At 61.6% G+C, this 57,671-nt stretch carries 49 protein-coding genes (2 of these 49 cut by a window edge); 27 read left to right on the top strand and 22 right to left on the bottom strand.

Features of this window, described 5'->3' with window-relative positions; all coding sequences use genetic code 11:
* The 8 genes in view from PG898_RS05800 to PG898_RS05765 are tightly spaced (at most 39 nt apart) and all read left to right on the top strand, a layout consistent with a single transcriptional unit that may run on beyond the window.
* On the top strand, window positions 1-615 hold the final stretch of the coding sequence (locus tag PG898_RS05800) for a tape measure protein (RefSeq protein WP_181222448.1). The gene continues 2,958 nt to the left of window position 1, outside the view; only the last 615 of its 3,573 coding nucleotides appear in the window; the start codon falls outside the window, past its left edge; the stop codon is at window positions 613-615.
* Window positions 615-998, top strand: coding sequence for a hypothetical protein (locus PG898_RS05795; protein WP_181222447.1), 384 nt, complete (start codon window positions 615-617; stop codon window positions 996-998). The genes PG898_RS05800 and PG898_RS05795 overlap by 1 nt, the downstream gene beginning before the upstream one ends.
* Window positions 995-4,588 carry a curculin (mannose-binding) lectin protein gene (locus tag PG898_RS05790; protein ID WP_270824013.1) on the top strand — a complete coding sequence of 1,198 codons (3,594 nt, stop codon included), beginning with the start codon at window positions 995-997 and terminating at the stop codon, window positions 4,586-4,588. The genes PG898_RS05795 and PG898_RS05790 overlap by 4 nt, the downstream gene beginning before the upstream one ends.
* Before the next feature lie 39 nt (window positions 4,589-4,627).
* Window positions 4,628-5,839: a hypothetical protein gene (locus PG898_RS05785; RefSeq protein WP_181222445.1), complete on the top strand. Its 1,212-nt coding sequence runs from the start codon at window positions 4,628-4,630 to the stop codon at window positions 5,837-5,839.
* A 3-nt stretch (window positions 5,840-5,842) separates the two neighbouring features.
* Entirely contained in the window at window positions 5,843-7,423 is a 1,581-nt protein-coding gene (locus PG898_RS05780) for a hypothetical protein (RefSeq protein WP_181222444.1), read from the top strand.
* 2 nt (window positions 7,424-7,425) lie between these two features.
* The gene (locus tag PG898_RS05775) at window positions 7,426-7,830 is read left to right on the top strand and encodes a hypothetical protein (protein ID WP_181222443.1); all 405 of its coding nucleotides are present in this window, start codon (window positions 7,426-7,428) and stop codon (window positions 7,828-7,830) included.
* Window positions 7,831-7,842: 12 nt separating this feature from the next.
* Window positions 7,843-9,792, top strand: coding sequence for a hypothetical protein (locus PG898_RS05770; RefSeq protein WP_181222442.1), 1,950 nt, complete (start codon window positions 7,843-7,845; stop codon window positions 9,790-9,792).
* Window positions 9,789-10,013: a hypothetical protein gene (locus PG898_RS05765; protein ID WP_181222441.1), complete on the top strand. Its 225-nt coding sequence runs from the start codon at window positions 9,789-9,791 to the stop codon at window positions 10,011-10,013. The genes PG898_RS05770 and PG898_RS05765 overlap by 4 nt, the downstream gene beginning before the upstream one ends.
* Window positions 10,014-10,408: 395 nt before the next feature.
* On the opposite strand, the gene PG898_RS05760 is transcribed toward PG898_RS05765, so the two are convergent.
* Window positions 10,409-11,125 carry a metallophosphoesterase gene (locus PG898_RS05760; RefSeq protein ID WP_270824465.1) on the bottom strand — a complete coding sequence of 239 codons (717 nt, stop codon included), beginning with the start codon at window positions 11,123-11,125 and terminating at the stop codon, window positions 10,409-10,411.
* A 237-nt stretch (window positions 11,126-11,362) separates the two neighbouring features.
* Here PG898_RS05760 and mprF point away from each other — a divergent pair, with 237 nt between their 5' ends.
* Window positions 11,363-13,918 (top strand): bifunctional lysylphosphatidylglycerol flippase/synthetase MprF, encoded by a 2,556-nt coding sequence (gene mprF / locus PG898_RS05755; protein ID WP_270824464.1) that lies wholly within the window; start codon window positions 11,363-11,365, stop codon window positions 13,916-13,918.
* A gap of 10 nt (window positions 13,919-13,928) precedes the next feature.
* Window positions 13,929-14,657, top strand: coding sequence for an AcvB/VirJ family lysyl-phosphatidylglycerol hydrolase (locus PG898_RS05750; protein WP_270824463.1), 729 nt, complete (start codon window positions 13,929-13,931; stop codon window positions 14,655-14,657).
* Between the two features lie 129 nt (window positions 14,658-14,786).
* Here PG898_RS05750 and PG898_RS05745 read toward each other — a convergent pair whose 3' ends face one another.
* Genes PG898_RS05745 through PG898_RS05735 form a run of 3 tightly spaced genes read right to left on the bottom strand, consistent with a single transcriptional unit; the run spans window position 14,787 to window position 17,586 of the window.
* Window positions 14,787-15,557: an ABC transporter substrate-binding protein gene (locus PG898_RS05745; RefSeq protein WP_270824462.1), complete on the bottom strand. Its 771-nt coding sequence runs from the start codon at window positions 15,555-15,557 to the stop codon at window positions 14,787-14,789.
* A gap of 53 nt (window positions 15,558-15,610) precedes the next feature.
* Window positions 15,611-16,426, bottom strand: coding sequence for a carbon-nitrogen hydrolase family protein (locus tag PG898_RS05740; protein ID WP_270824461.1), 816 nt, complete (start codon window positions 16,424-16,426; stop codon window positions 15,611-15,613).
* An 8-nt stretch (window positions 16,427-16,434) separates the two neighbouring features.
* Complete coding sequence (locus PG898_RS05735) at window positions 16,435-17,586, bottom strand: methionine aminotransferase (protein WP_270824460.1); 1,152 nt, start codon at window positions 17,584-17,586, stop codon at window positions 16,435-16,437.
* Window positions 17,587-17,700: 114 nt separating this feature from the next.
* On the opposite strand from PG898_RS05735, the gene PG898_RS05730 reads away from it, so the two are divergent.
* Window positions 17,701-18,591, top strand: coding sequence for a LysR family transcriptional regulator (locus PG898_RS05730; protein ID WP_005332475.1), 891 nt, complete (start codon window positions 17,701-17,703; stop codon window positions 18,589-18,591).
* Window positions 18,592-18,697: 106 nt separating this feature from the next.
* Here PG898_RS05730 and araA read toward each other — a convergent pair whose 3' ends face one another.
* Genes araA through PG898_RS05715 form a run of 3 tightly spaced genes read right to left on the bottom strand, consistent with a single transcriptional unit; the run spans window position 18,698 to window position 22,597 of the window.
* Complete coding sequence (gene araA / locus PG898_RS05725) at window positions 18,698-20,197, bottom strand: L-arabinose isomerase (protein WP_270824459.1); 1,500 nt, start codon at window positions 20,195-20,197, stop codon at window positions 18,698-18,700.
* Between the two features lie 13 nt (window positions 20,198-20,210).
* A complete protein-coding gene (locus PG898_RS05720) occupies window positions 20,211-20,909 on the bottom strand; it encodes an L-ribulose-5-phosphate 4-epimerase (protein ID WP_182310581.1) in 699 nt (232 codons plus the stop codon).
* The gene (locus PG898_RS05715) at window positions 20,906-22,597 is read right to left on the bottom strand and encodes a ribulokinase (RefSeq protein WP_005332481.1); all 1,692 of its coding nucleotides are present in this window, start codon (window positions 22,595-22,597) and stop codon (window positions 20,906-20,908) included. Before PG898_RS05715 ends, PG898_RS05720 begins: the two co-directional genes overlap by 4 nt.
* A 360-nt stretch (window positions 22,598-22,957) precedes the next feature.
* Between PG898_RS05715 and PG898_RS05710 the strand changes: the two genes are divergently transcribed.
* The 4 genes from PG898_RS05710 (at window position 22,958) to araC (ending at window position 27,619) form a co-directional block, all read left to right on the top strand.
* The gene (locus PG898_RS05710) at window positions 22,958-23,941 is read left to right on the top strand and encodes an arabinose ABC transporter substrate-binding protein (RefSeq protein ID WP_043132148.1); all 984 of its coding nucleotides are present in this window, start codon (window positions 22,958-22,960) and stop codon (window positions 23,939-23,941) included.
* Between the two features lie 72 nt (window positions 23,942-24,013).
* Window positions 24,014-25,513, top strand: coding sequence for an L-arabinose ABC transporter ATP-binding protein AraG (gene araG, locus PG898_RS05705; protein ID WP_270824457.1), 1,500 nt, complete (start codon window positions 24,014-24,016; stop codon window positions 25,511-25,513).
* 48 nt (window positions 25,514-25,561) lie between these two features.
* Window positions 25,562-26,563, top strand: coding sequence for an L-arabinose ABC transporter permease AraH (gene araH, locus PG898_RS05700; protein WP_042649062.1), 1,002 nt, complete (start codon window positions 25,562-25,564; stop codon window positions 26,561-26,563).
* Between the two features lie 144 nt (window positions 26,564-26,707).
* Window positions 26,708-27,619, top strand: coding sequence for an arabinose operon transcriptional regulator AraC (gene araC / locus PG898_RS05695; protein ID WP_041205593.1), 912 nt, complete (start codon window positions 26,708-26,710; stop codon window positions 27,617-27,619).
* An 82-nt stretch (window positions 27,620-27,701) separates the two neighbouring features.
* On the opposite strand, the gene ykgO is transcribed toward araC, so the two are convergent.
* Both ykgO and PG898_RS05685 read right to left on the bottom strand, forming a co-directional pair.
* Window positions 27,702-27,827 (bottom strand): type B 50S ribosomal protein L36, encoded by a 126-nt coding sequence (gene ykgO, locus PG898_RS05690; protein ID WP_270824456.1) that lies wholly within the window; start codon window positions 27,825-27,827, stop codon window positions 27,702-27,704.
* Entirely contained in the window at window positions 27,824-28,093 is a 270-nt protein-coding gene (locus tag PG898_RS05685) for a type B 50S ribosomal protein L31 (protein ID WP_270824455.1), read from the bottom strand. The genes ykgO and PG898_RS05685 overlap by 4 nt, the downstream gene beginning before the upstream one ends.
* A gap of 255 nt (window positions 28,094-28,348) precedes the next feature.
* On the opposite strand from PG898_RS05685, the gene PG898_RS05680 reads away from it, so the two are divergent.
* Window positions 28,349-28,603: a DinI family protein gene (locus PG898_RS05680; protein ID WP_025326722.1), complete on the top strand. Its 255-nt coding sequence runs from the start codon at window positions 28,349-28,351 to the stop codon at window positions 28,601-28,603.
* A gap of 131 nt (window positions 28,604-28,734) precedes the next feature.
* On the opposite strand, the gene PG898_RS05675 is transcribed toward PG898_RS05680, so the two are convergent.
* The 5 genes from PG898_RS05675 to dcuC form a co-directional block, all read right to left on the bottom strand.
* Window positions 28,735-29,496: a DUF2927 domain-containing protein gene (locus PG898_RS05675; protein WP_270824454.1), complete on the bottom strand. Its 762-nt coding sequence runs from the start codon at window positions 29,494-29,496 to the stop codon at window positions 28,735-28,737.
* An 84-nt stretch (window positions 29,497-29,580) separates the two neighbouring features.
* Window positions 29,581-30,084: a M48 family metallopeptidase gene (locus tag PG898_RS05670; protein WP_043132136.1), complete on the bottom strand. Its 504-nt coding sequence runs from the start codon at window positions 30,082-30,084 to the stop codon at window positions 29,581-29,583.
* Window positions 30,085-30,214: 130 nt separating this feature from the next.
* A complete protein-coding gene (locus tag PG898_RS05665; protein ID WP_043132134.1) occupies window positions 30,215-31,858 on the bottom strand; it encodes a hypothetical protein in 1,644 nt (547 codons plus the stop codon).
* A 282-nt stretch (window positions 31,859-32,140) separates the two neighbouring features.
* Window positions 32,141-33,802 carry a bifunctional metallophosphatase/5'-nucleotidase gene (locus PG898_RS05660; RefSeq protein ID WP_270824453.1) on the bottom strand — a complete coding sequence of 554 codons (1,662 nt, stop codon included), beginning with the start codon at window positions 33,800-33,802 and terminating at the stop codon, window positions 32,141-32,143.
* A 101-nt stretch (window positions 33,803-33,903) separates the two neighbouring features.
* Window positions 33,904-35,256, bottom strand: coding sequence for an anaerobic C4-dicarboxylate transporter DcuC (gene dcuC / locus PG898_RS05655; RefSeq protein WP_043132130.1), 1,353 nt, complete (start codon window positions 35,254-35,256; stop codon window positions 33,904-33,906).
* 319 nt (window positions 35,257-35,575) lie between these two features.
* On the opposite strand from dcuC, the gene PG898_RS05650 reads away from it, so the two are divergent.
* The gene (locus PG898_RS05650) at window positions 35,576-36,181 is read left to right on the top strand and encodes a DUF922 domain-containing protein (protein ID WP_043132128.1); all 606 of its coding nucleotides are present in this window, start codon (window positions 35,576-35,578) and stop codon (window positions 36,179-36,181) included.
* A gap of 73 nt (window positions 36,182-36,254) precedes the next feature.
* Here PG898_RS05650 and mnmC read toward each other — a convergent pair whose 3' ends face one another.
* The gene (gene mnmC / locus PG898_RS05645) at window positions 36,255-38,279 is read right to left on the bottom strand and encodes a bifunctional tRNA (5-methylaminomethyl-2-thiouridine)(34)-methyltransferase MnmD/FAD-dependent 5-carboxymethylaminomethyl-2-thiouridine(34) oxidoreductase MnmC (protein ID WP_161787516.1); all 2,025 of its coding nucleotides are present in this window, start codon (window positions 38,277-38,279) and stop codon (window positions 36,255-36,257) included.
* A gap of 90 nt (window positions 38,280-38,369) precedes the next feature.
* Between mnmC and fabB the strand changes: the two genes are divergently transcribed.
* Window positions 38,370-39,581: a beta-ketoacyl-ACP synthase I gene (fabB, locus tag PG898_RS05640; RefSeq protein WP_043132124.1), complete on the top strand. Its 1,212-nt coding sequence runs from the start codon at window positions 38,370-38,372 to the stop codon at window positions 39,579-39,581.
* Between the two features lie 62 nt (window positions 39,582-39,643).
* On the opposite strand, the gene PG898_RS05635 is transcribed toward fabB, so the two are convergent.
* The 3 genes from PG898_RS05635 to PG898_RS05625 form a co-directional block, all read right to left on the bottom strand.
* On the bottom strand, window positions 39,644-40,138 hold the full coding sequence (locus PG898_RS05635) for a GNAT family N-acetyltransferase (RefSeq protein WP_043132122.1): 495 nt from the start codon (window positions 40,136-40,138) through the stop codon (window positions 39,644-39,646).
* A gap of 94 nt (window positions 40,139-40,232) precedes the next feature.
* Window positions 40,233-40,547 (bottom strand): DUF4377 domain-containing protein, encoded by a 315-nt coding sequence (locus PG898_RS05630; protein WP_005326919.1) that lies wholly within the window; start codon window positions 40,545-40,547, stop codon window positions 40,233-40,235.
* Window positions 40,548-40,642: 95 nt separating this feature from the next.
* Window positions 40,643-41,929, bottom strand: a complete 1,287-nt coding sequence (locus PG898_RS05625; protein ID WP_041205909.1) for a citrate synthase — start codon at window positions 41,927-41,929, stop codon at window positions 40,643-40,645.
* 423 nt (window positions 41,930-42,352) lie between these two features.
* On the opposite strand from PG898_RS05625, the gene sdhC reads away from it, so the two are divergent.
* The 8 genes from sdhC (at window position 42,353) to sucD (ending at window position 51,932) form a co-directional block, all read left to right on the top strand.
* Window positions 42,353-42,742, top strand: coding sequence for a succinate dehydrogenase cytochrome b556 subunit (gene sdhC / locus PG898_RS05620; protein WP_025326734.1), 390 nt, complete (start codon window positions 42,353-42,355; stop codon window positions 42,740-42,742).
* Window positions 42,736-43,080 carry a succinate dehydrogenase, hydrophobic membrane anchor protein gene (gene sdhD, locus PG898_RS05615; protein ID WP_005326929.1) on the top strand — a complete coding sequence of 115 codons (345 nt, stop codon included), beginning with the start codon at window positions 42,736-42,738 and terminating at the stop codon, window positions 43,078-43,080. Before sdhC ends, sdhD begins: the two co-directional genes overlap by 7 nt.
* A gap of 1 nt (window position 43,081) precedes the next feature.
* Entirely contained in the window at window positions 43,082-44,848 is a 1,767-nt protein-coding gene (gene sdhA, locus PG898_RS05610) for a succinate dehydrogenase flavoprotein subunit (RefSeq protein WP_025326735.1), read from the top strand.
* A 17-nt stretch (window positions 44,849-44,865) separates the two neighbouring features.
* Window positions 44,866-45,582: a succinate dehydrogenase iron-sulfur subunit gene (locus tag PG898_RS05605; protein WP_025326736.1), complete on the top strand. Its 717-nt coding sequence runs from the start codon at window positions 44,866-44,868 to the stop codon at window positions 45,580-45,582.
* Window positions 45,583-45,696: 114 nt separating this feature from the next.
* Window positions 45,697-48,507 carry a 2-oxoglutarate dehydrogenase E1 component gene (sucA, locus tag PG898_RS05600; protein WP_270824452.1) on the top strand — a complete coding sequence of 937 codons (2,811 nt, stop codon included), beginning with the start codon at window positions 45,697-45,699 and terminating at the stop codon, window positions 48,505-48,507.
* A gap of 92 nt (window positions 48,508-48,599) precedes the next feature.
* Window positions 48,600-49,787 carry a 2-oxoglutarate dehydrogenase complex dihydrolipoyllysine-residue succinyltransferase gene (gene odhB, locus PG898_RS05595; protein WP_005326941.1) on the top strand — a complete coding sequence of 396 codons (1,188 nt, stop codon included), beginning with the start codon at window positions 48,600-48,602 and terminating at the stop codon, window positions 49,785-49,787.
* Window positions 49,788-49,893: 106 nt separating this feature from the next.
* Entirely contained in the window at window positions 49,894-51,060 is a 1,167-nt protein-coding gene (gene sucC / locus PG898_RS05590; protein ID WP_005326943.1) for an ADP-forming succinate--CoA ligase subunit beta, read from the top strand.
* Window positions 51,060-51,932 carry a succinate--CoA ligase subunit alpha gene (gene sucD / locus PG898_RS05585; RefSeq protein ID WP_042649072.1) on the top strand — a complete coding sequence of 291 codons (873 nt, stop codon included), beginning with the start codon at window positions 51,060-51,062 and terminating at the stop codon, window positions 51,930-51,932. The genes sucC and sucD overlap by 1 nt, the downstream gene beginning before the upstream one ends.
* A gap of 205 nt (window positions 51,933-52,137) precedes the next feature.
* Here the strand turns inward: sucD and PG898_RS05580 are convergent, their stop codons facing one another.
* Window positions 52,138-52,350 carry a hypothetical protein gene (locus tag PG898_RS05580; RefSeq protein WP_152565409.1) on the bottom strand — a complete coding sequence of 71 codons (213 nt, stop codon included), beginning with the start codon at window positions 52,348-52,350 and terminating at the stop codon, window positions 52,138-52,140.
* A 355-nt stretch (window positions 52,351-52,705) separates the two neighbouring features.
* Between PG898_RS05580 and PG898_RS05575 the strand changes: the two genes are divergently transcribed.
* A complete protein-coding gene (locus PG898_RS05575; RefSeq protein WP_041205904.1) occupies window positions 52,706-53,143 on the top strand; it encodes a YcgN family cysteine cluster protein in 438 nt (145 codons plus the stop codon).
* Between the two features lie 535 nt (window positions 53,144-53,678).
* Here the strand turns inward: PG898_RS05575 and pflB are convergent.
* The 3 genes from pflB to ycaO form a co-directional block, all read right to left on the bottom strand.
* Entirely contained in the window at window positions 53,679-55,961 is a 2,283-nt protein-coding gene (gene pflB, locus PG898_RS05570; protein ID WP_043132174.1) for a formate C-acetyltransferase, read from the bottom strand.
* A gap of 41 nt (window positions 55,962-56,002) precedes the next feature.
* Window positions 56,003-56,851 carry a formate transporter FocA gene (gene focA, locus PG898_RS05565; RefSeq protein WP_043132117.1) on the bottom strand — a complete coding sequence of 283 codons (849 nt, stop codon included), beginning with the start codon at window positions 56,849-56,851 and terminating at the stop codon, window positions 56,003-56,005.
* Between the two features lie 381 nt (window positions 56,852-57,232).
* On the bottom strand, window positions 57,233-57,671 hold the final stretch of the coding sequence (gene ycaO, locus PG898_RS05560) for a 30S ribosomal protein S12 methylthiotransferase accessory factor YcaO (protein ID WP_043132116.1). 1,322 nt of this gene lie beyond the right edge of the window; 439 of the gene's 1,761 nt are visible here — the last part of the coding sequence; its start codon lies beyond the right edge, outside the window; the stop codon is at window positions 57,233-57,235.

The following is a 57,671-nucleotide window of genomic DNA, read 5'->3' as shown; positions in this document are numbered from 1 at the left end:
GGGGACGGTTTTAATACCGCCGCCGACAAGTCCAAAGCGGCCGCTGACACCATGAAGGAAAGTCTGAAGGGTGTGCAGCAGGAGGCACAAAAGACCAAGAGTGACGTTGAAGATACCATGGCGAGTGTCAACGCCATGAACTCTTCATCTGGCCGTGGGGAGGTAACCCGCACCGTCAATGCCGGCTCCTTCTTCTACAAGACAGTAGATATCAACCAGCTACGCGGCAATGCAGATGCTCTGGCAAATACCTTGGCCGGTGTCGAAGAAGAGCTCGCCCGCTACAGCCAGAAGGTCAAAGACATTCCGGCCTATAGCGAGTGGTCAAAATACTACGGCGAGAAGTTCCAGAAGGAGATGGAGGCCATGCGGGCACAGCTCCAGAATGAGCTGAACAAGGCGCAGCAGAAGGAATTGGATAAAGACAAGTCGTCACAGCAGACCAATGATGCCCTCCCTCAAGTCCAGAAACAAAATGAGCAACGCCGCCCCGCGAGCGACAAGATAGTCACCATCCATCTTAAAACCCCCAGCGACAATGTAGAGCTCCAGTCTGATGAAGAGAATCTGGATGCGCTGCTGCGCGTGCTGAAACAACAAGGATTAAGAAGCTGATGATCAAATTGGCTGGCATTGAGTTGCCTGATGACTTGGATTGGGGAGACGAGTTCGAGTGGGAGCCTATCGGGCAAGTGATAACGCCAACATTGTCTGGCGCGATCATTGTAGAAGAGGCCGTTCAATCGGAAGGGCGGCCGATCACATTGCGATCTGATGGCGAGGCTTGGGTGATGCGCTCGACTGTTGTTGCACTTCACGCTTTAGCATCAGCGCCATCGGCAAAGATGCCACTCGAGTTAAATGGGCGCTACTTCACTGTGCTGTGGCGGCGTGAGAGTGGTGGTGGGTTCGAGGCCAAGCAGTTGTATCGGATTGCCGATCCTGATGAGTACACCCCCTATGAGATAACCCTTCGCCTTATCGAGGTAACCCCATGACCATTCTATCTGGCGATATCTTGCTGTTGGCCAGCCAGCGCCTGGTTGATACCGATGACGGCGGTGGTCGCATCACTGGCCGCGAGATCATCAGCGGCAACCATAACAGTCTGTTCCCTGACGTAAGCGATATGGATCGGGCCTATGGCACCGTGAATATGCGCAAGGCGTTTCTGGCGGTGCAGACGGACGACACCGACACCTACTATGGCGCCAATGCCATGGTGCTGCTGCCGCCCAGTGACCCCAGCGTTAACCTGACGCTGATGACCACCAAAGACCACAACGACACCCGCGACAACGCCCGCAACACTCTGGAGCGCTATCAGGCCAGAGGCCCGAAATGGCAGGGGGTGCTCTACGATACCCAGCTGGAAGGGCAGCGGGCGATCCGCATCCTGCAACGGATTGAGGTGCGGTTGCCGGAGGTCGGGGAGGTGCTGGTGCTGGTCGGCAACGAAGGGAAGGGGAACGAGGTTGAGCAGTATGTACGGGTTGACCGGGTAACCGCCGAGCTGCGCAAGTTCGGGGTGTCTGGCTACCAGGGCGAGTTCACCCGCAACGTGGTCACTTGCGTGATCACTGACCCGCTGCGCTACACCTTTGAAGGGGAGCAGCCCAGCCCCTATGACCAGGCAACCACCAAGACCACCCTGCGGGAAACCGTGGTGGCCGATGCCGCCAACTACTTTTCGACCACCAAGATGGTGGCTGATGCGGCGCTGGGTGCAATGCGGGTGCAGGCCAAGACCATTTTCACCCAGCTGGTACCCAGTGCCCGCAGTGAAACCCCTGTGGTGGATCTGACCGCTGCCGGTGAGCTGGGCGCCCTGCTGGAATCCGGGGTGGGCAGTCCCCACACCTTCACCACCACCTCACCGGTCAGCCCGAGTCAGGGGCTGTTCCTGGGGATTGGTGCCATGCCGGGCAGCGTATCGGTCACCATCGGCGCGGCAGTGATCACCGACAAGGGCGGCGAGCTGTTCCTGGTCGGTACCGTGGTGGGGGCTATCGACTACGGGCGCGGCCTGCTGACCTTCAACAGCCAGTGCCCGAACTATGGCGCGGCCAGCAAAACCGTGAGCTTTCGCCCGGCAGTGATGCCATCGCGCATCGCTGACACGGCCCAGATCCAGATCGCCGCCAACAACCGGGGCTATGCCTACACCGCGACCCTGCTGCCAACACCTTGCCCCGGTTCGCTGACCGTCAGCTATCTGGCCCAGGGCAAATGGTACGATCTGAAAGACAACGGGCGCGGGGAGCTGTTTGGCCAGGACAAATCCTATGGCTCTGGCCTGCTCAACTTCACCACCGGCTCTGTGGTGCTGACCCTGGGGGCGCTGCCGGATGTGAACAGCGCGATCATGTTCAGCTGGGGTACCAAGGTCTCTTACCTCAACCGCGCCAGCATGGTGCTGGATCCGGTGCAGCTGGCCCATAAGTTGGCCCATGAGGGGATTACCCCCAACAGCCTGACCCTGACCTGGCAAGCCGGTGGCGCGACCAAAACCGCCATCGACAACGGGGCTGGCCAGCTGACCGGCGATGCCACCGGCACCATCAATTATGTGACCGGCGATCTGGCCCTGCGGGTGGCGACCCTGCCGGATGGCGGTCAGGAGTACCAGGTTGTTTACCAGTACGGCGACCCGGACACCCAACGCTTTGACTACCCGGCCCGCAACCCGGACGGGACGATCACCCTGCAGCTGGCCAAGCAGAACCTGACCCCGCGAATGGTCTCATTGCGCTGGAATGCCCTTTATGAGGAGGTGAAGGACGACACCGAACTGGTGATCGCCCAGCGTGACCCGATCATCAGTGTCCGTGACAACGGCGCGGGCAAGCTGCTGGATGCAGCAGGGGTGGAACGGGGCAGCGTCAACTACACCACCGGTAAGATCACCATCAAACCGGATGGCCAGGGCGGCATTCCGAAAACCCGCTATGAGTGGCGCACCATCGGCACCTATGGCGATGGCCACGGCAACACCATTGCCCGCCAGCGCTGGACACTGGTTGAAATCTACTATGTGCAGGCCGCCTACCTGTTCCCGGTGGACGACAGTGGTTGGGTCGAGGTGGAGTACCGCAGCAACAACGCCAGCAGCGCGGGCCAAGACACCGTGAAGGCCACCCCGCTGGTGCTGGATATCACCCCGCGCAACGGCGAGGCGATCCTGGCCAACTCAGTGCGCTTTGCCCTGGGCGGGTCGGTCTATGTGGACAGGCAGGGGATCCTCTATCGCAACATCGACCCATCCACTGGGGCCGGTGAGCAGGCCGGTACACTGGATTACGCCACCGGCAAGGCGACCGTGACGGTCTGGAACCCTGGCGCGGTGCCAGTGGCTGCCCTGAGTTCGCTGGTCACCAGCCTGGTGGCCCAGACGGTGGACGAGGTGACATTCAGGACACCAGGGGCGCCCATTGCGCCATCCAGCCTCTACCTGAGTGGCAACACCGCAGACGGGCGCCGGTTTGAGGTGACCGCCAACGGCGATGGCACCATCACCAGCCAGGATGTAAGCGGCAAGGTGGACTATCAGACCGGGGTGGTATCGGTGCGCTTTGGCCGCCTGGTGACGGCAGCGGGCAACGAGAGTAAACCCTGGTTTGATCCCGATATGGTGGTCGATGGCAAGATCTGGCGCCCCTTGTCGGTGGTGGCTGACACCATCCGGTTTAATGCGGTGGTCTATAGCTATCTGCCGCTCGATGCGGATCTGATCAAGCTGGATCCGGTGCGCCTGCCATCCGATGGCCGGGTGCCCTTCATTCGCAAGGGTTACATCGTGGTGGTGCATTCCACCAAGCGCAGTGCCTTCCCTATGGGAGTACAGGCCGGGCAACAGCTCAACACCGGGCGCGAACGGCTGGCCTATTGCCGGGTGGAGGATAAGAACGGCAAGGAGCTGGCGCCGCAGCTCTACAGCGTCAACATGAATAGCGGGGTAGTGACCTTGGCCAGCCCGCTGAGCCTGACCGGCTATGTGGAGCCGCTGGCCGTGGTTCATCGGATTGAGGATATGAGCCTGGCCACCGATGTGGAGATCTCTGGCCGCATCACCCTGGCTCGGCCCCTCAGCCACAACTATGAGGCGGCGGATACCCTGGTATCCAGCGCCCTGATCATCGGTGACCTATGGGCCCGCTATGGGGCGCTGTTCGACCAGCGCACCTGGACAAATAACTGGTCTGATTTTCTGATTGGCGACCCCTGCACGGCGGAATACAACGACACGGATTTCCCGATCGTGGTGACCAACCGGGCGACCCTGCAAGAGCGCTGGGCCATCATCTTCCAGACCACCACCACGTTTATTTTGGTCGGCGAGCATGTGGGCCAAATTGCGGTGGGGGACGTGAATACCGATTTTGCCCCCATCAACCCCAACAACGGCCAGCCCTATTTCAGGCTTGACCGGCGTGGCTGGGGGGCCGGTTGGGCTGCGGGCAACGTGCTGCGCTTCAACACCTACGCCGCCAATTACCCGATCTGGTTTATCCGCACCATCTTGCAGTCGGTGGCAGTGGTGGATACCGATCGTTTCGAGGCCCAGCTCAGGGGCAACGTCAACCGTTAACCGGTGAGGCGTTGCGCCTTGCCCGTGGAGAGAAAAGCGATGGCTGAATACAAGGTCAAATGGTTTGCAAGCGAGATGCAGGGCGCCCCGAGCTTGGGCGATACCGCAGAGGGCGCTCTGGCGGCGCTGCTCAAGGCGGTGCTGGTCACCGGCTTTGGCACCCTGACCATCAACGCGCTGGCTTTCGATACTGCCAAGGGGTGGGCAGTGGCGACCTTTACCGGTGGTCATGCCTATCTGCAAGACTCAGTTGTTCAGATAGAGGGGGTATCGCCTGCCGCCTACAACGGCGAGCATCGGGTGATGCAGGTCACGGCCACTCAGGTCTGGTTTGAGATTGACGGCGGCAACCCTGGGGCACCAGGTACAGGCGCAGCCATGACCATGAAGGTGGCGCCGCTGGGCTGGACGATTACCCATGAAAGTGGGGACGGGAAGATCTTTATCGTGCGTCCCAGCAATGTCAGTGAGTCGGGGAATGTATCGTGGCGAATTGATAACAGCGCATTCACTGGCTGGACGGGCTCTAACCAGTATGGGTTTGCCTCCTATCTGGCCAAGATCACCATGGTTGAGGATGTGGTGGATATCAACACCTTTACCACTATCTATGACCATCGTTGGCCAGCGACCCAGCGCTATACGGCAAAGACCTGGGATCTGATAGGCGATAGCCAGTTCTTTTACTGGCTACCGAGCATCGGCAACTACAGCTATCAAACCGTCTATTGCACCGGCTATATCCGTTCAGTCAGACCCGGTGACCGTTACCATGCCGTCCTGTGCCATTACTTCACTACGGCGGCGAATGCCAACGAGTCAAACTGGGGTAACCGGGATGCGAGTGGCGCCGCTTATTGGGGCACAACACTCACCACGTTCAACACCACCGATCAACGAGCGATTGCTCGCCCATATCATCAGTTGTTTGGCACAACATCATGGTGGCTCAAGGGCATGTTTGCCCGTTTTGGTGTGGGATTGGCCGTACCCAACGGCCCAGATAACGGATTTTATCTCTCAACCGACCCCTGCATGGTGCTGGAGAATGGCAACCATCTGCGTGGGTATATGCCGGGGTTTGTCGTGCCATACGGTGATATCGGCGGTTGGCATCGTAAAAACTTTGGCGATTTGCCTGCATTGCCGGGTAAGAAGGTGCGCTTCATTCGTGGGCTCTATCAGGTAAACACATACCAGGCTGATCCTCGCTCACTGATTGGGTTCGATATCACCGGCCCCTGGAGGTAAGTCATGGCGACTTTCCTGCCGTCAAAAGGGTGGCTGATGTTATCGGCTGCCCAGACCATTACCTACGATGCCGCGCTTGATGTAACCGCGACCAGCGGGGCGGAATGGGTAGACTGGTTTGGCGATACCGCCGATATCGGGTTGTTCCGTTATGCGTATAACAAGAGCGGTGCCGCTGATACCGGTGTATGGGGTGGGTCTATCCCGTTCAAACCACTGGGATATAGGTTGAAGATTGGGGCATCCAACGCCTGCTGGACTAACGACCTGTGCGATATGGATCTGGAGTTTGTGGATGCGGCGGGCAATGTGATCGCCGCCCTTCGCACCCGTACAGATGGCACCTATCGCAGCGGGCTATGGTACGGCCAAAGCCTTGCCAGCCTGACCAAAGCCACCCAGCGAGACGCATACCCGCGAACCTATGGCGAGCTGACCTTTACCCCAAACAGCCTGATTTATACCGATGATGGCGGTCAGCATCGCAACCAGTCATTTACCCTGACCTGCAATATGGCGGTGGTGACGACCCTGCGCTTTAGCAATATGCGCTCCTACGAGACCTATGCCAGCGCAAACGGGTGCCGCGCCGAAACCTATTTGCGCATTGCAAGCGGGCCAGCCGGTTTTGATGGAAACTTTGCAGCATTGACGGCAGAGCAGTTCGCTACCTTGCAACCGGATTTGATCGTGCCAGCCAGTGCCACGATTACCCATCAACTAGGTGTTGGGTTAGTGGCCTCTGGTTCTGCGCCATCCTACGTCTTGGCCCGGAGCATCTTGCCAGGCCAGACGGGTATGCTGATGGATGCAGCTGGCGCTGTGGTTGCCCAGCTGGCTTACCTCAATGGCGTGGCCAGGTTGACGGTGGGCGGCGTCACGACAGAGGGGGCCACTGATGCCCCTTATCTGGGCCTAGCTGCCATCAATGGCCAGGTGTTTGGCTATTACCAGACCAAGGTATTGGTGCGTTCATCGCAGTTTATTGCCCCACCAAAGAGCCGGATCTGGATAGAGCAACAGCCTGGGCAGACGTTGGCCACCATCGGAACCGAGTTCACCCCGTTGCTGGTTGAATACACCTATCTGGTTTATCGCCATACCATCACCGCTGTTGCCGCCAACCAGGAACCGCGCAGCCAATTCCAGCCGCAAGATGTGGCCTGGCGCGGCTACCCGGCGATGTATGCGGGCCCGGTCAACCTCCAGCAGCAGACCCAGTACCCGCTCTGCAAGGGGCGGGATTACTTTTGGATCCGCGATGGGGTGCGCAACGTGGAGCAGGGGTTTATTGAAAGTACGGTGACTATCAGCGGGATGGGAGTGCGGCGCCGGGTACTTTGCTTTACCCAAGATGGCGAATTGGTTGGCGAGACCTACAGCCGCGCAGCGGATGGGGTCTATCGGTTCGATCTGCTGTGGCTGAATCGCCGTTATATGGTGGTCGCCCAGGATGACCCGGCATATGGCCCCGCCGACTACAACGCTGTGGCTGCCGACTATCAGGCGCCAAAACCCTATCCGCCTGGTGGTGGGGTGGCACCTGCATCATTCCCCCAGCTTGCCCCGCTCAAGAGGAAATAACCATGATCTCCTATGCCGAAGGGCTGCGCACCAGTCGCGCCCAGCTATTGGCCACGGCCATTGATACAGGCCGCGGGGCAAGTGCCAAGCTGACCATCTACACCGGCACCAAACCGCCTCCGGGGGCGGCCACGACTGACCAGCTTGCTCTGGTGGCGCTGACGTTCAGCCACCCTTGCGCCAAAACGATCAGCGGCGGGGTGCTGACCCTGAAACCTCTTGCCGAACAGATGGCCACTGGCAGCGGCGCCCCCACCTGGGGGCGCATTGTTGACCGGGACGGGGCCTTTGTGGCGGATCTCGATGTCGGGGTGCCGGGCAGTGGCGCCGATCTGGAGTTGCCCGCAGCGGAGTTTTTTGCCGGTGCGCTGATCCGCATTAATACCGCCACCATCACTGAACCGTAACCGGGGGGTCATATGGCCAGAAAGGATGCCAGCCTAGCGCTGCGTAAGGCTCGCAGCATCAATGGCCAGCTGGAGCTGAACCAGTCCGACGTGGTGCGCCTGGTCGGCATCCTGAATAGTACCAACTTGCCGCCACGCCTGAGTGCGTCACCGGGTCTGGTGCTGTCATCGGTATTGGATGGCGCCCCGCATCGCTCCAGCGCGATGCTGGACGGCTCTGTGGTACTTGATGCGGTGCTTGCCAGCCAAACCCATAGCCATGGGGAGCTGGTCGGCGCGTTCGTCATTGAATGCACCATGGCCAGCACATCCCGCACCCCGCAGCCGGTGCTCGCCGGGCAGTATGACCAGAACGTATTCCGGGGCCCTGCCAGTGCAATGGGGGATGCCTGGGTGTGGGCAGATAGCCATTTCCAGGCCCTTAGTAGCGAATGGCAGAAGGCCGGTACCGAGCGGGCAACTAGCCGATCCCTGTGGCAACAGGCCGCCGCGCATCAGCAGCAGGTGGCCGAGCTGGGCGAGCAGATGCCCCAGACGTTCATGGCCAATCGACAGCGCTTTGCCGAGGGGCTGCCGGTCAGCCAGCAGAGCCGTCAGGGCTATGACAGCCTGGCCGCTGGCCATGTGGCGAATCAGTCTCTGTGGGTTGAGGCGGCGCCGGTCAGCAGCTGGCGCCTGGTTGGGTTCACCAACCCGCCGCGCTTTGACCAGGTTTGGCAGGCTGACCAGTGGCAAGAGGGCATCCCCATCGGTAAAGGGGTGGCCGCTCAAGCCTGGCACCACGGCCAGCCGCTGATAGAGGGCTGGCGTGATGGCTGGGACGAGGCCATGTGGCCCACCTGGGGCAAGACGCCGCCGCCAGAACCACCAAAACCACCGATTCGCCCAGACAAGCGCACCCTGCGCCTGGAGTTCGGGCGCAAGCGTGACACGGCAGAGCTGGAGTTCGTCTGGCAGGGCAGTGATGCGGCAATCGTCATTCCAACCCGGAGGGTTTATCTGGTGAGCAATACAGCAAAGATCGTGCGGATACGCGATGGGCTCGATATCCCGGCCACTGCGGTGAGCATCGAGCTCGATACCGACTCCTGGGCGTGGCAGTTCAGCGCTCAAATTCCCCGTATCGCGGCGGCTGCGCTGACCGATGAGGAAGAGGTCAGCATTCATATCAACGGTCAGCAATGGGACTGCATGTGCGATGGCTGGCAATCGAGCCAGAGTTTTGGCCGCGAGTCGGCAACGCTGACCGGCCGCTCGCGTACCGCTTACCTGTCACCGACCCATGTATTGGCGCAGGCGGTGAGTGAGCCTGCTGCCGCGACCATGGCCCAGCTGGCAGCGGCTGTACTGCCTGTTGGCTGGACACTGGATTGGCAAGCGGCTAACTGGTTGGTACCTGCCGGGTTCTTTAGCCTGGATAACCAGACCCCGATCGAGGTGGTCAGGTACCTGGCCGAGGCGGCCGGTGGCTTTGTGCTGCCACACCAGCGCAACCGTCATCTGGTCATCAAGCCGCGTTATCCCACCGTCCCATGGCAGCTCGATACTGCTGTGGCCGATGTGGCGATCCCCCGCGCCATCATTACCACCCTGGGCAGTGACTTCCAGCCGGGTCATGCCGCCAACGGGATCTGGGTAAGTGGTGGCCATCAGGGCATCAGTGCGCGGGTGGTGCGCCAGGGGACGGCTGGCGAGCAACAAGCGCCGACCATCACCCACCCGTTGGTGTGTGATGTGACGGCAGCCCGTGCCCAGGGTGTGGTGGGGCTGGCCAAAACCATGCCCAAACGTACCCAAACCATTGAACTGCCGTTGTCAGCTGATACCGGCTTGATCCTGCCAGGTGCGCTGCTCGCCGTGGACGGTTGGAAGGGTTACAACCGGGGCGTCAGGGTCTCTGCTGCGTTGCAGAACAGGGCCATGACGGTGCGCCAGCAACTGAGTGTGGAGCGATTTGTATGAACCTGTTTAAGCGATTCCTTGAGCTGGTACCAGGCGCAGATCCCTTGTTGGTTGGTACCGTGACCGCAGTAGGTACCACGACCACCACTCTCACCGCGTTGGCGGGTGGAACGGTCACAGTACGGGGCACCGGGGTAGCCATCGGCAAGATGGCGTTTTACAGGGGAGGGGAGCTGGCAGGAGAGGCACCGGATTTACCGACCTATGAAATAGAGGTCTGATTGAGGGCGCACAGTAGTCAGTAGAAATCAGTTGCAGAGATGGGCCGAATAACTGGTCGTTAGACTACACAATCAAAATTAGTACAAAACCTAGTACAGAGTTTTAAGACGATGATCTTTTTCATTTTAAAACAAACCGTTAATTACATGGCTCGTAATCGTGGAAGTAGAAGGTGGGCTCGCTGCCGGGCTGTGCTGTTTTGCTCATGTTGCTCGAGGTGAGGTGTCCGATGGCGGCGCCATGGCGCCTGGGTGGGCGGTGCCATGCACCGCAGTTGCCAGCATGGTAAACCATAGCGCAGGCAGAGCGAAGCCCGGGCGCCCTGGCTGCCGGTTTATTGAACGCTCAAGGGTGTCGTATCAGGGGGCTGTGCAGGATTGCGGCTGGATGGGGCTTATCGGGCCGTACCCGGGGGCAGGGGCATCAGGGTGTGCAGATCCAGCAGGGTGAAGAAGCCGCCTTCGTCGGGGTACCAGCCGCCGGTGTCTATGTAGTAGACGTTGCCAAGCCGGGCCGGAAGGCCCACCGGGGTGTGGCCCACCACCAGGGCGACGAGATCCTCGACACCGCTCTCATCCAGCCGCTCGATGCGGCGCCTTGACCAGAGGCAGACGTTCTTGATGGCGCGAAGCCTACCGCCGCTTACCCCCGCATCCAGTTGGTCCAGCAGCCCCTGCCAGGAAGAAAAGGGGCAATCGGCGTGGAGCAGCCCGACCGGGCCGGCCGGAGTGGCCACCTCGATGGCGATAGGCAGAGTGCGGTAGTGGGCGGCGAACGCCCCCTGCTCGTCCGGGGTCAGCTGCTGAAACCAGCCGCCGCCATTCTGGATCCAGTTCTCCCTATCGCAGCTCTCGTAGCGGCAGACGTAGTCATCGTGATTGCCACAGACTGGGTGAAACCAGGGCTTGGCCAGCCACTCGAGCGCGGCTGTGCAGTCGGGGCCGCGATCCGTCAGATCCCCCACGGAGAAGAGGCGATCCCGAGCGGGGTCGAATCCCGCCTGGTCCAGCGCCCCTTGCAGCAGCGAAAAGTAGCCGTGGATATCGCCGACGGCGAGATCCCGTCCCAGAGGATTGCGGGAGAAGCGTCTGATCAGCGGGGACGGGTTCATGTCGGTCTCCTTGCCCGTGCCGACGGGCGGCTTGTTCGCTTTTGTCTGGCCGTACATAAGGTTACAGAAGAAAGATGGCGGCCTCGCAGGGGCTGGTAAATCATATGACAGCATGCATGAAAAGGGGGCTCAGTGGCGAGCTCTTCCCGCCTTGCCCTTTCATGTGCAGGTGCCACGGGGGCCTTGTTCGCCGTCCCATGGCAGCGTCGTCATCTCGCTTTTTGACAGGAATCTTGAATGCGGCGTCAGCTGTTGATCTGGATAGGCCCCCTGTGCAGCCTGCTGCTGCTGGGGGCGGCCTTGACCGTCCTCTATCATTTGACCCACCTGTGGCACTGGCACGACATCCGCCTGGCCATCTGGTCTCAACCCTTGCCGCAGCTGGGGGCCGCCCTGCTGCTCACCCTGCTCAGCTATGGCTGCCTCTGTTGTTACGATCTGCTGGCCCTGAAGGTGCTGGACAAGCGACTGCCCTTGCCGCAGGTGGGGATGACCTCCTTCATCGCCTACACCTTCTCCAACACCCTGGGCTTTGCGCTGCTCACCGGCTCGTCGGTACGTTACCGGCTCTACTCTTCCCTGGGGCTTGGCACCGGAGAGGTGGCCAGGGTGATCCTCTTCTGCTCCATCACCTTCTTCCTCGGTCTGCTGGGTTGGGGGGGCTGCGCCCTGTTGCTGGGGCAGGGGGCTGCCCTGCTGGCACACTGGCCGCGCTGGGCGACCGGTCTGCTGCAACTGGCGGGTGCCCTGGCCCTGCTGACGGTGCTGGTTTATCTATTTTGGCCGGGGGCGGCCCTGGTCTGGCGCGGGCACCTGCTGCTCCTGCCGCGCATCAGATACCGCCTGCTGCAACTGCTCATCGCCCTGCTCGACTGGATGGCCGCCGCCGCCGTGCTCTATGTGCTGCTGCCATCGGGCAGCGTGCCCTATCCGGTGCTGCTCAGTACCTTCGTGCTCTCCAGCCTGCTCGGGGTGCTGGCCCATGTGCCGGGGGGCATCGGGGTTTTCGAGGCGAGCATGAGCCTGCTGCTCACCCACTATCTGCCGGTGGACAAGCTGCTCGCCTCCCTGCTGATCTACCGCTGCGCCTACTACTTCCTGCCCTTCCTCTGTGCCCTTCTGCTGTTCGTAGGGCAGGAACTGCTGCAACAGCGGGCCCGCCTGCACCGGCTGCAGGGGATGATGATGGCGACCCGGGAGTTCGTGCCCGCCCTGGTGAGCATGGGCACCTTCGCGGCGGGTACTCTGCTGCTCTGCTCCGGGATGATCCCCACCATGAGGGGGCGGATCGAAGCCTTCCTGCAGGTGCTGCCCCTGCACCTGCTTGAGCTCTCCCATGTGCTCGGCAGCGTCAGCGGCGTGCTGCTGCTGTTGCTGGCTCACAGCCTCTATCGCCGTCATGACGGGGCTTTCAGGATCACCCAGTGGCTGCTGGGGCTCGGCATGCTGTTCTCCCTGTTCAAGGGGTTTGACTGGGAGTCTGCCCTGCTGCTCGGGGGCTTCTTGCTCGTCATCACCCCCTGCCGCCCGCTCTTTTATCGCAAGGGCTCCCTGCTCCACGCCCGGTTCACCCCCTCCTGGCTGATGTCTGTGGGGGCCGTACTGCTGGGAGCCTTGTGGTTGCTGCTCTTCTCCTATCGGCAGGTGGAGTATGACCCCTCCCTCTGGCTGCACGTCTCGGCCCACGGGCCCGGGGCGGCTTCCCGCGCCCTGCGTGCCATGGGGAGCGTCATCGGTGTGCTGGCGGTGGTCGGGGTAGCCCATCTGCTGGCCCCCTTGCGCCTCGCCACCGACAAGCCGGATGCAGAGGCGCTCTCCCGTGCCCATGGGCTGGTGATGCGGGCAGGGGGAGGCCACGGTTACCTGGCCCAGCTCGGGGATAAATCCCTGCTGTTCCACCCAAGCGGCGAGGCCTTCTTGATGTACGGAACCGAGGGCAGCAGCTGGATAGTGATGGGGGATCCCGTCGGCCAGCCCTCCTTCGTGGAGGAGCTGCTCTGGCAGTTTCGCGAGCGCTGTGACGAGCACGACGTCAGCCCGGTCTTCTACCAGGTGTCTGCCCGCTATCTGCCTGTCTACCTGGATCTCGGGCTCATCCCCTTCAAGCTGGGGGAGGAGGCCATCGTGGATCTGCACGGCTTCGATCTCGCCGGCAGCCGCCTGCGCAACCTGCGCCAGAGCCACGCCAAGGGCAAGCGGGAAGGGCTGCGCTTCGAGGTGGTGGCCGCAAGTGAGATTGCCGCCCTGCTGCCCGAGTTGAAGGGGATCTCCGACAGCTGGCTGCACAGCAAGCAGGGCAAGGAGAAGGGCTTCTCCGTGGGCAGTTTCGAGCCAGCCTACCTCACCCTCAACCCGATGGCGCTGGTGCGGCGGGAGGGGCAGATCGTCGGGTTTGCCAACCTCTGGATCAGCGACAACAAGGAGAGTCTCTCCATCGATCTGATGCGCTACAGCCTGGACACGGGGGCGGCCCCCGTCATGGACTTCCTGTTCGTCGAGCTCCTGCTGTGGGGCAAGCAGGAGGGCTATGCCAGCTTCAACCTGGGGATGGCTCCCATGTCGGGGTTCAACGACAACCCCCTCGGCGGATACTGGGCCCGCCTTGGCAACACCCTGTTCACCCGGGGCAGCCGCTTTTACAACTTCCAGGGATTGCGGCGTTACAAGGAGAAGTTCGGCCCAAGGTGGGAGCCCCGCTACCTGCTCTGTACCGGTAATCTGGTGCTGCCCCGTACCCTGACTCACCTCGTCTCCCTTATCAGTCGCGGCCCCTTCGGGCTCATGAAGAAATAGGAGTTGGCCCATGAGAGCCATGTTGTTGCTGTTGATTTGCTGTCTCGTCTCCTCGTTCACCCTACCGGTTGTTGCCGCCCAGCCAAGCCGGGTCGGCGCGGATCTGGGGCTGGTGGAGTTGCCGGTGGCGCAAGCCTCGCCCGCCCCCATGGTGGTCTTCATGAGCGGGGATGGCGGTTGGGCGGCGCTGGACAAGGGGCTCAGCGCCGAGTTGCAGCGTCACGGTATGCCGGTGGTGGGCTGGAGCTCGCTCAGTTATTACTGGAAGAAGAAGACCCCGGAGCAGGCGACCGCGGATCTGGTGCGGATCCTCTCGGACTACCAGTCCCGCTGGGGGCGCCAGCGCTGGCTGCTGGTGGGCTTCTCCTTTGGCGCCGAGATAGTGCCCTTCGTCATCAATCGCCTGCCACAGGCCTATCGCGACAGCCTGGTGGGCGCCGTGATGCTCTCTCCCTCGACCGCGTCGGATTTTGAGATCCACGTCAGCGACATGGTGGTGCACGACAAGGCGGGCAGCTATCCCACCCTGCCGGAGGTCAAGGCCATCAAGAGCCTGCCGCTGCTCTGCGTGCAGGGGGCGGATGACGACTCCCCGGTGAAGCTCTGCCCGCACCTGCAGCAGCCGAATGTCACCACAGTGACCCTGCCGGGATCCCACCACTTCGACGACGACTACGGAGTGCTGTACCGGAGCATCGAAGATCGGCTGCCCTGGGCGGGGGAGGAGCAGGATCACTGAGCTGCCTTGCCCGCCAGGGGAGGCCGACTGAGAGAATCATTCAGCTGTCAATAGAATAAAAAAACGCCAGTCAATTGACTGGCATTTTTTTATTCTGTGATACGGCTTTTGATGGCGAGTCAACCGGCCTTAGAGCAGGTCTTCCAGCTGATACTTCTTGAGCAGGGTGTCGAAGGTACCGTCGGCCTTGACGCTCTCGATGGCAGCATCGAACTGGCTCTTGAGCTTGTCATCCTTCTTGCGTAGGGCCACCGCCACCCCTTCTCCCAGGATCTTGTCCTGAGTGCCGTTGAACTGGGGGCCGACGAAGGCGAACTGCTTGCCCATCTCCTTGTCGAGGAAGCCCACCTTCAACTGCACCATGTTGCCGAAGGTGTAGTCGGCACGGCTGGACTGCAGATCCAGCATGGGGGACTGGGCGTTGACGTAGCGCTTGATCTTGGCCACGTCACCGTAGCGGGCGGTGATGAAGTTGTCCTGGGGGGTGCCCTCCTGCACCGCGATCACCTTGCCCTTGAAGTGCTCTGGGGTGTCGGCAAAGTCGGCCGCCTTGTCGCTGCGCCCCACGAAGCGGTTCTGCATCATGTAGTAGACTTGGCTGAAGGCGACCTTCTGGCGCCGCTCGTCCGTGATGTTCATGGAGGACATGATGGCGTCGTACTTGCGCACCTGCAGGCCCGGCAGCAGGGCGTCCCAGGGCTGGTTGATCACCTCGCACTCGGTCTTCATGGCCGCGCACAGGGCATAGGCCAGATCGACCTCGAAGCCGCCGAGCTTGCCGCTGCTGTCGACCATTTCGAAGGGAGGATAGGTGGCGTCGGTGGCGATCACCAGAGGTTTGGCGGCGGCCTGGCCCGCGGTGGCCAGGGCCATCAGCATCATTGCGGTGTTGAGTTTCATGGTCAGTCCCTTGAAGTGTGATGTCATGCCTAGGGTGCTAAATGGTGCCGGCCTCAAGGGCCGACGGCTATCTTGCGATGGGTGAGGGCCGGCAGCTGGCTGCGCACCCTGCGCTGAGCCGCCAGATCCAGAGTGGCGATGGCCATGCCCTGACCCTCTTCTACCTGGGCCAGTATCCGGCCCCAGGGATCGATGATCATGCTGTGGCCGAAGGTGCGGCGCCCGCCGGGGTGGTGTCCCCCTTGGGCGCTGGCGAACACGAAGGCCAGGTTCTCCACCGCCCGGGCCCGCAGCAGCAGCTCCCAGTGCGCGAGCCCAGTGGTGTGGGTGAAGGCCGCGGGCAGGGCGATGAAATCGGGGGCAGGGTCCAGGCGAAACAGCTCGGGGAATCGCAGGTCGTAGCAGATCCCGAGGCGCAGCAGCCCCCAGGGCAGGGGATGGCTCACCACCTCCCGGCCCGGGCTCATGGTCGCGGCCTCGTCATACTGCTCCTGCCCGGTGCAAAAGCCAAACAGGTGCAGCTTGTCGTAGCGGCTCGCGAGCTCCCCTTGCGGGTCGATGAGCAGGCTGCTGTTGTGCATCTTGCCTGGCTCGTCGCTTTCAAGGGGCAGGGTGCCCGCCAGCAGCCAGACTCCGAGCTCCCGGGCCAGCTCCCGGGCCCAGGCCAGCAGGGGGTGATCCTCCACCGGGGCGGCCAGGGCCACCCGCGCCCGCTCGTCAACCGGCATCAGGTAGAAGTATTCGGGCAGCAGGACCAGCTCGGCCCCCTCGGCCGCCGCCCGACGCAGCAGTGCCTCGGCCTGGGTCAGGTTGTGATCGAGATCATCCCCGGAGACCATCTGCAGGACGGCAACGCGCACTGAATCCATGGTGCCTCCTAGACGCTGCACAGGCGCTCGGCGCCCGCCAGCAGGGTGTCGTCATCCTTGGAGAAGGAGAGGCGGATGACCCGCTGATCCGTGCCGTCGTGATAGAAGGCGGAGACAGGAATGGTGGCGACCCCGTGATCGCGGATCAGCCGCTGCACGAAGAGGCTGTCGGGCTCGTCGCTTACCCGCTCGTAGCTCGCCAGCATGAAGAAGCTGCCCGCGGAGGGGAGCAGGGTCAGGCGCGAATCCGCCAGGGCCGAGGTCAGCAGGTCGCGCTTGCGCTGGTAGAAGGCCGCCAGCCCCTGATAGTGGGCCGGTTGCTGCAACAGGTGGGCGAAGCCGTACTGCATGGGGGTGTCGGCGGCGAACATGGCGAACTGGTGCACCTTGCGGATCTCCTCCATCAGGGGGCGGGGAGCCACGCAGTAACCCACCCGCCAGCCGGTGACGTGGAAGGTCTTGCCGAAGGAGAAGACGGCGACGGAACGTTCCACCAGCTCCGGATAGCGAATGACGCTCTGGTGCAGCGCGCCGTCGAACACCACGTGCTCGTACACCTCGTCCGAGAGGATGAGGATGTCGGTGCCGCGCACCAGGCGGGCGAGGTGCTCCTGATCCCCCGCCTGCCAGACGGTGCCGGTGGGGTTGTGGGGGGTGTTGAGCACTATCATGCGGGTGCGCGAGGTGATGCGGGCGGCCACCTCCTCCCAGGGGATGGCAAAGTCCGGCGCCTTGAGAGCGATCACCACAGGGGTGGCATCCTGCAGCTGGATCATGGGGCGGTAGCTGTCAAACGCCGGCTCGAACATGATCACCTCGTCCCCCGGGTGCACCAGAGCGGTGATGGCGCAGAACAGGGCCTCGCTGGCGCTGGCGGTGATGGTGATCTCCTCACCGGCGTCATAGTGGTGGCCGTAGCTGGTCGCTATCTTGGTCGCCAGCTGTTCGCGCAGGGCGGGCAGCCCCGTCATGGGGGCATACTGGTTCTCCCCGGCCAGCATGGCTTCGTGGGTCACCCGGATGAGCTCGGGATCGCAGGGGAAGCTCGGTGCCCCCTGGGAGAGGTTGATGCTGGGATGGCGGGCGGCCAGATCCCCGATCACGCTGAAGATGGTGGTGCCCACCTGGGGCAGTTTGCTGACAATGCGGGGGGAAGACATGGCGCCGTCACCTGAGTGTGTTAAAGAGGTCCCTTTTTAGCCCCCGCAAGGGTTGCCGGACAACGGATTATTCGGCATGTTATGCATGAGTTTTTCTCAAGCATGGAGGCTTGTATGTTGTCCACCCAACCCCGCAGCCAGTTGCCCCTGTATGGCTTGCAGGTTTTCGAGTGTTCTGCCCGCCACCTGAGTTTCACCTTGGCCGCCGACGAGCTGTGCGTGAGCCAGGGGGCCGTGAGCAAGCAGATCGCCCAGCTGGAGGCGCGCCTCGGCCATCTGCTGTTCGTGCGCGGCACCCGCTGCCTGGCCCTGACCCCGGCCGCCGAGCGCCTGCTGCCCTTCGTCCGTGATGGGCTGGCCCGCATGGGGGAGGGGCTCAGTGCCCTGCAGACCCTGCCCCACGAGCAGGCCATCAGCATCAAGGTGCCCTCCTGCGCCAGCCGCTGGCTGCTGCGACGGTTGCAGGCGTTCGAAGGGGAGGCGGTGGAGGTGCGCGGCAGCCACAGCCACGGCATCGACTTTTCCCGGGAACCCTTCGATCTCGCCATCGTCTATCAGCCCTGCCTGGGGCGCTATCCCCACAGCCAGCCCCTGTTTCAAGAGCGGCTGACCCCGGTCTGCGCCCCGGCGTTTGCCGCCAAGCATCGTCTGTTCGAGCGCGACCTGAACGAGTTGCCCCTGCTGCCACTCATCCATGCCAGCGCGGATCGGCGGGACTGGCGCAACTGGTTTGCCGCCTTCCTCGACATCCCCTGGCAGCCCCAGGGCGGCCAGCTGTTCGATACCCTGGACTTGGCGATGAATGCCGCCCTGCAGGGGTTCGGTCTCTCTCTCGGGGATCCCACCATAGTGGCCGAGGAGCTGGAGAGCGGCGCCCTGGTCGCTCCCTTCGCCCCCGTGCTGGAGACGGATCACGAATACGCCCTGATCGCCCGCCCCGATAGCCAGCGTCAGGGCGTGGCCCGCACCTATCACTGGTTGCTGGAGAGCCGCGACCAACCCTGATTGTTGTCAGTGTCTCCCTGACTGAGTGATATCAGTCTGCCCCTAAAAGAAACAGCCCCGCGAGCGGGGCTGTTGTCATGGTGATGGCTGCTGGCCGATTAAGGGGTCAGTGGCAGATCTTGTAGTAGACCTCGTTCCAGCGCAGTTGCTCCTTGAGGGCGGGGATGCGGGTATCCTGGTCGATCACCACGAACTCTATGCCCATGATGTCGGCGAAGGTGCGCAGCTGTTCGATATCCACCGATTGGGTGAACACCGAGTGGTGGGCGGCCCCGGCCAGGATCCAGGCCTCGGCGCTGGTCTGCAGATCCGGCATGGGGTTCCACAGGGCGCTTGCGACGGGCAGCTTGGGCATGGCCTCTGGCAGGTCTACCACCTCGAGCTGATTGACCACCAGCCGGAAGCGGTTGCCCATGTCGATGAGGCTGGCGTTGACCGCCTTGCCGGCGGGGGCCGCAAACAGCAGGCGGGCCGGATCGGCCTTCTTGCCTATCCCCAGATGCTGGGCATCCAGCACGGGTTTATCGGCGGCGATAGAGGGACAGACCTCCAGCATGTGAGCCCCCAGCACCAGGTTGTTGCCCGCCTCCAGGTGGTAGGTGTAGTCCTCCATGAAGGAGGTGCCCCCCGCAAGACCGGCACCCATCACCTTGAGGGTGCGCAGCAGGGCCGCCGTCTTCCAGTCCCCTTCCGCCCCGAAACCAAAGCCTTGCTGCATCAGGCGCTGACAGGCGAGCCCCGGCAGTTGGTGCAGGCCGTGAAGGTCTTCAAAGGTGGTAGTAAAGGCGCCGAAGCCGCCGTCGGTGAGGAACTTCTTCATCCCCAGCTCCTGGCGCGCCGCCTCATAAAGGGAGGAGCGCAGCACCCCGCCCGCCTGCACCGCCTCGGTCAGGGTGTAGCTTTCTTCGTATTCGGCCAGCAGCGCCTCGATGTCGCTTGCGGGCACGGCGTCGATGACTTTGACCAGATCGCCGACCGGGTAGTAGTTCACCTGATAGCCGAACTGGATCTGGGCCTCAATCTTGTCACCCTCGGTGACCGCCACGTTGCGCATGTTGTCGCCGAAGCGGGCGATCTTGAGGTGGTGGCTGTCGTGAATGGCGGCGGCGACCCGCATCCAGTTACCCAGCTTGCGGTGGGCCTCTTCATCCTGCCAGTGGCCGACCACCACGGTGCGCGGCAGCCGCAGACGGGCCCCCATGAAACCGAACTCACGGCCGCCGTGGGCGGTCTGGTTCAGGTTCATGAAGTCCATGTCGATCTCGCTCCACGGCAGATCCCGGTTGAACTGGGTGTGGAACTGCAGCAGGGGCTTTTGCAACTGGCTGAGTGCCGGGATCCACATCTTGGCGGGGGAGAAGGTGTGCATCCACACCATGAGCCCGATGCAGCGCTGGTCGTGATTGGCATCGCGGGCTACCGCGCTTATCTCGTCGAGGGTGGTGCCGGTGGGCTTGAGCACTATCTTGACCGGCAGGCCGGCGTGCTCGTTGAGCTGGCTGGTGATGGTGTGGGCGTGATCGGCCACCTGCTTCAGGGTGGCGGCGCCATACAGGTGCTGGCTGCCGACCAGGAACCACACTTCCAGCTGTTTCATCAATTCCATCTTGGTGTCCTCATTATGCTTTTGTCTGGCCGTAATAGGCGTGTTTGCCATGTTTGCGCTGGTAGTGCTTCTCCAGCAGGTAATCGGGCAGTGGGTGGGCCGCGGGGTTGATCTGGCCGGTGAGCCAGGCCATGCGGGCCACCTCTTCCAGCACCACGGCGTTGTGTACCGCGTCTTCGGCACTCTTGCCCCAGCTGAAGGGACCGTGGTTGGCCACCAGCACCCCCGGCATGGTGAGGATGGGGGTCTGCTTAAGGGTCTCGACGATGAGGTGGCCGGTCAGCCCCTCGTAATCCTCCTCGACCTCGCCCGGAGTGAGCAGGCGCGAGCAGGGGATCTCGCCGTGAAAGTAGTCGGCCTGGGTGGTACCGAAGATCGGGATGGCGCGCCCCGCCTGGGCCCAGGCGGTGGCATGGGTGGAGTGGGTGTGCACCACGCCGCCAAGCTCCGGATAGGTGCGATAGAGCACCAGGTGGGTGGCAGTGTCGGAGGAGGGGCGCAAGGCGCCCTCCACCTGCTTGCCCGCCAGATCCAGCACCACCATGTCCTCGACCCGCATCCGCTCGTAGCTGACGCCGCTTGGTTTGATGACCACCAGACCTTGTTCCCGGTCTATGCCGCTCACGTTGCCCCAGGTAAAGGTCACCAGGCCGTGGCGCGGCAGATCCAGGTTGGCGACGAGCACCTGCTCCTTGAGCATCTGGAGGTTCATGCCGGTATCCCCCGGTTGTAGAGCGGCTCGGCGGCGGCGCCCCAGGCAAGGTAGCGCTGGTAGAGGCGCTCGTATTCGGCGACCCGCTCGGGGTGTGGCTGGTGGGTGCGCTCCACGGCGCTCGCCATGTGGCGCTGGGCCTTGGCCACATCGGCGTGGATACCGGCCGCCACGGCGGCAAAGATGGCCGCCCCCAGGGCGCAGCACTGATCCGAGGCCACCACCTGGATGGGCCTATTCATCACGTCGGCGCAGGTCTGCATCACGGTGGCCGACTTGCGGGCGATGCCGCCAAGGGCGATCACCTGCTCCACCGGCACCTGCTGACTGGTCATGCACTCCATGATGCTGCGGGCCCCGAAGGCGGTGGAGGCCACCAGGGCGCCGAACAGATCGGGCGCATCGGTGCCGAGGTTGATGCCCGTGAGGGTGCCCTGCAGGCGCTGGTTGGCGTATGGGGTGCGGCGGCCATTGAACCAGTCGAGTACCACCGGCAGGTGGGCCAGATCGCGCTGCTGCTCCCAGGCGGCGGCGAGGCTTGGCAACAGTTCCCGCTTGTGGGCCTCGATGGCGGTGCGAAGCTCCGGATACTGGGCGGCGAGGCTCTCCAGCGGCCAGCCGAGTTGGCGCTGATACCAGGCATAGATGTCGCCGAACGCCGATTGTCCCGCCTCCAGCCCCACCATGCCCGGCACCACGCTGCCGTCCACCTGGCCGCAGATCCCGGCAATGGCGCGATCGCCGATGGTGGCCTCGTCGGCGATCAGGATGTCGCAGGTGGAGGTGCCTATCACCTTCACCAGGGCATTGTTGCCAGCCCCGGCCCCCACCGCCCCCATGTGGCAGTCAAAGGCGCCGCCGGCGATCACCACCTCGCAGGAGAGGTGCAGCCGCTCCGCCCACTCCGGGGTCAGGGTGCCGACCGGCAGATCGGCGGTCCAGCTGTCGGTAAAGAGCGGGTAGTCGAGATCCTCGGTCAACAGCGGATCCAGCGCGTTGAGAAACTCGGCGGGGGGCAGGCCGCCCCAGCTCGGGTGCCAGAGGGACTTGTGGCCGGCGGAGCAGCGCCCGCGCCGGATGTCGGCCGGGGCCTGGGTGCCGCTCAGGATGGCGGGCACCCAGTCGCACAGCTCGACCCAGTTGCAGGCGGCGGCGCGCACCGCCGCATCGGCTCGGGAGACGTGCAGTATCTTGGCCCAGAACCACTCGGAGGAGTAGACCCCGCCGATGTAGCGGCTGTAGTCGGGGAACTGGCCGCCGTGGCACAGGGCCGTGATGGCCTCGGCCTCCTCGATGGCGGTGTGATCCTTCCACAGCACGAACATGGCGTTGGGGTTGTCGGCAAACTCTGGGCGCAGGGCCAGCACACGCCCCTCTGCATCGATGGGGGCTGGCGTGGAGCCGGTGCTGTCCACGCCGATGCCGCGCACGGCGGCGCGCTGACTCGGGGTGAGCTGACTCACCACCGCCACCACCGCCTGCTCCATGGACTCCAGATAGTCGAGGGGGTGGTGGCGGAACTGGTTGGTGACCGGCTGGCAGTAATGACCGGCCTGCCAGCGCGGGTAATAGACGACCTGGGTTGCCAGCTCGGCGCCGTCGTGGCAGCGCACGGCGAGTGCCCTGACCGAATCGCTGCCGAAATCGAGTCCGATGGCGATGTGCTCGGACCTGGGGTGCTCAGACATAAGTGCTCCTGACCATCAATGAGGGGTGACTGGTGAGGAACCATAGGAGATGGACCGGAGGGGCGGTTAGCCATTGGCTGCTGGAAATATGGATTTTAACGCTGTTGCTGCAAGAGGGTGACGGCCATCCAGAATTGGGTATGTGACAATTTTGCTAATTATATAGACGAAACGGCTGCAATTTCATGGCGTGATCCTGCTCTCCATTTTTCCATGTGAAAACGATTACAACTTGGTTTGCTCATCTAGCAACAACAATAACGTCATGTTTGGACATGTTTTTATGTGGCAGCTTGAGGAATGGACCCGATGGCCGCGCTTCATGGATACATGGATTGATAGAACACCTGAGACACTCGCATGAACAAAATCGTTAAAAGCATGATCGCAATGGGGTTTGCCCTTGGTATGGCAAATTCTGCTTTCTCGGCCGAGGCGCTGAAGCTGGGTTATCTGGTCAAGCAGCCGGAGGAGCCCTGGTTCCAGACCGAATGGAACTTCGCCGACAAGGCGGGCAAGGATCTCGGCTTCGAGGTGATCAAGATAGCCGTCCCCGATGGCGAGAAGACCCTCAATGCCATCGACAGCCTGGCGGCCAACGGCGCCAAGGGCTTCGTCATCTGTACCCCTGATCCCAAGCTCGGGGCCGCCATCATGGCCAAGGCCAACAGCATGGATCTGAAGGTCATCACGGTGGACGACCAGTTCGTCAATGCCAAGGGCCAGCCCATGGAGCAGGTACCGCTGGTGATGATGGCCGCCACCAAGATTGGTGAACGCCAGGGCCAGGAGCTCTACAAGGAGATGCAGAAACGCCAGTGGGACGTGAAGGCGACCGGGGTGCTCGCCATCACCGCCGACGAGCTCGACACCGCCCGCCGTCGGGTCGAAGGCTCCTTGAGCGCGCTCAAGGGCGCCGGTTTCCCCGAGGGGCAGATCTACCGCTCGCCGACCAAGGCCAACGACATTCCGGGGGCGCTGGATGCCGCCAACTCCATGCTGGTACAGCATCCCGAGGTGAAGAACTGGCTCATCGTCGGCATGAATGACAACACAGTGCTCGGCGGCGTGCGCGCCACCGAAGGACAGGGCTTCAAGGCGGAGAACGTCATCGGCATCGGCATCAACGGGGTGGATGCGGTGAACGAGCTGTCCAAGTCCAGCGCCACCGGCTTCCTCGGCTCCCTGCTGCCAAGCCCGGACGTGCACGGTTACAAGAGCATCCAGATGCTCCATGACTGGGTGGTCAACGGCGCAGAGCCTGCCAAGTTCACCGAGGTGACCGACGTGGTGCTCATCACCCGCGACAACTTCAAGGTCGAGCTGCAGAAGAAAGGTCTGTGATTGACGCCATCTAAACCCTGACACCGAGACCGGCATGGCGGTGTGCGCCATGCCGATCGGCTGGAGTGAAACATGAATCAGTCAGTTCCTTATCTGGAGTTTTGCGGCATCAGCAAGGAGTTTCCCGGCGTCAAGGCGCTGAAGAACGTCTCCTTCTGCTGCCAGCAGGGCACGGTACACGCGCTGATGGGGGAAAACGGCGCGGGCAAGTCCACCCTGCTCAAGATCCTGAGCGGCTTCCAGTCGCCCACCACCGGGGTGGTGAAGCTGGCCGGCCAGGAGCGGGTCTTTCAGAGCACGGTCGATGCGCTGGAGAGCGGGATCGCCATCATCTATCAGGAGTTGCACCTGGTGCCCGAGATGACGGTGGCAGAGAACATCTACCTCGGTCAGCTGCCGACCCGGCGCGGGGTCATCGATCGGGAGAAGCTCTATCAGGATGCGGCCAGGCAGCTGGCGCGCCTCGGCATGGACGTCTCCCCCGAGACGCCGCTCAAGTACCTGTCGCTGGGGCAGTGGCAGATGGTGGAGATTGCCAAAGCGCTGACCCGGGATGCCAGCGTCATCGCCTTCGACGAGCCGACCAGCAGCCTGTCGTCGCGCGAGATTGAGCAGCTGTTTCGGGTTATCCGCCAGCTGCGGGACGAGGGCAAAGTCATTCTCTACGTCTCCCACCGGATGGACGAAATCTTCGCCCTGTGCGACGCCATCACGGTCTTCAAGGATGGCCAGTTCGTGCGCACCTTCGCCTCCATGGCCGAGGTGGACCGGGATCTGCTGGTCAAGACCATGGTGGGGCGCGAGCTGACCGACATCTATGGCTACAGCCCAAGACCGCTCGGCGAGGCGGGCCTCAAGGTGGCGAACCTGATGGGGCCTGGGCTCAAGGCGCCGGTGTCGTTCGAGGTCAAACGCGGGGAGATCCTCGGCATCTTCGGGTTGGTGGGGGCCGGGCGCAGCGAGCTGATGAAGCTCATCTTCGGCGCCGACAAGATGCGCACTGGCGAGATCGCGGTGTTCGGCAAGCCGGTGGTCATCGGCAGCCCCATCGACGCCATTCGCAGCGGCATCATGCTCTGTACCGAAGACCGCAAGGCGCTCGGCATCATCCCCATCCATTCGGTGCAGGAGAACATCAACATCAGCGCCCGCCGTCACAAGGCGTGGGGGGGCTTCTGGATCAACCAGCAGTGGGAGGACGAGAACGCGAGGCTGCGGATCCGCGACATGCGGGTCAAGACCCCGTCTCCCCATCAGGCCATCATGAACCTCTCGGGCGGCAACCAGCAGAAGGCCATTCTGGGGCGCTGGCTCTCCGAGGACATGAAAGTCATCTTGCTCGACGAGCCGACCCGCGGCATCGACGTCGGTGCCAAAAACGAGATTTACAACGTGATTTACGATCTGGCCAAGGTGGGCATCGCCGTGGTGGTGGTCTCGAGCGAGCTGCCGGAAGTGCTGGGCATCGCGGACCGGATCATGGTCATGCGGGAGGGGGAGATCGCCGGCGAGCTTTCCCACGATGAGGCCAACGAGGTCAAGGCGCTCAATCTGGCCATGCCGGCCCGTTGATCTGCTGACCGCAACGAGATAGCACCCGGAATTTTCAGGAGAAATACCATGACAACTACTACCTCAGTCGGCCAGGCCGCCAGCACCGCGGCGACCAGCGGCTCCCGCCTGCAACTGGCCCGCGTCTGGGATCAATACGGCATGCTGGTGATCTTCGCCATCCTGTTCCTGCTGGCCTGCGTGCTGGTACCCAACTTCGCCAGCCTGATCAATATGCGCGGGCTCGGGCTCGCCGTCTCCATGTCGGGCATGGTGGCCTGCGGCATGCTGTTCTGCCTCGCCTCCGGCGAGTTCGACATGTCGGTCGGCTCAGTGGTGGCCTGCTCCGGCGTCGCCTGCGCGGTCGGCATCAACGCCACCGAGAGCATCACGGTGGGCATCCTGGCCGGCATGTCGGTGGGGGTGCTGTTTGGCCTCATCAACGGCATAGTCGTGGCCAAATTCAAGATCAACGCCCTCATCACCACCCTGGCCACCATGCAGATGGCGCGCGGGGTGGGTTACATCATCTCCGACGGCAAGGCGGTCGGCATAGTTGAAGAGGGCTTCTTCGAACTCGGCAACTCGGCCCTGCTCGGCATCCCGACCCCGGTCTGGCTGACCGCCGTCTGCTTCGTGCTGTTCGGCCTGCTGCTCAACAAGACCACTTTTGGCCGCAACACCCTGGCCATGGGGGGCAACGAGGAGGCAGCGCGTCTGGCCGGAGTCAACGTGGTGCGCACCAAGATCATCATCTTCACCATGACCGGGCTGATTGCCTCCATCGCCGGCATCATACTCGCCTCGCGCATGACCTCGGGCCAGCCCATGACCTCCATCGGCTTCGAGCTGGTGGTGATCTCCGCCTGCGTGCTGGGTGGGGTCTCCATGAAGGGGGGGATCGGCAAGATCTCCTACATCATCGCCGGTGTGCTGATTTTGGGGTTGATGGAGAACGCCATGAACCTGCTCAACATCTCCCCCTTCGCCCAGTACGTGGTGCGCGGCCTCATCCTGCTCGCCGCCGTGCTGTTCGACCGCTACAAACAGGTGCGCAAGGCGCGCGTCTGATCCCTGTCCAACCATGCAGGCCCGCGTTCAGCGGGTCTGCCCAGGGTGGCACCATGGCTCACGGCACATCCCGTTGTGAGCCAGTTCACCAATTTCACACGGCGCCGAGCGCCAGATAGCGCGTTCCCAAGGTGAGTCTTTACAATGACCCAAGCCGATTTTTTTACCCAAGCGCTGTTTTCCGCCATGTCCTCGATGCAAAAAGAGAAGCCGAAACAACTCAATCCCCTGCTGCCGGGCTACGCCTTCGATGTGTTCCTGGTCTCGGGCATGACCCCCATCGAGCAGGGGAGTGCGCTCGACTTCATCATCGACCGGCCCCAGGGAATGAAGGGCTTCATCGTCAACCTGACCATCAAGGGCAAGGGGCAGATCTTCCAGGGGGATCAGGCATTCACCGTGGAGCCAGGTGACCTGCTGCTGTTTCCGCCGGCGGCGGTGCACCATTACGGCCGGGCGCCGGATGCGCGGGAGTGGTATCACCGCTGGGTCTATTTCCGGCCGCGGGCCTACTGGGCCGACTGGCTCAAGTGGCCGCAGGTCACTGAGCGGGTGGGGCGCCTGCAACTGGCGGACGCCGCCTTGCTCGCCGAGTTCGACGCCCTCTTCCTCGACATCGAAGAGACTCACCAGCAGCTGCGGCCCATGTCGGAACAGCTGGCCATGAACCTGCTGGAGCGGCTGCTCATTCGCTGCTATGAAGCCTCCTCCCTCAATGCCTACCCCACCATCGACCACCGGGTTCACCAGGCGTGCCAGATCTTAAGCGAGTCGCTCTGCGCCGAGATCTCGGTGGAGGCGCTGGCGGAGCAGGTCTTCTTGTCCCCTTCGCGCCTCGCGCACCTGTTTCGCGAGCAGGTGGGGGTGAGCATAGTGCGCTGGCGCGAGGATCAGCGGATCATGCGGGCAAAGCTGCTGCTGCAGACCACCCCCATGTCGGTGGCTACTATCGGCCAACAGGTGGGCTATGACGATCAGCTCTACTTCTCGCGGGTGTTCAGGAAGCGGGTAGGGGTCAGCCCCACCGAATACCGCAAATGCGCCACCCCGCTGTGATGTCGGGTTCGGCAAGGTCAGAGAGACGACAAAGCCCTCGTGATGAGGGCTTTTGTTATTCATGGACGGCAAGGGGCGGGGATCAACCCTGGCGAGCCTTGAATCTGGGATTGCTCTTGCAGATTACGAACAGCTTGCCGCGTCGACGAACGACCTGGCAATCCAGATGACGTGACTTGGCTGATTTCAGGGAGGCGAGTACCTTCATGACTTCTCTTTTCCTTTGTTGAAGAATTGGCCAAATCGCTGACCGAAGCGGGTGACTTGTCCTTCCTTGCCGACCTGCTTCTGCTTGCCGGTATAGAAGGGGTGGGAGGCACTGGAGACATCCAGCGTCACATAGGGATAGGTGTTGCCATCTTCCCATTGCTTGGTGCGATCGGTCTGCAAGGTGGATCCGATCAGGAAGTAGATGTTACTGGCCAGATCGTGAAACAGGACCTTGCGGTATTGAGGGTGAATGTCGGGGCGCATGATTGTCTTGTTTGTTATGTTATAACACACAATGATGATGCGACGGATGAGAACCAATATCAACCATTTTTTCTCCCGAGGTGGCCAGGCAGGATGGAACTCGCTCAGAAAAGGGAAGGAGGAGGGAATGCGGATGAGGTCATGACAGGGGAGAGCGATGGATTGTTGAGCGATGGAAGGGGAACGAGACGTTGAGCCTTTACTTTTGTTTTTTACTGTATAAAAATACAGTTAATCATAATGGAGACGTATCCTATGCGCCTGGAAATCATCATCGACAGAAAACATCAGATCCCCACTGCGACCATGGAGGCGCTGCGTCAGGAGTTGCTCAAGCAACTGGGCGAGCGATTCCCTGATCTACATGTGCGGGTCGCCCCGGGCAGCGCCATGGCCCTGACGGTCAGCCGCGCCAGCAAGGAGGACAGGGAACTGGCCGAGACCATGGTGCAGGAAGTATGGGAGAACGCCGAGAGCTGGATGCCGGAGGCGGAAGGCGCCGAGGCCTGATCAGGAACAGGTTGTCATTTTGCCTGTCATGGTAACAGGCTGGCTCTTACCCCGGTTTGAACGAAACGCAGCTCAAGGCTGCGTTTTGTGTTTGTGAGAAGGTGGCAGGGTGCTGGGCCAGCTAAGAGGGCTCAGAGCCCGGCCCAGCGTTTGAGGCTGCCACTTTGTACTCGCTGATTTGCCTCTGCGATGTCGCCATTGGCGCGAAGCGCCTTGAGGGCGATGGGCAGGGCTGTGCGCACCTCGTCGGCGGTCATGCCGGCATGGAGGGCGGGATGATAGGCGAGCTTGAGCAGCACATAGTCGAGCCCGGTGGGGAAGCTGTCGATGCTGTTGTCGTTGAAGATGGAGGGAAACACCTTGTCCGAGTCATTGGGCAGCCCCATCACCTGGGTGAGCTCCTCCACTACGCAATCCAGAAAACGGCCCTTGGCCCGGCTGTAGTCCACCGGGATGATGATGGTGGCACGGGTGATCTCATAGCGGCCGTTGGCCGCGAAATTGGCCAGGCAGATCCCCTCCTTGAGGGCAATGCCGACAGAGTCATCCTGGCGCATGGTGCGGCGGGCCCAGCCGGCCATCTGCTGGTGCCTGGTCATGATGAGGGTAAGATTGGGGTTGTCGCTGACGAGCAGTATGGGGTGGCCGGTGATCCTGGCCAGATGCTGGCTCTGCACCTTGACCACCTCGGCCTGCAGCGCCTTGTCGCCAAACTCGTTGATGAGCTTGAGGCGGATGGGGCCTTGCCAGCGGGAGAAGCGTACCTGGGCCTCATGACCATATTCCCACTTCATGGCGACTTCCATGAAGCTCTGGATCAGATAGTCGTCGCTCTGCCAGCGCTCGGTTGCCAGCAGGGAGCAGGGCAGCAGCATTGCGAGCCAGAGGGCCATCACCCGGCCTCGCGCGGCATGACGACAGCTATGCCCTGAACGAGTGTGCCCTGGGATCATCTTGCCTCCTTGCAACCGATGGCCTCAGCCCGAGGTGCGTTCGATGTCACGCCAGGTGAGCCATAGCCTGAGATCGAACTCCAGTTGATGATAGTCCGGTTCCATGTGCAGGCAGAGCTGGTAGAAGGCCTTGTTATGATCCTTCTCCCGCAAGTGGGCCAGCTCGTGCACCACTATCATCTTCAGGAAGGCGGGATGGGCCTCCTTGAACAGGGCGGCGATGCGGATCTCGTTCTTGGCCTTGAGCTTGTTGCCCTGTACCCGGCTGACATAGGTGTGCAGGCCGAGGGCATCCTTGATCACGTTGATCTTGCCATCGAAGATCACCTTGGAGAGCGGCGCCGAGCTTTTCAGGTAGCGGTTTTTCAGCTCCATGGTATAGGCCAGCAGCGCCTTGTCACTCTGGACGAGGTGGGTCTCAGGGTAGCGTTTGGCCAGCATCTCGCCGAGTTTCCCCGCCGCGATCAACTGCTGTACCTGGCTCTTGAGGGGGTCAGGATAGCCCCCCAGATAGGTCAGTTCCGCCATGATGTCTCCCCCTTCACACTAAAAAAGAGCGCCATTGTAATCATGATGGGTCCCCTTGAACACAGGTCTGCACGCCAATGAAAGGGGCCGTCGCTGTTGCCAGCGACGGCCCCGACTTTCGCAATCGGTCTCAGCGACGGCGATAGAGACCCGGATCCACCTCTTCATAACGGTCCGTCAGATATTGATAGAAGGCGAGGCTGGAGGGAGAGCTCGGCGTTTTCAGCTGCTCTGCCACCCGCTCCGGCTTGGCGATGATGAACTTGGGATCCTGCCGCCGGATGTCGGCCAGCACCCGCTCGCGCACGTCATAGGGCGGGTTGACGTTGGCGAAGAACAGATAGGCGGAGGCGGGCTGGCGATCGGTCCACAGATAGTATTGCGGCTGTATGCCGTCGACCCAGATCTTGTCGGTCGGCCCTGTCTCAGCCTTGATCCTGTCGACCCTGACCTGGGCCGGCGGATTGAACGGCTTGCCCTTGAGGTTGCCCTCCCAGGCGTTGTTGACCAGCAGCGCCAGCATGGCGAGCGACGCCAGCCAGGGGGTGGCGCTGCGCACATCCCAGGCGCGCCAGAGCGGCACCAGGATGAGCACCGGCAGGGCCCACAGCAGGCTGTTGCCGAGCACTTCGCGCACCCGCGGCAGCGACCACTCCTTGGTGCTCCAGCCGTAACCGAGTTGCTGGGCCAGCAGCCAGCTGGCGGTCAGCACCACCAGGGAGATGCAGAGCAGGCCCAGGGCATCGGACTGTTGCTCGCTGCGATCCAGCAGGCAGGCCAGAGGCAGCAGGCCAAGCTGCAGGTAGAGCACGTCGTAGTGATCGAACACGTGGCCTGAGACGGAGTTGGCGATCAGGGTAAAGAGCACGCCAAACAGGGTGGCGCAGAGGGCAGGCAGATACCACTCCTGGCGGCGACCCAGCATCAACACCATGAAGGCCGGCAGCAGCATGACGAGGCCGGTGCGCAGCAGGCCGACGGCCCCCACCTCCGGCGAGAAGCCGTTGCCGTAGCTCCCCTCGAAGAAGATGCCGAAGGCGTAGTATTGGAATTCGTCCAGCAAACCGTGGTGCTGGAAGTAGGCAAACAGCGGGCCGCCGACCAGGGCCAGTCCCAGCAGGCTGGAGCAGAGCAGGCCGAAGGCGCAGCGCCACTGTTCACGCAGACACCAGTGGCAGAACAGCACCAGATACCAGGCCCCCCAGAAGGCGCCGTTGTTGGTGCGCATCCAGGCCACGATGGCGAAGGTGAGGGCCGCCACCAGGGCCGGGCCCCAGCGAAACTGCTTGTCCAGCAGCAGGGTGATGAAGGCCCACTGGGCGATGAGGGCCAGGTGGAAGGTCCAGTCCTCGGTCATGTTGCCGTAGTAGTAGCGGGTGCTGTAGAGCGCAAGGATCGCCAGCATGCTGCCGAGGCGGGCCCGCAGGGAGAGCCCCAGCTGGGAGAAGGCCTGCCAGCTGGCGAGCAGACCAAGCCAGCAGAGTACCCACTCCAGCAGCCAGATCCCGAAGAAGCCGCCCAGGGAGTAGCCGAGGGCATCGAGGGCGAAGATCATGGGGCCCTTGATGTCGATCATGTCCCGGTAGAGCACGCCCCCCTCGCTCCACATCTTGCCCATCACAGCGAACAGGGAGGCATCAAAGCCGGGCGCCATGCCGTGGAACAGCGGGTTGCGCAAGCAAAACAGCAGCGCCATCAGGGCGGTGAGCAGGACAACCAGCGGCTTTAGCCCGGGGTTGTAGCGCTGAGGGGTAAAACGGATGGCGTGATTCATGGATGACCTGTTCCTGCGGGAAAGACGTAAAAGCGGGCCTATCTTGCCGAGGCCGGCAGTCCGATGCAATGGGCTGGGGTGATGTGTTTGAAATAATGTATAAAAGTAGCGTTTTCAGTGCCCGCAGTGGGCTAAATGATTAGCGGGAGCCGCTGTTGCCTGGTGTTGCCGAGGCCGGCAGTCCGCTGCAATGGGACTGGGGAGTGTGCTTGAAAAATGTAACAAGCGCCGCTCTCACGAAGAAAAGCGGCGCCTTGACAGGGGAGGGCCCGGCGAGGGGCCTCAGGCCATGGGACTGGCGCCCTGGTATTCCACCAGTTCCGGCAGGGGAGCCAGCTCGGGCAGATGGCGGGCCCAGCGGATAAAGGCATCGGCCAGGGTGATGCCGAGCTCCTGATTGTGCTGGGTCAAGGTGCGGGCCAGGGCCGTGTAGCCCTCCTTGCCGGAGGCGGTGTAGGCGCTGGAGACCCCCCGATAGATGGCATCCATCTCGACGTTCTGCCACTGACCTGGGCTCGCCTCCCATTCGAGGCGGGTGATCCGGCTCCCCCTGGGCTTGTCTGCCTGATAACGGAAGCGCATCCCGGCGGTATAGGGGAAGCTGCCGCTGCCATTGCCGACCACGCCGTTGTTGGTGGCGTTGTCGATGGCTCCCTCCAGCGCCTCCGCCAGCTCATGGCCGTGCACCCGGTAGAGGGTGAGTGGAATGGCAAAGGGCAGCAGCCGCCCGGCGATGTCCGCCTCGCTCAAGGGGCCGGGTTCGAGGGAGCAGCGCACGCCACCTGCGTTGTGCAGGGCGAAATCCACCTGGCCTACCTGCTCGCGGGCACCGGCCAGCATGGCGCTCGCCACCAGGGGGGCGACCTGACTGCCGGCGGGCAGGGCGGCATCGGGCAGGCGCTGATGGTGTAGTGGCCCGGCGAGGTGGGTCACGATGCGCCGGGTCATGGTCTCGAGTTCGGGCCGGTAGCGCCTGGCCAGATGCTGCTCGATCTCGGGGGCCGGCTCGCAGAAATGGAGCCCTGCCGGCGGGGGCGAGGCAAAGGGCCAGGGCTGCCAGGGCAGCCACTCCAGCTGGCCGCGGCTTTGGCAAACGCGCCCGCGCTCATCAAATTCCAGCTCGCACACCCCGAGGCACAGCGCGCTGTGGGCCGCATGCAGTATGGCGACCCCCTCGATCATCAAGGGGTAGTCCCCCTCGCTCATCAGCCCGAGCGGGGCCAGATCCCCCAGCTGGCTGTGGGTGTGGCCACCGACAATCAGGCTGAGTTCGGGGAAGCGGGTCGCCAGCTTCTTGTCCTGCTCCAGCCCAAGGTGGCTGAGCAATATGATGTGCTCTATCCCTTCGGCCTTGATCTCGCCAAGGGCGGCGCTGAGGGTCTCTTCGATGCCGTGGAAGCGGGTGTGGGGATCCGGGCTTGCGATGGCGGCCATCTGCGGCAAGGTGATGCCGAGCAGGGCGAAGGGGACGCCGTCGATGACGCGTCTGTGCCAGGGACGGCTGGCATCAAACAGCTGTGGCAAGCCGTGCAACCGCAGCGGGGCATCGGCTGGCTCCTGGCTGCTGTCGAGGTTGGCGGCCAGCACCGGATAGTCGAGCTGGCGCAGAAACTCCACCAGCGGGCCGTTGCCGAGATCGAATTCATGGTTGCCGATCACCATGGCATCCGGTCGCAGCAGGCCGAGCAGGTCGGCGTTGGCCCGCCCCTTGAAGCGGTTGAAATAGAGCGACCCCTGGAAGGTGTCACCCCCGTGCAGCAGCAGGCAGGTCTGGCCCGCAGCGGCAGCCTGCTGGCGCAGGGCGGTCAGCCGGGTCAGGATGCGGCCGTAGCCGCCACACTGGGTGCGCCACTCGGACTCACCCTCAGGGGAGAAGCGCATGGGGGCGCCATCGAAATGGGAATGGCAGTCACTGAAGTGGGCAAGTTGAACCGTAATACTCAAGGCTCGGTCCTCCTTAGGGAAAAAGAGCACCGAGTCTACTGCAAGGGGTGGGGGGGATGCCAGCCCGGCAGGCGCCGGGCTGGAAAAGAGTCAGACGGTACTCAGGCAGGGACCAGGATCTGGGTGGCGAGGATCACTACCAGCAGGCCGACCGCGACCGGCATAGAGGTGCGCTTGACCACCTCGAACGGGGATAGATTGCCCATGCCCGCACAGGCGACCACCACCCCGGAGACCGGCGAGATGGTGCGACCCAGGTTGGAGGCTTGCAGCATGGGGATGACCAGGTAGGCAGGATTGACGCCCAGACTGGTGGCCAGGTGCGGGATCAGCTCCACGAAGGCATAGAAGGGGGCATTGCCCGAGCCGGTGGTAAAGGCGGCCAAGGTGGTGATGACAACCAGCACCAGCATGATGACGATGCCGCCGGTGCCAAAGCTCTGGGCCAGATCCAGGAGGTTGGCGATGAAACCGAGCCCCATCAGCCCCTGGGCGAAGACCCCGGCGCCCACCAAGAGCATGACCACGCCGGCGAAGGCGTCAGCCATGCTGCGCCAGCACACCTGCAGACCGTCCAGCAGCTCGCGGCCGTTGCGCTTGCGCATCAGCTCCAGCAGGGCGGCCAGCACCAGGCAGATGACGATGATGGTGACGATGTCGAGCTTGGGGCCCAGTTTGCCGTCAAACAGCAGCACGCCGATGATGGGGGTGAACGGCAGTATGGCGTAGAAGCCGGGGGCATCGGTGATGAGATCACTCGGTGCGACCGCCTCATTGTGTTCCCCGGACTTCCTGTCCAGATAGCGCTGCCAGAAGAAGTGGGTCACCGCCATGGCGGCGATGGCCGTCAGGGAGATGGGCAGGGTCAGCTTGAAGGCAAACTCGATGAGCTCCATGTTGGCGGCCTGGGCGGCCATCACCACGTCCCCCGAGGTGGGGGAGAGAATGATGGCAGCCGGGGAGGCACACACCGCGGCCGCGGCGCCACGGGAGATCCCCATGTTGACCATCAACGGGAACAGGGTCGCCATCAGCAGCACGCCGAGGCCGGTGGCGGAGCTCACCGCCAGCGACATGGCGCAGGCCACCAGGTAGGCGGCTACCAGCAGTATGTAGGGGGACTTGATGATGCCAAGGGGCTTGCTGGCCAGCTTCACCAAGATGGTGTTGGCGCCTATGTGGCTCATGTAGCCGGCAAAGCCGCACAGCACCATGATCAGCATGCCGAGGCCGCCCCCCCTGTCTACCAGCAGGAAGCGCACGTACTCGAACACGTCTGTGGCCACGTGGCCGGTGGAGGCGACGCTGGCGGGTAGTACCGCCTTGCCCATCAGGGCGGTGATCGCCAGCAGCAAGAGGCCGCCGCTGAGCAGCACCCCGGTCGCCGAATAGCCCTTGAAGATGTAGCGACCCACGGCCAGGGTGACCAGGGTGCCAATAAGGAGTTCCATCATAAATAGGTTCCTGAGTATGAAGTGACGTCGGGCAGATAACGGGATAACCAGAGGGTTGAACTGGTCAACTCACTATGTGCCAACAAAAACGCCAGAATTATTACCTCATAAGGAGTAATTCACCATGGGGATGGTGGCTGGCTGTGATCTCCCTTGCAAATCCCCATCCGCCCAGGGGGAGATCCTACCCTGTGCCACCCCCGGCACCGAGAGCAGGTGACAGCGCCCCTGATCGCGGTTAATCTCCACACTGACTATTAATTCATTGATTATTAATTGAAATTACGCCGGGACTCACAAGGAGCAAGGCAGCACGACGATGGGACTCTTCAGCAAGACAGGGGCGGTGGCGGCCCTCATATATGCCGCCTCAATCGGAGCAGCACCCTCCCATTATGCAAGTATTCGGGTGGCGCCTGATATCAAGGTCGATTTCCAGTTCTATCGGGTATCAGGGGCCGATGTGGCTGCCGTGATGCGCCAGATCACCGCCTTGTCGCCTACTCAGGCGGACGGCCATATCGGCAGGGCCAGCTATCAGCTCTCCTGGCAGTTGCAGACCAGGGCGACCCCGGCGCGCTGCGAACTGGATCAGGCTCAGGTGACGGCCCGCATCCAGGTCAGGGTGCCGAACTGGATGGACAAGGCCAAAGCCTCCGCGGCGGAGCGGCAGAAGTGGGACAAGCTGGTGGCGGCCATGTTTGACTACGAGAGCCGCCACAAGGACATATTGCTCGAAAGCGTCAGCCAGCTCGGCATCCGGCTCGCCCAGTTGCCTGTCGCCCAGGATTGCGCCGTCTTGCAGCATCAGGGCTGGCAGCAGGGGCAGGCGGTGCTGGAGGCGACCCGGGATCGATTCGCCACCCTGGCGCAGCAGACCGATCGGGGGCGCAAGCTCGGGGTCAGCTGGCCAGAGGGCAGCTGACCGTCATCGCCAATAAAAAAACGGGCTTCCCTTGTGGAAGCCCGTTTTGTTTGAGGTCCAACCTGGGTTGGGATCAGGACGCCGGATCGCGCAGCGGCTTGCCCTTGCGCAGCCTGCGCACCCAGTAGCGAGCCGGATGCAGCGCCTCCAGCAGATCGGCAGCCAGCGGCAGCGGATCACCGCAGATCTCGCTCGCGACCAGCTCACCGCAGAGGGGCGCCGAGCACAGACCCCGGGAGCCGAGGGCGCCCAGCACATAGAGACCGGCGTGCAGGGGCAGCGTGCTCTGCTGATCAGCTGGGGCTTTAGGGTCTTGATCCGCCAGGCTTGCCAATCTGGCGACGGGGCCTGCCACCGGCAGGTGATCCCGGCTGGCGCAGCGAACGCCCACCCGCGCCTCGTTGCCGCTCACGCCCACCTCGGCAGGCCAGCTTTGATCCGGCAGGCAGGCTTGCAGCCGTGCCTGGTTCTGAGCCTGCTCCTCGGCACTGAATGCGAGGGTACTCTGGTTGCGGCCATAGCTGGCCCCGATGCAGTGCGCTCCGTCGTGGGCCGGGGTGAGGTAGCCGTCGTAGCAGAGCACAGTCCTGAGCTGGCTTAACCACGCCGTGGTCGGCACATGGCTCACCTGACCGCGCACCGGGTAGAGCGGCAGCTCCGCGAAGGGGAGCAGGGCGGGCAGCCGGTGACCGGCTGCCACCACCAGGTTGGGGGCCTGCCACAGGTGGCCATCCTGGCTCTCCACCTGCCAGCCGTCCGCCAGCTCGCTGATACTGCTCACCGGTGTGTGGTACTCAAGTCGCAGCAGACCGCTGGCTTGCGCTTCTTTCAGGGCGGCGCGGGTGAGATCCGCCGGGCAGAGCCAGCCCCCCAGGGGGTAGCTGACGCCACCGTGGCCGCAGGGCAGGCCGACCACCTGCTCAACTTCCGAGGCAGAGAGTGGGTGCATCAGCTCGGGGGGGAAGGGGCCCTGACCCATCTTGGCGAGCTTGGCGGCGGACTTGTCGTCGTAGCCAAGCTGGGTGACGCCGCACAGGGAGAAGGCCACGGGATGGCGCGCGGCTAGGGCCAGCAGCCGCTGGCGGGCATAGCCGAAGGCCAGGGAATAGAAGCGCGACAGGGCGTCATGCTCCCCGTTGAGCAGGGGATAGAGCGCCCCCTGCCGGTTGCCGGAGGCGCCGGTGGCAGGCTCGCCATCTTCACACAGCAGGGTCACCTTGCGACCTCGCTCCACCAGAGAGAGCGCCGTCATGGCCGAGGCGATGCCGCCGCCGATGATCAGCACCTCGCCGTCCCGGCCGGCGGGGCGGGCATACCAGGGAGAGATGCTCTGCTCGGGCACTTTGCCCTCCCGCATCCCTGCCAGCATCTCCCGCTTGCTGCCGTGCCCCTTCACCTTCTTCATGGCAAAGCCGGCGTCAATCAGACCGCGGCGCACGAAACCGGCGCAGGTAAAGGTCGAGAGGGTCGCGCTGGGGCGAGCGAGGCGAGCGAGGCCATCGAACAGCGCTTGTGTCCACATCTCGGGATTCTTGGCAGGCGAGAAGCCATCGAGATACCAGGCATCAACCAGACCCTGGGGGTCGTGAGGCACCTGGGGCAGCATCTCCTTGATGTCGCCAAGCCAGAGATCAAGGCGGATGCGGCCGCCGGCAAAAATGAGGCGATGGCAGCCGGAGACCGGCAGCGGCCATTGCTCGATGAGAGGCTGGCTAAGGTGCGCGAGCTCGGGCCAGGCCGCCAGGGCCTTGCAGAGATCGGCCTGGGCCAGGGGGTATTTCTCGAAGCTGATGAAGTGCAGGTGCGAGCCGTTGCCGGATTGGGGGGCCTGTTCCAGGAAGGCGGCCATTGTCGCCAGAAAGTTAAGACCTGTGCCGAAACCTGTTTCGCCAATCACGAAACTGTCACTATCGTGGTGCGAAAATCGTGCCGGTAGGTGATTTTGCAATAAAAAGACGTAGCGGGTTTCACTTAGACCGTTATCATTGGAAAAGTACACATCCCCGAACTCACTGGAGACTGGAGTTCCCGCTTCATTCCAGTCCAATCGGGCATGATGTAAGGATGTTTGACTCACGTTTTCCTCTGCTCGCGTCATAAATTCGCGGGCATTCTACGTGAAAGCAGACCAGTTTGGCAGCCGAAAGCGGGTAGACTCGGTGCCAGTTTTTCCAGACGAGATGAATTAATGAGAAGAGCAGTGATCACCGGTATCGGCGTCATCTCCAGTATCGGCAACAACAAGGAAGAGGTGCTGGCCTCCCTGAAAGCAGGCAAATCCGGCATCACCTATTCCGAGCAGTTTGAACAGTACAATCTGCGCAGCCGTGTCTGGGGTAACATCAAACTCGATCCGTCTGAACTGATCGACCGTAAAGTCATGCGTTTCATGGGTGACGCCGCGGCCTATGCGTACCTCTCCATGCAGCAGGCTATCGCTGACGCGGGTCTGCCAGAGGATCAGGTCTCCAACGAGCGTACCGGGATAGTGGTCGGCTCCGGCGGCGCCTCCGGCAAGAACACCTCGGAGTCTGCGGACATCGCCCGTGAGAAAGGGGTCAAGCGTGTGGGTCCCTACATGGTGCCGCGTACCATGTCCTCCACCACCTCTGCCTGCCTGGCCACCCCGTTCAAGATCAAGGGTGTCAACTACACCATCAGCTCCGCCTGCGCCACCTCTGCCCACTGCATCGGTCACGCACTGGAACTGATCCAGCTTGGCAAGCAGGACATCGTCTTCGCCGGCGGCGGCGAGGAGCTGGACTGGTCTTCCACCATCCAGTTCGATGCCATGGGCGCCCTCTCCAACAAGTACAACGACACCCCGGAAAAGGCGTCCCGTACCTATGATGCGGACCGCGATGGTTTCGTCATCTCCGGCGGCGGCGGCATCCTGGTGGTCGAAGAGCTGGAACATGCCTTGGCCCGCGGTGCCCACATCTACGCCGAAATCACCGGTTACGGTGCTACCTCCGACGGCTACGACATGGTTGCCCCGAGCGGTGAAGGTGCGGTGCGTTGCATGAAGATGGCGATGCAGGACGTCGGCTCTGTGGATTACATCAACACCCACGGCACTTCGACTCCGGTCGGTGATACCAAGGAGCTGGAAGCCATCCAGACCCTGTTTGGCAGCAATGCGCCCAAGCTCTCCGCCACCAAGGCGATGACGGGCCATGCCCTTGGCGCCGCCGGTGTGCACGAGGCCGTCTACTCCCTGCTGATGATGGAACACGGCTTCATTGCCCCCAGCATCAACATCGAGAACCTGGACGAGAAGGCCGTGGGTCTGCCCATCGTACGCGAGTACGAAACGGCCGATCTCAATACCGTCATGTCCAACAGCTTCGGCTTTGGCGGTACCAACGCTTCCCTGGTGTTCAGCAAGTTCAAGGCTTGATGAACCGATGAAGTGAAAAAAAGGCGCCGCAAGGCGCCTTTTTATTGGGCTTTAACTGGGCCTCAGGCCGGTTCGGCCAGGGGCAGGCGCATATAGACGGCGTCCTCGCCGTACTCCTCCAGGGACTTGGGGGTCTTGGCTGGCACGAAGCCCTGCTTGCGCCAGAAGGCGGGGGCGTCCTGCACCGCCACTAGTCCGGCATGTCGATACCCTTCTCGGCTCGCGAAATCGAGCGCCGTGGCCAGCAGTTGCAGCCCGACGCCCAGACCTCGGGCCTCGCCACTGACCGCGAGATCGTGCAGATAGAACTCTTCATGACCGGCCAGCGCCTTCATCGGCACCGAGAGGGGTGGGGGCTGGTGGGCACGCCAGGGGTGGCAGAGCAGGTAACCGAGCACCCGGCCCTGACGCTCGGCGACCCAGCAACAGGCGGGGGCGAGTTGTGCCTTGTTGCTCATCACCTCGAGGGGCTCGGGCTCCAGCTGGTGGTAGCACTCGCTCTGAATGGTCATGATGGCGGGCCAGTCGAGGGGCCGTATGGTTCTTATCTTGATCATCGTACTGGAGGGCGCGTGCCCCTGGTCAACCCTTGAAAGAAGGTGGTCAGCATAACCCAGGGGGCGTGCAAATTGAACCGCAGCCCCTCGTGGCTCAGCGAGCGGCCTCTTTGCTCACCACCTTGATCAGCTGATAGCGCACCGAGGAGGCGTCTGCCGGCACGTCGGTGAGCTGTTCGGTACGCACTTCCAGTTGATAGCGGAAACCAGGCTCAAAGGTGAAACCTTCGATCTGCTGGTAGAAGAGGGTCCAGCTCTCGCCAGGCTGGCTGCGCACCTGCATGCACTTCATGGGGGCGACACCGACGCAGTCGGCCAGCTTGTCCTGGATATACAGGGTCTCTGTGGCCGGGGTGCTCTGGCAGGCGCTGAGCAACAAGGCGGAGCAGAGGAGCAGGGGAGCTTTCATGATGGGTGTCCTTGGCGTAAAAGGGCGCGATTAGACCCTCAAATGAAAAGGCGGTCAATGACCGCCTTTGTAACAAACCATGACAACTCGCCGGATCAGCGCTGATCGAGGGGAGTGAAATCCCGTTGGGCCAGGCCGGTATAGAGCTGACGCGGACGGCCGATCTTCTGGTCCGGATCCGAGTGCATTTCGTTCCAGTGGGCAATCCAGCCGATGGTGCGGGAGATGGCGAAGATCACGGTGAACATGGACATGGGGATGCCGATGGCCTTCATGATGATGCCGGAGTAGAAGTCCACGTTCGGGTAGAGCTTCTTCTCGATGAAGTAGGGGTCGGAGAGCGCGATGCGCTCCAGTTCCATGGCCACGTCCAGCAGCGGATCCTTGATCTGCAGCTCGGTCAGTACCTCGTGACAGGTTTCGCGCATCACGGTGGCACGGGGGTCGTGGTTCTTGTAGACCCGGTGGCCGAAGCCCATCAGACGGAAGGGATCGTTCTTGTCCTTGGCCTTGGCGATGTACTCGGGAATGCGGTCAACCGAACCGATCTCCTCGAGCATCTTGAGGCAGGCTTCGTTGGCGCCGCCGTGGGCCGGACCCCACAGGGAGGCGATCCCCGCAGCGATACAGGCGAACGGGTTGGCGCCGGAGGAGCCGGCCAGACGCACGGTGGAGGTGGAGGCGTTCTGCTCGTGATCCGCATGCAGGGTGAAGATGCGATCCATGGCGCGCTCGACGATGGGGTTGACCTTGTACTCTTCGGTCGGCACGCCAAACATCATGTGCAGGAAGTTGCCGGCATAGGAGAGGGCGTTGCGCGGCTGCATGAAGGGCTGGCCGATGGAGTACTTGTAACACATGGCGGCCAGGGTCGGCATCTTGGAGAGCAGACGGAAGGCGCAGATCTCGCGATGCTCTTCGTTGTTGATGTCGAGGGCATCGTGATAGAAGGCGGACAGGGCGCTGACCACACCGCACATGATCGCCATGGGGTGGGAGTCACGGCGGAAGCCGCGGAAGAAGAAGGCGATCTGCTCGTGCACCATGGTGTGGCGGGTGACCAGGCGTTCAAATTCCGCGTATTGCGTCTTGGTGGGCGCCTCGCCGTACAGCAGGATGTAACAGACTTCCAGGTAACTGGCCTGGGTGGCCAACTGGGCGATGGGATAACCACGGTGCAGCAAGACACCCTGATCTCCGTCAATATAGGTAATGGATGATTTGCAAGCACCGGTGGCCATAAAGCCGGGGTCGAAGGTGAAGTACCCTTGCGCGCCCAGTTTTCTGACATCGATTACATCGGGTCCAACAGTACCGGACAGGATCGGTAGTTCTACCGGCTCTTTTCCGGGCAGATGTAGGGTGGCTATCTTATCAGCCATAGCACGTCTCCTTTGCTCTTTTATAATTTGGTTCCAGTCCTACTTTATTACGACTTTCATGACGCTGGCAAAGGTTCTTACCCGTACCACGGCGGCTGGAGCGCCTTATTTGAACCAGAGAACCACCTTCTTGTCAATTTTCCTGAATGATCATTAATGACTTGTTAAACCGGTTGTGAGATCTGGTTTACGGTTTTGGGTTTTCTATGTAGCTAATTGATTGTCATTGGTTAAGGCCGCCGATATACTGCGCCTCGTGGGTGATGGCCGTCGGTGTTTGAAACGCTTTCGCAAAGCCAGATGTGATATCTAAAATGTTATTTTTGGCTTTTCCGAGTTGTTTTGGTAACAAAAACCTAACAAATGCCACTCCTAGCCCTCAAAGCGTGTGAAAACAATAACTAACGTGCTCAATGGAGCTGAGTGGGCAAAGCCGTGAAAAATAAACAGAGACCTGTAAACCTCGACCTGCAAACGATCAGCTTTCCTGTCACCGCCATCGCTTCCATCTTGCACCGTGTCTCAGGGGTCATCACCTTTGTGGCGCTGGCCATCTTGCTGTGGATGCTTGGTACTTCACTCTCCTCTCCCGAAGGATTTGAAACCGTCGTTGCCATCATGGACAACTTCCTGGTCAAGTTCGTGTTGTGGGGGATCCTGACTGCGCTGGCATACCACATAGTGGGCGGCCTGCGTCACCTGGTCATGGACATGGGGCATTGGGAAGAGCTGGATTCCGCGAATCAGAGTGCCCGGGTGGGCTTCGTGATCACCGGGATTCTGGCGGTATTGGCGGGGGTACTGGTATGGTAACCAATTCTGCAACTTTCGGGCGCAGCGGTGTTCATGATTACATCCTGATCCGCGCCACCGCCCTCATCATGACGGCTTACGTCCTTTATCTGGTGGGCTTTGTCGCCTTCAACGACATTACCTACGAGGTGTGGACCGGCTTCTTCGCCACAACCTTCACCAAGGTCTTCACCCTGCTGACGCTCCTGTGCGTCCTGATCCACGCCTGGATCGGTCTGTGGCAGGTGCTGACCGACTATATCAAGCCAGTCGGGCTGCGCGGTGCGCTGCAGTTTGCGCTGGTGGTGGTGCTGTTCGTCTATCTGATGACGGGTTTCGTCGTGCTGTGGGGTGTGTAAGGTGACTATTCCAACTCGTGAATTTGATGCGGTCGTGATCGGTGCCGGTGGTGCCGGCATGCGCGCCGCGCTGCAGATTGCCCAGTCCGGCAAGAGCTGCGCACTGCTTTCCAAGGTTTTCCCGACTCGTTCCCACACGGTTTCCGCCCAGGGAGGGATCACGGTCGCCCTGGGCAATGCCCATGACGACAACTGGCAGTGGCACATGTATGACACCGTCAAGGGCTCCGATTACATCGGTGACCAGGAAGCGATTGAATACATGTGCAAGACCGGCCCCGAGGCCATCTACGAGCTAGAGAACATGGGCTTGCCCTTCTCCCGTTTCGACAACGGCTCTGTCTATCAGCGCCCCTTCGGCGGTCAGTCCAAGAATTTTGGCGGCGAGCAGGCGGCCCGTACCGCAGCGGCTGCCGACCGGACAGGTCACGCCCTGCTGCATACCCTGTATCAGCAGAACGTCAAGAACAAGACCACCGTCTTCTCCGAGTGGTATGCCCTGGATCTGGTGAAGAACCAGGACGGCCACATTGTCGGCTGTACGGCCATCGACATGGAGAGCGGCGAAGTCGTCTACTTCAAGGCCAAGGCCACAGTGCTTGCCACTGGCGGCGCCGGTCGCATCTACCAGTCCACCACCAACGCCCACATCAACACGGGTGACGGCGTTGGCATGGCACTGCGTGCCGGAGTCGGCGTGCAGGACATGGAATTCTGGCAGTTCCACCCCACCGGCATCGCCGGGGCAGGGGTACTGGTGACCGAGGGTTGCCGTGGTGAAGGCGGCTATCTGCTCAACAAAGATGGCGAGCGCTTCATGGAGCGTTACGCGCCCAACGCCAAGGATCTCGCCGGTCGCGACGTGGTGGCCCGCTCCATCATGATCGAGATCCGCGAAGGTCGTGGCTGTGACGGTCCCTGGGGCCCGCACATCAAGCTCAAGCTGGATCACCTCGGCAAAGAGGTGCTGGAATCCCGTCTGCCGGGCATCTGCGAGCTCTCTCGCACCTTCGCCCACGTGGATCCGGTCAAGGAACCCATCCCCATCATCCCGACCTGCCATTACATGATGGGCGGCGTGCCGACCAGCGTGAACGGCCAGTGTCTGACCCAGGATAAAGACGGCAACGACGTCCCCGTGGTCGGCCTGTTCGCGGTGGGGGAAATCGCCTGCGTGTCCGTGCACGGTGCCAACCGCCTCGGCGGCAACTCCTTGCTGGATCTGGTGGTGTTTGGTCGTGCCGCCGGCATGCACCTGGTGGAGACCCTGGGTGAGATGGATCATGGTCGCGAGGCGTCTGAATCCGACATCGCCGCGGCGCTGGCCCGCTTCAATCGCTGGGAGAACAACCGCGATGGCGAGGATCCCGCCGAGATCCGCCGTGACCTGCAGCGCTGCATGCAGAACAACTTCTCCGTGTTCCGTGAAGGGGACGCCATGGCAGAAGGGCTGGCCGAGCTGAAACTCATCCGCGAGCGCCTCAAAAATGCCCGTCTGGACGACACCTCCAAGGAGTTCAACACCCAGCGCATCGAGTGTCTGGAGCTGGACAACCTGATGGAGACGGCGTTTGCCACCGCGGTTGCCGCCAACTTCCGTACCGAGAGCCGGGGTGCCCACAGCCGCTTCGACTTCCCGGAGCGTGACGACGAGAGCTGGCTGTGTCACAGCCTCTATCATCCGGACACCGAGTCCATGACCCGTCGTGCTGTCAACATGTCACCCAAGACCCGTGAGGCGTTCCCGCCCAAGGTCCGGACTTACTGATTGTGGAGCCAAGCACAATGAACGTCACATTCTCTGTCTACAGATACAATCCGGACGTTGATAACGTCCCGCATATGAAGGAATATCGTCTTGATATTCCTGAAGGTTCCGACATGATGGTGCTCGATGCACTGATCCAGCTGAAAGAGCTGGATCCCACGCTCTCCTTCCGCCGCTCCTGCCGCGAAGGGGTCTGTGGATCAGACGGTCTCAACATGAATGGCAAGAACGGTCTTGCCTGCATCACCCCGCTCTCCGATCTGCTGAAGAAGGGCAACAAGGTCGTCATCCGACCCCTGCCCGGTCTGCCAGTGATCCGCGATCTGGTGATCGACATGACCCAGTTCTACACCCAGTGGGAGAAGGTCAAGCCCTTCCTCATCAACGATGAGAAACTGCCGCCCGTGCGTGAGCACCTGCAATCCCCCGAAGAGCGCGCCAAGCTGGATGGCCTGTACGAGTGTATTCTCTGTGCCTGCTGCTCCACCTCTTGCCCCTCCTTCTGGTGGAACCCGGACAAGTTCATCGGCCCGGCCGGGCTGCTCGCCGCCTACCGCTGGTTGGCAGACAGCCGCGACACCGCCGCCACCGAACGACTGGGCAACCTGGATGACGCCTTTAGCGTGTTCCGCTGCCACGGCATCATGAACTGCGTGAACGTCTGTCCCAAGGGCTTGAACCCGACCAAGGCCATCGGTCAGATCAAGTCGATGTTGCTCAACCGGGCTGTGTAATACCAGGGCCAGGGCGCCTTGCGCCGGGCCCGACCTCTGGATAGCCATCCCGTCCCGGGATGGCTATGACCCTACAAGCTGCGCTGCAGTGAACAAGATGTACAAGGGATAGAAATGCATAACGGCGTGATGAAGGCCTGGTTGGAGTCATCTCACCTGGCTGGTGCGAATGCAAGCTACATTGAGGATTTGTACGAATCCTTCCTGGAAAACCCCGACTCCGTGGCCGAAGAGTGGCGCAGCCTGTTTAGCGAGCTGCCCCAGGTCAATGGCCATGCAGTTGAACAACCCCACTCTCAGGTTCGCGACTATTTCCGCCGCCTGGCCAAGGATCCCTCCCGTTACAGCGCGCCCGTTTCCGATCCCCAGGTGGATGCCAAGCAGGTGCGGGTACTGCAGCTGATCAACGCCTTCCGCTTCCGCGGTCACCAGAATGCCAATCTGGATCCCCTCGGCCTCTGGACCCGTGAAACCGTTGCCGAGCTCGACCCGGCATTTCACAACCTGCAGGGCGCAGACATGGATGCCACCTTCAATGTGGGCTCCTACGCCATCGGTCGCGAGACCATGGTGCTCTCCGATCTCTACGCCTCGCTGAAGAAAACCTACTGCGGCAGCATAGGTGCAGACTACATGCACATCACCTCTACCGAGGAGAAGCGCTGGCTGCAAGATCGTCTTGAATCCATCGAAGCCAAGGGCAACTACAGCACCGAGGAGAAGACCCGCTTCCTCGAGAGCCTGACCGCCGCCGAAGGGCTGGAAAAATACCTGGGCGCCAAGTTCCCAGGGGCCAAGCGTTTCTCCCTGGAAGGGGGCGATGCCATGGTGCCCATGCTGAAAGAGCTTATTCGCCGCGCCGGTGAGCAGGGTTGCAAGGAGGCCGTCATCGGCATGGCCCACCGCGGTCGCCTCAACGTGCTGATCAACGTGCTGGGCAAGCGTGCCCAGGATCTGTTCGACGAGTTCGCCGGCAAGCACGGCGAGTCCTGGGGCACAGGGGATGTGAAGTACCACATGGGCTTCTCCTCCGACTTCGCCACCCCGGGCGGCAACGTCCACCTGGCGCTGGCCTTCAACCCGTCCCACCTCGAGATCGTCAACCCCGTGGTCATCGGCTCGGTGCGTGCCCGCATGAACCGTCGCGGTGACAAGGATGGCTCCAGTGTGCTGCCCATCACCATCCACGGTGACTCCGCCATCGCGGGGCAGGGTGTGGTGGCAGAAACCTTCAACATGTCCCTGACCCGTGCCTACGGCGTCGGCGGCACTGTGCGCATCGTCATCAACAACCAGGTGGGTTTCACCACCTCCTATCAACGTGACCTGCGCTCCACCGAATATTGCACCGACATCGCCAAGGCGGTGCAGGCGCCTGTGCTGCACGTCAACGGGGATGACCCTGAAGCCGTGGTGCTGGTGACCCAGATTGCGCTGGATTATCGCAACACCTTCAAACGCGACGTGGTGATCGAGCTGGTCTGCTACCGTCGTCACGGCCACAACGAGGCTGACGAGCCGAGTGCGACCCAGCCGCTGATGTACCAGAAGATCAAGCAGCACCCGACTCCGCGCAAAATATATGCCGATCAGCTGATTGTCGAAGGCACCATCACCCCTGAGCTGGCCACCTCCCTGGTCAACGACTACCGCGATACCCTGGATCGGGGCGAGCGGGTGAGCAAGGAGTGGCGTCCCATGGAGCTTCACTCCGTGGACTGGACCCCTTATCTCGGTCACGACTGGGCCATGCCCTATGACAGCACAGTGCCCATGGATCACCTCAAGTCCCTCGGCGAGCGCATCAGCCAGTACCCGGCGACCCATGTGCTGCAGCGCCAGGTCGAGAAGATCTACGAAGACCGCCGCCTGATGGCCGCCGGCGAGAAGCTGGTTGACTGGGGCTTTGCCGAGACGCTGGCCTACGCCACTCTGGTGGACAAGGGTGCACGCATCCGCTTCACCGGGGAAGATTCCGGCCGTGGCACCTTCTTCCACCGCCACGCCGTGCTGCACAACCAGACCGATGCGAGCACCTACACCCCGTTGTGCAACCTGCACGACGAGCAAGGTCCGTTCGAGATCTACGACTCGGTGCTGACCGAAAACGCGGTACTGGCGTTCGAATATGGCTACGCCAGCGCCGAGCCGGCCGGTCTGACCATCTGGGAAGCCCAGTTCGGCGACTTCGCCAACTGCGCCCAGGTGGTGGTGGATCAGTTCCTCTCCTCCGGCGAGCAGAAGTGGGGCCGGATGTGCGGTCTGACCATGCTGCTGCCCCACGGTTACGAGGGCCAAGGCCCTGAGCACTCCTCCGCCCGTCTGGAGCGCTATCTGCAGATGTGCGCCCAGCACAACATGCAGGTGTGTGTGCCCTCCACCCCGGCGCAGGTGTTCCACATGCTGCGTCGCCAGGTGGTGCGCCCGATGCGCCGTCCGCTCATCGTGATGACGCCGAAATCCCTGCTGCGCCACCCGCTGGCGGTCAGCAAGCTCGACGAGCTGGCGGAAGGCACCTTCCAGAATGCCATCGGCGAGATCGATGCGCTGGATCCGAAGGGCGTCAAGCGCGTGGTCTTCTGCTCCGGCAAGGTCTACTACGACCTGCTCGATGCCCGCCGCAAGGCTGAGCAGCAAGATGTCGCCCTGGTACGGATCGAGCAGCTCTACCCCTTCCCGGAAGAGGAAGTGCGCGCCATCCTGGCCGACTATGCCCACGTCACCGACTTCGTCTGGTGTCAGGAAGAGCCGCAGAACCAGGGCGCCTGGTACAGCACCCGTCATCACTACGACAGCGTGCTGCCAAGCCATGCCCGTCTGCGTTACGCCGGTCGTCCGGCCTCGGCCTCACCGGCCGTCGGTTACATGTCTGTCCACGCCAAGCAGCAGAAAGCCCTGGTGGAAGACGCGCTGACCCTGGAATAAACGAGTTGTGAAGGGGAGGGGGCTTTGTGAAGCCGACCCTCTCCGTCTCTGGAACAAGCCTGCTGGCCAAGAAGTAACAAGGAACTGATTACATGACTATCGAGATCAAGGTACCGGACCTGCCGGAATCAGTGGCAGACGCCACCATCGCCACCTGGCACAAGAAACCGGGTGATCTGGTTGCCCGTGACGAAGTGCTGGTTGACATCGAAACCGATAAAGTCGTGCTGGAAGTCCCCGCGCCGGAAGCCGGCGTACTGGGTGACATCCTGCAACTGGAAGGCGCCACCGTGCTCTCCCGTCAACTGATCGCCATCCTCAAGGCGGCCCCGGTGGCCGGTGAAGAGACCAAGGAGAAGCCGGTGGACGTGGCGACCGATGACGCTGCCGACGGTTTGAGCCCCTCCGTGCGCCGCCTGGTGGCCGAACACGATATCGACGTGGCCAAGCTGACCGGTACCGGCAAAGGTGGTCGTGTCACCAAGGAAGATGTGGACGCCTTCATCAAGAACCTGAGCAAGCCGGCAGCCCCCGCCGCCGTGGCAGCCGCACCGGTTGCGCCCATCGCCCCCCTGGCCGGTCGCACCGAGAAGCGTGTGCCCATGACCCGTCTGCGCAAGCGCATCGCCGAACGTCTGCTGGAGGCCAAGAACACCACCGCCATGCTGACCACCTTCAACGAGATCAACATGGCGCCCATCATGAAGCTGCGCAAGCAGTACGGCGAGATCTTCGAGAAGAAGCACGGCATCAAGCTCGGCTTCATGTCCTTCTACGTGAAGGCGGTGGTGGAATCCCTCAAGCGCTACCCGGAAGTGAACGCGGCACTGGACGGTGACGACATCGTCTATCACAGCTACTTCGACGTCAGCATCGCCGTCTCCACCCCCCGTGGGTTGGTGACCCCGGTACTGCGTGACTGTGACAACATGAGCCTGGCCGACATCGAGAAGGCCATCAAGGATCTGGCGGGCAAGGGCCGTGACGGCAAGCTGACCGTGGATGAACTGACCGGCGGCAACTTCACCATCACCAACGGCGGTGTGTTCGGCTCCCTGATGTCCACCCCCATCATCAACCCGCCCCAGAGCGCCATCCTGGGGATGCACAAGATCCAGGACAGACCCATGGCCGTCGACGGCAAGGTCGAGATCCTGCCGATGATGTACCTGGCGCTCTCCTACGATCACCGCATCATCGACGGTCGCGAGTCGGTGGGCTTCCTGGTCTCCATCAAGGAGCTGCTGGAAGACCCGACCCGTCTGCTGCTGGATGTCTGAACAAGAGTGACTGAAAGATAACGAGGGGCCGCCCAGGCCCCCATTCACAGGGGATTGAGAAACACGAGCCCCGGACGGAAATACCTACAACACGGATAGAGCATCTATGAATCTGCATGAATATCAGGCAAAACAGCTGTTTGCCGAGTATGGCCTGCCGGTCTCCGAAGGTTATGCCTGCGCTACCCCGCAGGAAGCGGCCGAAGCGGCCGACAAGATTGGCGGCAACACCTGGGTCGTCAAGTGCCAGGTCCACGCCGGTGGCCGTGGTAAGGCGGGCGGCGTCAAGCTGGCCAAGAGCAAGGACGAGATCCGCGCCTTCGCCCAGAACTGGCTCGGCAAGAACCTGGTGACTTATCAGACTGACGCCAACGGTCAGCCGGTCACCAAGATCCTGGTAGAGTCCTGCACCGACATCGCCAAGGAACTGTATCTGGGCGCCGTGGTTGACCGTGGCAGCCGCCGCGTGGTCTTCATGGCCTCCACCGAAGGTGGCGTGGACATCGAGAAGATCGCCCACGAAACCCCGGAACTCATTCACAAGGCCGCCATCGATCCCCTGGTGGGCCCGCAGGCTTATCAGGCCCGCGAGCTGGCCTTCAAGCTGGGTCTGGTTGGCGATCAGATCAAGCAGTTCACCAAGATCTTCATGGGTCTGGGCCAGATGTTCCTGGATTGCGACTTCGCCTTGCTGGAGATCAACCCGCTGGTGATCACCGACAAGGGCAACCTGCATTGCCTGGACGGCAAGATCAACATCGACGCCAATGCCCTCTACCGCCAGCCCAAGCTGCGCGAGATGCACGATCCCTCCCAGGATGACCCCCGTGAAGCGCACGCCGCCCAGTGGGAGCTGAACTATGTGGCCCTCGATGGCAACATCGGCTGCATGGTCAACGGCGCGGGTCTGGCCATGGGCACCATGGACATCGTCAACCTGCATGGCGGCTCACCGGCCAACTTCCTGGACGTCGGCGGCGGCGCCACCAAGGAACGCGTGACCGAGGCCTTCAAGATCATCCTCTCCGACAGCAAGGTGCAAGCCGTGCTGGTCAACATCTTCGGCGGCATAGTGCGCTGCGACATGATCGCGGAAGGCATTATCGGCGCGGTCAAGGAAGTGGGGGTCAAGGTGCCCGTGGTAGTGCGTCTGGAAGGCAACAATGCCGAACTGGGTGCTCGTAAACTGGCCGACAGCGGCCTCAATATCATCGCCGCAACGAGTCTGACTGACGCAGCTCAGCAAGTGGTTAAAGCAGCGGAGGCCAAATAATGAGCGTTCTGATCAACAAAGACACCAAGGTGATCTGCCAGGGCTTCACCGGCGGTCAGGGTACTTTCCACTCCGAACAGGCGATTGCCTACGGTACCCAGATGGTCGGCGGCGTGTCCCCGGGCAAGGGTGGCACCACTCACCTGGGCCTGCCGGTGTTCAACACCGTTCGTGACGCCGTCGAAGCCACCGGCGCCACCGCCTCCGTCATCTATGTTCCGGCCCCGTTCTGCAAGGACGCCATCCTGGAAGCGATCGACGCTGGCATCAAGCTCATCGTCACCATCACCGAAGGCATCCCGACCCTGGACATGTTGCAGGTCAAGGTGAAGCTGCAGGAAACCGGCGTGCGCATGATCGGCCCCAACTGCCCGGGCGTCATCACCCCGGGTGAGTGCAAGATCGGCATCATGCCGGGTCACATCCACAAGCCGGGCAAGGTGGGCATCGTCTCCCGCTCCGGCACCCTGACCTACGAAGCGGTCAAGCAGACCACGGACGAGGGCTTCGGCCAGTCCACTTGCGTCGGCATCGGTGGCGACCCCATCCCGGGTTCCAACTTCATCGACATCCTGGAGATGTTCCAGAACGATCCCAAGACCGAAGCCATCGTGATGATCGGCGAGATCGGCGGCAGCGCCGAGGAAGAGGCCGCGGCCTACATCAAGGCCCACGTCACCAAGCCGGTGGTCTCCTACATCGCGGGCGTCACCGCCCCGGCTGGCAAGCGCATGGGTCATGCGGGCGCCATCATCGCCGGTGGTAAAGGCACGGCCGCAGAGAAATTTGCCGCCCTGGAAGATGCCGGCGTGAAAACCGTGCGCTCCCTGGCCGATATTGGCAAAGCCCTGCGCGAAGTAACTGGCTGGTAAGTTCTTTAGCCTGTTATCTCAGATAGCAAAATGCCGCCCTAGGGCGGCATTTTTTATGAGCGCGGGTTTATGCCGTTTGGTACCCACCGGCATCATGTTCCGTTTGTCGGTTGGTGCCGGAAGGATGGTTCCAGATCCGGTCTGATGAAAGATAACCTGAGGCTTCAGTGAAGTAGGCCCCGGGGAAGCGGCCAGGGCTGTGCACTTAATCTGTTAAAACAGACATCTCCTGCTGGTCGTTCTGTGACATGGTGGCAGCAAAGTTATTGCGACCACCTCCTTTGCCGTAAGCAGGCTCCATTCCTCCTGATGGGAGGGCACCTCCAGCGGCGGGCGCTTCTCCCGGGATCACCGACGAGGAGCAGGACGTGAGCAATAGCGATGCAGCTATTAGCAATGCAAGTTTCAACGTCTTCATGGCAACGTCCTCTGTCCAGCTAATGGGCTGGGCTTGCGAGTAATCAGTTTAGATCTTGTTGCCGGGGCAGAGTGCATCAGCATTGACTCACGTTGTAGCCATTGGAGGCTTGCCGATGGAAATTTTGCATCAATTCAATGACAAGAACATCATGGCAAATTTGCCAAAAAATTCGTGGAAGTCGCTAAAGGTGCATTGCTTCCGCTTCTTTCGGCGTCAAAACCAGACCCCTCGGGCAGGGGGCTAATTGGCAGTGGGTGTAGTCCATCTTCCTTGAAAAATCGGACCATAAAGGGTATAACCACGCGCTTTACTGGTCTATTGAGCGAGCCCTTCCATGCAGCGAGTCGAGAAAATGCAGCCAACTCCTTTTTGGCAGGAGAAGACCCTGCAGCAGATGACCATGACGGAGTGGGAGTCACTGTGCGACGGCTGCGGCAAATGCTGCCTGAACAAGCTGATCGACGAGGACACCGAGGAGCTGGTGTTCACCAATGTGGCCTGCAACCTGCTCAATACCAAGACCTGCCAGTGTTCCGACTACGGCAACCGTTTCAAGAAAGAGCCGGACTGCCTGCAGATCACCTTCGACAAGATTGCCGAGTTCGACTGGCTGCCGTCGAGCTGCGCTTACCGCCTGCTGGCAGAGGGGCAGAGCCTGCCTGAGTGGCACCCGCTCATCACCGGCAGCCGCAGCGCCATGCATCAGGCCGGTCAGTCGGTGCGCGGCAAGGTGGTGCACGAGGCCCATGCCGGCGACTGGATCGATCACATCATCACCTGGGCCAGTTAAGCCGCAGCCGACAACAGAGTATCCAGATGCCGCAGGGGCAGGGGAGTCGGACTCCTCTGCCCCTGTTGCTATGGGTATATAGAACGATCAGTTTTAAGGCCTGATGGCAGTGGAAACACGATGTTGCACTCAGGGGATAGAGCGCGCGTCATCCTCTCTCGGGGTCGCGTGCTGAAGCCGGAGGGTGATAAGAGCGACCGCTTGCCACCATTAAGCCCGCCAGCGCCCGCCAAATCGCTTTTATGACCAGGGGCAGGGGAGTTTACACTCCTCTGCCCCTGCTGCTTTCTGGCGCCTCACAGCGGGACACCAGGCCCCTTTCCTTCACACTGACCCCTCTCCCGAGAGTAAAGAAACCAACCCTGGCGTGCTGGGGCTACGTTGGCTTTGCGGCAGCGAGTCTGACTGCGCTTTTCTGAATGGGAGGTTGGGCAGAGGATGTATATCTAAAACCGCGGGGGAGAGCGGTGATCGCCAGCAAACAGCCATAAAAAAACCGGCGCCTTGGCGCCGGTTTTTGTTCACCGAGACTCTATTACAGAGAAGCGGTGAAGGTACGGGTGATGACGTCTTGCTGTTGCTCTTTGGTCAAAGAGTTGAAGCGAACGGCATAACCGGATACGCGGATGGTCAACTGCGGATATTTTTCCGGGTTTTCCATGGCGTCCAGCAGCATTTCACGGTTCATCACGTTGACGTTCAGGTGCTGACCACCTTCCAGGTTGGACTCGTGATGGAAGTAACCATCCATCAGGCCGGCCAGGTTGGCTTTCTGGGCTTCCATGTCTTTGCCCAGCGCGTTCGGCACGATGGAGAAGGTATAGGAGATACCATCTTTGGCGTAGGCGAACGGCAGCTTGGCAACGGACGTCAGGGAAGCAACGGCACCCTTCTGATCACGACCGTGCATCGGGTTGGCACCCGGGCCGAACGGCGCACCGGCGCGACGACCATCCGGGGTGTTACCGGTCTTCTTGCCGTACACCACGTTGGAGGTGATGGTCAGCACGGACTGGGTAGCCACGGCACCACGGTAGGTGTTGAGCTTCTGAATCTTCTTCATGAAGCGCTCGACCAGGTCGCAGGCGATGTCATCGACGCGAGCGTCGTTGTTGCCGAACTGCGGGTACTCGCCTTCGATTTCGAAGTCGATGGAGACGCCATCGGCATCACGTACCGGCTTGACCTTGGCGTACTTGATGGCAGACAGGGAGTCAGCGGCTACGGACAGACCGGCGATACCGCAAGCCATGGTGCGATAGACGTCACGGTCGTGCAGCGCCATCAGGGAGGCTTCGTAGCTGTACTTGTCGTGCATGTAGTGGATGATGTTCAGGGCGGCGACATACTGCTTGGCCAGCCAGTCCATGAAGTGATCCAGTCTGTCCATCACGTCGTTGTAGTCGAGGTACTCGGAGGTGACCATTTCGGTCTTGGGACCGACCTGGATCTTGAGCTTCTCGTCCATACCACCGTTGATTGCATACAGCATGGTCTTGGCCAGGTTGGCACGGGCACCGAAGAACTGCATCTGTTTGCCGACGATCATCGGGGACACACAGCAAGCGATGGCGTAGTCATCGTTGTTGAAGTCCGGACGCATCAGGTCGTCGTTCTCGTACTGAACGGAAGAGGTCTCGATGGATACCTTGGCACAGTACTTCTTGAAACCAACCGGCAGCTTCTCGGACCACAGAATGGTCAGGTTCGGCTCAGGGGACGGGCCCATGGTGTACAGGGTATTCAGCATACGGAAGCTGTTCTTGGTGACCAGGGTACGGCCATCAACGCCCATACCGGCCAGGGTCTCGGTGGCCCACATCGGGTCGCCGGAGAACAGTGAATCGTATTCCGGGGTACGCAGGAAGCGAACCATACGCAGCTTCATGACCATGTGGTCCATCAGCTCCTGGGCTTCTTGCTCGGTGATCAGACCCTTTTGCAGGTCACGCTCGATGTAGATGTCCAGGAAGCTGGAAGTACGACCGAAGGACATGGCCGCGCCGTTCTGGGACTTGACCGCCGCCAGGTAGGCGAAGTAGGTCCACTGGACGGCTTCTTTGGCGGTCTTGGCCGGTACGGAAATGTCGCAGCCATATTTGGCAGCCATCACCTTCATCTGGGCCAGGGCACGGTGCTGCTCGGAGATCTCTTCGCGCAGACGGATGGTGGCTTCCAGGTTGACACCGTTTTCCAGATCGGCCTGCAGGGACTTGAACTGGGCCAGTTTGTCGGCCATCAGGAAGTCGATACCGTACAGGGCAACACGACGGTAGTCACCGATGATACGGCCACGGCCGTAGGCATCCGGCAGACCGGTGATGACGCCGGACTTGCGGCAGTTCAGGATGTCTTTGGTGTAGACGTCGAACACGCCCTGGTTGTGAGTCTTGCGGTACTCGGTGAAGATCTTCTCGACCATGGGGTCAAGCTGGCGACCGTACACTTCGCAAGAGGTCTTGACCATCTTGATACCGCCGTTGGCGATGATGGCGCGCTTGAGCGGTTTGTCGGTCTGCAGACCAACGATTTGCTCCAGGCTCTGGTCGATAAAGCCGGCATCGTGAGCGGTAATGGTGGAGGGCAGGTCGGTATCAAAATCGACCGGCGCGTGGGTGCGGTTCTCGATCTTGATGCCTTCCATGACCTTGTCCCACAGCTTGGTGGTAGCTTCGGTCGCGCCAGCCAGGAAGGACTCGTCACCTTCATACGGGGTGTAGTTCTTCTGGATGAAGTCACGGGTGTTGACAGAGGTCTGCCATTCACCGGCTGCGAAGCCTTCCCATGCTTTTTGGAACTGTTCGTTAAGTTCTGCCATTTTCATTACCTCTCAAGGTATTTATGTGTCTGCCGCCATCCTTAATGATGGCGACGGAAGATAAACCAGTAAGTCAGCCCAACCATGACGCCACCACCAATGATATTACCTATGGTGACAGGGATGAGGTTGTGCAGGACGAAGTTGGACACGGTCAGGTCGGCAAAGGTTGCCGGATCCTGGCCGATGGCCTGCCAGAATTCCGGGCTCGCGACGCTGTGGATGGCGATACCGACCGGGATCATAAACATGTTTGCGATGCTGTGCTCAAAACCGGAGGCCACGAACATGGCGACGGGAAGCAGCATCACCATCACCTTGTCGGTGGCGCTGCGGGCGCCGAAGGCCATCCACACGGCGAGACACACCATGAGGTTGCAGAGGATGCCAAGGGCCACGGCCTCGAAGAAGGTGTGATGGATCTTGTGCTGGGCCACTTTCATGGCGTTCAGCCCCCACTGACCATCCGCTGCCGTGTATTCCGCCGACATGATGATGAGCGCGACTATGATGAGACCGCCGATGAGGTTGCCGAAGTAGACCAGTCCCCAGTTCTTGAGCAACTGGGCCCAGCTGATGCGATTCGCCGCCTTGGCTACCAGGGTGAGGGTAGTGGAGGTGAACAGTTCGGCGCCGAGCAGCACGCAGAGGATGAGACCGAGGGAGAAGCAGATGCCGCCCACCAGCTTGGACATGCCCCAGGCCATGCCGCTTGAGCCCGTGGTGACGGTGATATAGAAGACGAAGGCGATGGAGATGAAGGCGCCAGCGGTGATGGCCAGGGGAATGACCTTGTATGCGGGCTTGGTGGCCTTGGCATAGGTAATGTCTTCGGCCAGGGCGGCGATGGCTTCGGGCTTCAGACAATCAAAGGGAGATTCTGCTTTCAATTCTCAGTACCTGCATATTTTGCCTGTGGAAATCATAACAAAGGGGCTGATCCCCAAAATTGACTCCGATCAAGAATTACAGATTGTGAATGTAATTTTACTACAGGTTTTTTATTCATCCGGAAGCTTGACTTTACACCAGGTTTCAGGTGAAACAGAAGGTGGTGTGTTTTTAATTTCATGATTTTTAAGAGTTTATATCTGCTGCATCAAAAAAGGCACTGGCAATGCACCTTTGAGGCCGCCGTGCACGATGAACTTCAAATTGACAACCCCCTAAGAGGTATTTTTTGTTATTTATTTCATCTTTGAGTAGTGGCCAGCAAAAGCGTAGACCATAAAACAGAAGGGGCCATCAGGCCCCTTCGTCACACTGGCATGTCAACGCCATGTATGGATTCGTTTGGCTTTTTGCAGCTTCTCGTAGGCTGCCAGCAGTTTCTGATGCAGGGGGAACTGGGACAGGGATAGATCCGCAGTCTCCAGACCATGGAAGCGTGCCTCGCCGCGGGCATGGGCCCAAGCCTCGGCCAGGGTCTCTTCCCCGAACATGCGGGTGAACACCGGGCGGTACTGCTCTGGATCACGCTCTTCATCCAGGAACAGCTCGACGCAGGCGCGCAGGGCACGGTAGTAGTTCGCGCGATCGGCCGGGAACACCGACTGGTTGAACTCCATGGTCCAGTCGATGAGATCCAGTGCGCTCTCCAGGTCACCTGCGGCCAGGGCCAGCATGGCCTTGAGTTCACCGATCCGCAGGGTATGCAGGGCGGAGCCCTTGGCGGCGGCGATGCCGAGCAGCTCACGGACGCGGGTGCGC

Origin of the sequence: Aeromonas sp. QDB31 (assembly GCF_027707605.1) — a bacterium.
Taxonomy (GTDB): Bacteria; Pseudomonadota; Gammaproteobacteria; order Enterobacterales; family Aeromonadaceae; genus Aeromonas; species Aeromonas media.
This window is presented reverse-complemented; position numbering and strand designations above follow the sequence as displayed.

Bases quoted from the DNA above. Each gene is read 5' to 3' on its own strand.
- sdhD (WP_005326929.1), top strand. From the start codon at position 42,736: ATGGTAACCAATTCTGCAACTTTCGGGCGCAGCGGTGTTCATGATTAC.
- mprF (WP_270824464.1), top strand. From the start codon at position 11,363: ATGCGGCGTCAGCTGTTGATCTGGATAGGCCCCCTGTGCAGCCTGCTG.
- PG898_RS05745 (WP_270824462.1), bottom strand. From the start codon at position 15,557: ATGAAACTCAACACCGCAATGATGCTGATGGCCCTGGCCACCGCGGGC.
- PG898_RS05625 (WP_041205909.1), bottom strand. From the start codon at position 41,929: ATGGCTGATAAGATAGCCACCCTACATCTGCCCGGAAAAGAGCCGGTA.
- PG898_RS05575 (WP_041205904.1), top strand. From the start codon at position 52,706: ATGCAGCCAACTCCTTTTTGGCAGGAGAAGACCCTGCAGCAGATGACC.
- araC (WP_041205593.1), top strand. From the start codon at position 26,708: ATGACCCAAGCCGATTTTTTTACCCAAGCGCTGTTTTCCGCCATGTCC.
- PG898_RS05795 (WP_181222447.1), top strand. From the start codon at position 615: ATGATCAAATTGGCTGGCATTGAGTTGCCTGATGACTTGGATTGGGGA.
- PG898_RS05670 (WP_043132136.1), bottom strand. From the start codon at position 30,084: ATGGCGGAACTGACCTATCTGGGGGGCTATCCTGACCCCCTCAAGAGC.
- PG898_RS05680 (WP_025326722.1), top strand. From the start codon at position 28,349: ATGCGCCTGGAAATCATCATCGACAGAAAACATCAGATCCCCACTGCG.
- mnmC (WP_161787516.1), bottom strand. From the start codon at position 38,279: ATGACGCGAGCAGAGGAAAACGTGAGTCAAACATCCTTACATCATGCC.
- PG898_RS05765 (WP_181222441.1), top strand. From the start codon at position 9,789: ATGAACCTGTTTAAGCGATTCCTTGAGCTGGTACCAGGCGCAGATCCC.
- araH (WP_042649062.1), top strand. From the start codon at position 25,562: ATGACAACTACTACCTCAGTCGGCCAGGCCGCCAGCACCGCGGCGACC.
- sucA (WP_270824452.1), top strand. From the start codon at position 45,697: ATGCATAACGGCGTGATGAAGGCCTGGTTGGAGTCATCTCACCTGGCT.
- PG898_RS05730 (WP_005332475.1), top strand. From the start codon at position 17,701: ATGTTGTCCACCCAACCCCGCAGCCAGTTGCCCCTGTATGGCTTGCAG.
- sucD (WP_042649072.1), top strand. From the start codon at position 51,060: ATGAGCGTTCTGATCAACAAAGACACCAAGGTGATCTGCCAGGGCTTC.
- PG898_RS05775 (WP_181222443.1), top strand. From the start codon at position 7,426: ATGATCTCCTATGCCGAAGGGCTGCGCACCAGTCGCGCCCAGCTATTG.
- PG898_RS05630 (WP_005326919.1), bottom strand. From the start codon at position 40,547: ATGAAAGCTCCCCTGCTCCTCTGCTCCGCCTTGTTGCTCAGCGCCTGC.
- PG898_RS05740 (WP_270824461.1), bottom strand. From the start codon at position 16,426: ATGGATTCAGTGCGCGTTGCCGTCCTGCAGATGGTCTCCGGGGATGAT.
- PG898_RS05785 (WP_181222445.1), top strand. From the start codon at position 4,628: ATGGCTGAATACAAGGTCAAATGGTTTGCAAGCGAGATGCAGGGCGCC.
- pflB (WP_043132174.1), bottom strand. From the start codon at position 55,961: ATGGCAGAACTTAACGAACAGTTCCAAAAAGCATGGGAAGGCTTCGCA.
- PG898_RS05710 (WP_043132148.1), top strand. From the start codon at position 22,958: ATGAACAAAATCGTTAAAAGCATGATCGCAATGGGGTTTGCCCTTGGT.
- PG898_RS05650 (WP_043132128.1), top strand. From the start codon at position 35,576: ATGGGACTCTTCAGCAAGACAGGGGCGGTGGCGGCCCTCATATATGCC.
- ykgO (WP_270824456.1), bottom strand. From the start codon at position 27,827: ATGAAGGTACTCGCCTCCCTGAAATCAGCCAAGTCACGTCATCTGGAT.
- PG898_RS05720 (WP_182310581.1), bottom strand. From the start codon at position 20,909: ATGAACCTCCAGATGCTCAAGGAGCAGGTGCTCGTCGCCAACCTGGAT.
- dcuC (WP_043132130.1), bottom strand. From the start codon at position 35,256: ATGATGGAACTCCTTATTGGCACCCTGGTCACCCTGGCCGTGGGTCGC.
- PG898_RS05715 (WP_005332481.1), bottom strand. From the start codon at position 22,597: ATGTCTGAGCACCCCAGGTCCGAGCACATCGCCATCGGACTCGATTTC.
- PG898_RS05790 (WP_270824013.1), top strand. From the start codon at position 995: ATGACCATTCTATCTGGCGATATCTTGCTGTTGGCCAGCCAGCGCCTG.
- araG (WP_270824457.1), top strand. From the start codon at position 24,014: ATGAATCAGTCAGTTCCTTATCTGGAGTTTTGCGGCATCAGCAAGGAG.
- PG898_RS05750 (WP_270824463.1), top strand. From the start codon at position 13,929: ATGAGAGCCATGTTGTTGCTGTTGATTTGCTGTCTCGTCTCCTCGTTC.
- PG898_RS05635 (WP_043132122.1), bottom strand. From the start codon at position 40,138: ATGATCAAGATAAGAACCATACGGCCCCTCGACTGGCCCGCCATCATG.
- PG898_RS05685 (WP_270824455.1), bottom strand. From the start codon at position 28,093: ATGCGCCCCGACATTCACCCTCAATACCGCAAGGTCCTGTTTCACGAT.
- PG898_RS05605 (WP_025326736.1), top strand. From the start codon at position 44,866: ATGAACGTCACATTCTCTGTCTACAGATACAATCCGGACGTTGATAAC.
- araA (WP_270824459.1), bottom strand. From the start codon at position 20,197: ATGGAATTGATGAAACAGCTGGAAGTGTGGTTCCTGGTCGGCAGCCAG.
- sucC (WP_005326943.1), top strand. From the start codon at position 49,894: ATGAATCTGCATGAATATCAGGCAAAACAGCTGTTTGCCGAGTATGGC.
- PG898_RS05580 (WP_152565409.1), bottom strand. From the start codon at position 52,350: ATGAAGACGTTGAAACTTGCATTGCTAATAGCTGCATCGCTATTGCTC.
- PG898_RS05780 (WP_181222444.1), top strand. From the start codon at position 5,843: ATGGCGACTTTCCTGCCGTCAAAAGGGTGGCTGATGTTATCGGCTGCC.
- PG898_RS05770 (WP_181222442.1), top strand. From the start codon at position 7,843: ATGGCCAGAAAGGATGCCAGCCTAGCGCTGCGTAAGGCTCGCAGCATC.
- PG898_RS05735 (WP_270824460.1), bottom strand. From the start codon at position 17,586: ATGTCTTCCCCCCGCATTGTCAGCAAACTGCCCCAGGTGGGCACCACC.
- odhB (WP_005326941.1), top strand. From the start codon at position 48,600: ATGACTATCGAGATCAAGGTACCGGACCTGCCGGAATCAGTGGCAGAC.
- PG898_RS05675 (WP_270824454.1), bottom strand. From the start codon at position 29,496: ATGGCCCTCTGGCTCGCAATGCTGCTGCCCTGCTCCCTGCTGGCAACC.
- fabB (WP_043132124.1), top strand. From the start codon at position 38,370: ATGAGAAGAGCAGTGATCACCGGTATCGGCGTCATCTCCAGTATCGGC.
- PG898_RS05665 (WP_043132134.1), bottom strand. From the start codon at position 31,858: ATGAATCACGCCATCCGTTTTACCCCTCAGCGCTACAACCCCGGGCTA.
- PG898_RS05760 (WP_270824465.1), bottom strand. From the start codon at position 11,125: ATGAACCCGTCCCCGCTGATCAGACGCTTCTCCCGCAATCCTCTGGGA.